At 43.8% G+C, this 56,292-nt stretch carries 61 protein-coding genes and 1 tRNA gene (1 of these 62 running past the window's edge); 25 read left to right on the plus strand and 37 right to left on the minus strand.

From position 1 onward, the window contains the following. The 8 genes from hxpB to HYN51_RS08325 all read right to left on the minus strand — a co-directional run. A protein-coding gene (gene hxpB / locus HYN51_RS08290; RefSeq protein WP_108899600.1) for a hexitol phosphatase HxpB crosses the window boundary here: on the minus strand, positions 1-347 show its 5' portion. 310 nt of this gene lie to the left of the window's left edge; only the first 347 of its 657 coding nucleotides appear in the window; its start codon is at positions 345-347; its stop codon lies beyond the left edge, outside the window. Next, a complete protein-coding gene (locus HYN51_RS08295) occupies positions 325-1,128 on the minus strand; it encodes a DeoR/GlpR family DNA-binding transcription regulator (RefSeq protein WP_108899601.1) in 804 nt (267 codons plus the stop codon). The genes hxpB and HYN51_RS08295 overlap by 23 nt, the downstream gene beginning before the upstream one ends. Further along, positions 1,118-1,768 carry a beta/alpha barrel domain-containing protein gene (locus tag HYN51_RS08300; protein WP_108899602.1) on the minus strand — a complete coding sequence of 217 codons (651 nt, stop codon included), beginning with the start codon at positions 1,766-1,768 and terminating at the stop codon, positions 1,118-1,120. The genes HYN51_RS08295 and HYN51_RS08300 overlap by 11 nt, the downstream gene beginning before the upstream one ends. Before the next feature lie 2 nt (positions 1,769-1,770). Beyond that, complete coding sequence (locus HYN51_RS08305; RefSeq protein ID WP_108902001.1) at positions 1,771-2,217, minus strand: PTS sugar transporter subunit IIA; 447 nt, start codon at positions 2,215-2,217, stop codon at positions 1,771-1,773. A 126-nt stretch (positions 2,218-2,343) separates the two neighbouring features. Continuing rightward, complete coding sequence (locus HYN51_RS08310; RefSeq protein WP_108899603.1) at positions 2,344-3,150, minus strand: BtpA/SgcQ family protein; 807 nt, start codon at positions 3,148-3,150, stop codon at positions 2,344-2,346. Positions 3,151-3,201: 51 nt separating this feature from the next. Further along, on the minus strand, positions 3,202-4,515 hold the full coding sequence (gene sgcC / locus HYN51_RS08315) for a PTS sugar transporter subunit IIC SgcC (protein WP_108899604.1): 1,314 nt from the start codon (positions 4,513-4,515) through the stop codon (positions 3,202-3,204). A gap of 13 nt (positions 4,516-4,528) precedes the next feature. Continuing rightward, complete coding sequence (sgcB, locus tag HYN51_RS08320) at positions 4,529-4,807, minus strand: PTS sugar transporter subunit IIB SgcB (protein ID WP_108899605.1); 279 nt, start codon at positions 4,805-4,807, stop codon at positions 4,529-4,531. A 38-nt stretch (positions 4,808-4,845) separates the two neighbouring features. Further along, on the minus strand, positions 4,846-5,943 hold the full coding sequence (locus HYN51_RS08325) for a M42 family metallopeptidase (protein ID WP_108899606.1): 1,098 nt from the start codon (positions 5,941-5,943) through the stop codon (positions 4,846-4,848). Positions 5,944-6,385: 442 nt separating this feature from the next. Here HYN51_RS08325 and dauA point away from each other — a divergent pair, with 442 nt between their 5' ends. Continuing rightward, positions 6,386-8,086, plus strand: a complete 1,701-nt coding sequence (dauA, locus tag HYN51_RS08330) for a C4-dicarboxylic acid transporter DauA (protein ID WP_108899607.1) — start codon at positions 6,386-6,388, stop codon at positions 8,084-8,086. Positions 8,087-8,139: 53 nt separating this feature from the next. Here dauA and HYN51_RS08335 read toward each other — a convergent pair whose 3' ends face one another. From HYN51_RS08335 to hemA, 7 genes are all read right to left on the minus strand, one after another. Continuing rightward, positions 8,140-8,520: a DUF1090 domain-containing protein gene (locus HYN51_RS08335; RefSeq protein ID WP_108899608.1), complete on the minus strand. Its 381-nt coding sequence runs from the start codon at positions 8,518-8,520 to the stop codon at positions 8,140-8,142. A gap of 283 nt (positions 8,521-8,803) precedes the next feature. Then, positions 8,804-9,658, minus strand: coding sequence for a 3-deoxy-8-phosphooctulonate synthase (kdsA, locus tag HYN51_RS08340; RefSeq protein WP_108899609.1), 855 nt, complete (start codon positions 9,656-9,658; stop codon positions 8,804-8,806). A 57-nt stretch (positions 9,659-9,715) separates the two neighbouring features. Continuing rightward, positions 9,716-10,531, minus strand: a complete 816-nt coding sequence (gene sirB1, locus HYN51_RS08345; RefSeq protein WP_108899610.1) for an invasion regulator SirB1 — start codon at positions 10,529-10,531, stop codon at positions 9,716-9,718. Continuing rightward, on the minus strand, positions 10,528-10,920 hold the full coding sequence (locus HYN51_RS08350) for a SirB2 family protein (RefSeq protein ID WP_108899611.1): 393 nt from the start codon (positions 10,918-10,920) through the stop codon (positions 10,528-10,530). Before HYN51_RS08350 ends, sirB1 begins: the two co-directional genes overlap by 4 nt. A gap of 48 nt (positions 10,921-10,968) precedes the next feature. Next, positions 10,969-11,805: a peptide chain release factor N(5)-glutamine methyltransferase gene (gene prmC, locus HYN51_RS08355; RefSeq protein ID WP_108899612.1), complete on the minus strand. Its 837-nt coding sequence runs from the start codon at positions 11,803-11,805 to the stop codon at positions 10,969-10,971. A 9-nt stretch (positions 11,806-11,814) separates the two neighbouring features. Continuing rightward, positions 11,815-12,900 (minus strand): peptide chain release factor 1, encoded by a 1,086-nt coding sequence (gene prfA, locus HYN51_RS08360; protein WP_108899613.1) that lies wholly within the window; start codon positions 12,898-12,900, stop codon positions 11,815-11,817. Between the two features lie 37 nt (positions 12,901-12,937). Beyond that, positions 12,938-14,200, minus strand: a complete 1,263-nt coding sequence (gene hemA, locus HYN51_RS08365) for a glutamyl-tRNA reductase (protein WP_108902002.1) — start codon at positions 14,198-14,200, stop codon at positions 12,938-12,940. Positions 14,201-14,439: 239 nt separating this feature from the next. Here hemA and lolB point away from each other — a divergent pair, with 239 nt between their 5' ends. The 3 genes from lolB to prs all read left to right on the plus strand — a co-directional run bounded on the left by lolB (position 14,440) and on the right by prs (position 17,003). Then, a complete protein-coding gene (gene lolB / locus HYN51_RS08370) occupies positions 14,440-15,066 on the plus strand; it encodes a lipoprotein insertase outer membrane protein LolB (protein ID WP_108899614.1) in 627 nt (208 codons plus the stop codon). Continuing rightward, positions 15,063-15,905, plus strand: a complete 843-nt coding sequence (gene ispE / locus HYN51_RS08375) for a 4-(cytidine 5'-diphospho)-2-C-methyl-D-erythritol kinase (RefSeq protein ID WP_108899615.1) — start codon at positions 15,063-15,065, stop codon at positions 15,903-15,905. The genes lolB and ispE overlap by 4 nt, the downstream gene beginning before the upstream one ends. A 150-nt stretch (positions 15,906-16,055) precedes the next feature. Continuing rightward, positions 16,056-17,003, plus strand: a complete 948-nt coding sequence (prs, locus tag HYN51_RS08380) for a ribose-phosphate diphosphokinase (RefSeq protein ID WP_108899616.1) — start codon at positions 16,056-16,058, stop codon at positions 17,001-17,003. A gap of 164 nt (positions 17,004-17,167) precedes the next feature. Here the strand turns inward: prs and ychH are convergent, their stop codons facing one another. Next, complete coding sequence (gene ychH, locus HYN51_RS08385; protein ID WP_108899617.1) at positions 17,168-17,452, minus strand: stress-induced protein YchH; 285 nt, start codon at positions 17,450-17,452, stop codon at positions 17,168-17,170. A gap of 307 nt (positions 17,453-17,759) precedes the next feature. Here ychH and pth point away from each other — a divergent pair, with 307 nt between their 5' ends. Beyond that, the gene (gene pth, locus HYN51_RS08390; protein ID WP_108899618.1) at positions 17,760-18,350 is read left to right on the plus strand and encodes an aminoacyl-tRNA hydrolase; all 591 of its coding nucleotides are present in this window, start codon (positions 17,760-17,762) and stop codon (positions 18,348-18,350) included. 92 nt (positions 18,351-18,442) lie between these two features. Here pth and HYN51_RS08395 read toward each other — a convergent pair whose 3' ends face one another. Beyond that, positions 18,443-18,694, minus strand: coding sequence for a GlsB/YeaQ/YmgE family stress response membrane protein (locus tag HYN51_RS08395; protein WP_108899619.1), 252 nt, complete (start codon positions 18,692-18,694; stop codon positions 18,443-18,445). A gap of 1,302 nt (positions 18,695-19,996) precedes the next feature. On the opposite strand from HYN51_RS08395, the gene HYN51_RS08405 reads away from it, so the two are divergent. Further along, positions 19,997-20,692: a RipA family octameric membrane protein gene (locus tag HYN51_RS08405; protein WP_108899621.1), complete on the plus strand. Its 696-nt coding sequence runs from the start codon at positions 19,997-19,999 to the stop codon at positions 20,690-20,692. Between the two features lie 269 nt (positions 20,693-20,961). Then, entirely contained in the window at positions 20,962-22,704 is a 1,743-nt protein-coding gene (gene argS, locus HYN51_RS08410) for an arginine--tRNA ligase (protein WP_108899622.1), read from the plus strand. Between the two features lie 147 nt (positions 22,705-22,851). On the opposite strand, the gene murJ is transcribed toward argS, so the two are convergent. From murJ to rimJ, 3 genes are all read right to left on the minus strand, one after another. Continuing rightward, positions 22,852-24,387 carry a murein biosynthesis integral membrane protein MurJ gene (gene murJ / locus HYN51_RS08415; RefSeq protein WP_108899623.1) on the minus strand — a complete coding sequence of 512 codons (1,536 nt, stop codon included), beginning with the start codon at positions 24,385-24,387 and terminating at the stop codon, positions 22,852-22,854. A gap of 199 nt (positions 24,388-24,586) precedes the next feature. Then, on the minus strand, positions 24,587-25,252 hold the full coding sequence (locus HYN51_RS08420) for a YceH family protein (protein ID WP_108899624.1): 666 nt from the start codon (positions 25,250-25,252) through the stop codon (positions 24,587-24,589). An 11-nt stretch (positions 25,253-25,263) separates the two neighbouring features. Continuing rightward, positions 25,264-25,848 (minus strand): ribosomal protein S5-alanine N-acetyltransferase, encoded by a 585-nt coding sequence (rimJ, locus tag HYN51_RS08425; protein ID WP_108899625.1) that lies wholly within the window; start codon positions 25,846-25,848, stop codon positions 25,264-25,266. Between the two features lie 141 nt (positions 25,849-25,989). On the opposite strand from rimJ, the gene mdtH reads away from it, so the two are divergent. Together mdtH and HYN51_RS08435 are read left to right on the plus strand one after the other, a co-directional pair. Next, on the plus strand, positions 25,990-27,195 hold the full coding sequence (mdtH, locus tag HYN51_RS08430) for a multidrug efflux MFS transporter MdtH (RefSeq protein ID WP_108902003.1): 1,206 nt from the start codon (positions 25,990-25,992) through the stop codon (positions 27,193-27,195). A gap of 93 nt (positions 27,196-27,288) precedes the next feature. After that, positions 27,289-27,858, plus strand: coding sequence for a lipoprotein (locus tag HYN51_RS08435; protein WP_157953008.1), 570 nt, complete (start codon positions 27,289-27,291; stop codon positions 27,856-27,858). 62 nt (positions 27,859-27,920) lie between these two features. Here HYN51_RS08435 and rlmG read toward each other — a convergent pair whose 3' ends face one another. The 5 genes from rlmG to ghrA form a co-directional block, all read right to left on the minus strand. Further along, on the minus strand, positions 27,921-29,096 hold the full coding sequence (rlmG, locus tag HYN51_RS08440) for a 23S rRNA (guanine(1835)-N(2))-methyltransferase RlmG (RefSeq protein ID WP_108899627.1): 1,176 nt from the start codon (positions 29,094-29,096) through the stop codon (positions 27,921-27,923). 1 nt (position 29,097) lies between these two features. After that, entirely contained in the window at positions 29,098-29,664 is a 567-nt protein-coding gene (locus HYN51_RS08445) for a TorD/DmsD family molecular chaperone (protein ID WP_108899628.1), read from the minus strand. Between the two features lie 36 nt (positions 29,665-29,700). Continuing rightward, complete coding sequence (locus HYN51_RS08450; RefSeq protein WP_108899629.1) at positions 29,701-31,365, minus strand: DUF4139 domain-containing protein; 1,665 nt, start codon at positions 31,363-31,365, stop codon at positions 29,701-29,703. A gap of 64 nt (positions 31,366-31,429) precedes the next feature. Next, complete coding sequence (locus HYN51_RS08455) at positions 31,430-32,167, minus strand: phosphatase (RefSeq protein ID WP_108899630.1); 738 nt, start codon at positions 32,165-32,167, stop codon at positions 31,430-31,432. A 77-nt stretch (positions 32,168-32,244) separates the two neighbouring features. Further along, the gene (gene ghrA, locus HYN51_RS08460) at positions 32,245-33,183 is read right to left on the minus strand and encodes a glyoxylate/hydroxypyruvate reductase GhrA (protein ID WP_108899631.1); all 939 of its coding nucleotides are present in this window, start codon (positions 33,181-33,183) and stop codon (positions 32,245-32,247) included. A gap of 214 nt (positions 33,184-33,397) precedes the next feature. Here ghrA and HYN51_RS08465 point away from each other — a divergent pair. Further along, positions 33,398-33,485, plus strand: a tRNA-Ser gene (locus HYN51_RS08465). Positions 33,486-33,613: 128 nt separating this feature from the next. Here the strand turns inward: HYN51_RS08465 and HYN51_RS08470 are convergent. Then, positions 33,614-34,537, minus strand: a complete 924-nt coding sequence (locus HYN51_RS08470; protein WP_108899632.1) for a glycosyl transferase family 90 — start codon at positions 34,535-34,537, stop codon at positions 33,614-33,616. 996 nt (positions 34,538-35,533) lie between these two features. On the opposite strand from HYN51_RS08470, the gene HYN51_RS08475 reads away from it, so the two are divergent. Next, positions 35,534-36,631 (plus strand): NapC/NirT family cytochrome c, encoded by a 1,098-nt coding sequence (locus HYN51_RS08475; RefSeq protein WP_108899633.1) that lies wholly within the window; start codon positions 35,534-35,536, stop codon positions 36,629-36,631. A 16-nt stretch (positions 36,632-36,647) separates the two neighbouring features. Next, positions 36,648-39,104 carry a trimethylamine-N-oxide reductase 2 gene (locus HYN51_RS08480; RefSeq protein WP_108899634.1) on the plus strand — a complete coding sequence of 819 codons (2,457 nt, stop codon included), beginning with the start codon at positions 36,648-36,650 and terminating at the stop codon, positions 39,102-39,104. 253 nt (positions 39,105-39,357) lie between these two features. On the opposite strand, the gene HYN51_RS08485 is transcribed toward HYN51_RS08480, so the two are convergent. From HYN51_RS08485 to HYN51_RS08490, 3 genes are all read right to left on the minus strand, one after another. Beyond that, positions 39,358-39,555 carry a hypothetical protein gene (locus tag HYN51_RS08485; protein WP_108899635.1) on the minus strand — a complete coding sequence of 66 codons (198 nt, stop codon included), beginning with the start codon at positions 39,553-39,555 and terminating at the stop codon, positions 39,358-39,360. Positions 39,556-39,603: 48 nt separating this feature from the next. Next, positions 39,604-39,774 carry a hypothetical protein gene (locus tag HYN51_RS16465; protein ID WP_192878386.1) on the minus strand — a complete coding sequence of 57 codons (171 nt, stop codon included), beginning with the start codon at positions 39,772-39,774 and terminating at the stop codon, positions 39,604-39,606. A gap of 326 nt (positions 39,775-40,100) precedes the next feature. After that, positions 40,101-40,472, minus strand: a complete 372-nt coding sequence (locus HYN51_RS08490) for an IS1/IS1595 family N-terminal zinc-binding domain-containing protein (RefSeq protein WP_108899636.1) — start codon at positions 40,470-40,472, stop codon at positions 40,101-40,103. Between the two features lie 431 nt (positions 40,473-40,903). On the opposite strand from HYN51_RS08490, the gene HYN51_RS08495 reads away from it, so the two are divergent. The 3 genes from HYN51_RS08495 (at position 40,904) to HYN51_RS08505 (ending at position 43,212) form a co-directional block, all read left to right on the plus strand. Further along, entirely contained in the window at positions 40,904-41,038 is a 135-nt protein-coding gene (locus HYN51_RS08495) for an entericidin A/B family lipoprotein (RefSeq protein ID WP_108899637.1), read from the plus strand. A gap of 385 nt (positions 41,039-41,423) precedes the next feature. Further along, complete coding sequence (ychF, locus tag HYN51_RS08500; protein ID WP_108899638.1) at positions 41,424-42,515, plus strand: redox-regulated ATPase YchF; 1,092 nt, start codon at positions 41,424-41,426, stop codon at positions 42,513-42,515. Between the two features lie 199 nt (positions 42,516-42,714). Then, the gene (locus tag HYN51_RS08505) at positions 42,715-43,212 is read left to right on the plus strand and encodes a hypothetical protein (RefSeq protein ID WP_108899639.1); all 498 of its coding nucleotides are present in this window, start codon (positions 42,715-42,717) and stop codon (positions 43,210-43,212) included. Between the two features lie 77 nt (positions 43,213-43,289). On the opposite strand, the gene yajD is transcribed toward HYN51_RS08505, so the two are convergent. Next, on the minus strand, positions 43,290-43,634 hold the full coding sequence (yajD, locus tag HYN51_RS08510) for an HNH nuclease YajD (RefSeq protein WP_108899640.1): 345 nt from the start codon (positions 43,632-43,634) through the stop codon (positions 43,290-43,292). A gap of 86 nt (positions 43,635-43,720) precedes the next feature. Then, positions 43,721-44,914: an amino acid aminotransferase gene (locus HYN51_RS08515; RefSeq protein ID WP_108899641.1), complete on the minus strand. Its 1,194-nt coding sequence runs from the start codon at positions 44,912-44,914 to the stop codon at positions 43,721-43,723. Between the two features lie 263 nt (positions 44,915-45,177). On the opposite strand from HYN51_RS08515, the gene cobO reads away from it, so the two are divergent. Next, entirely contained in the window at positions 45,178-45,777 is a 600-nt protein-coding gene (gene cobO / locus HYN51_RS08520) for a cob(I)yrinic acid a,c-diamide adenosyltransferase (protein ID WP_108899642.1), read from the plus strand. Between the two features lie 83 nt (positions 45,778-45,860). Here the strand turns inward: cobO and HYN51_RS08525 are convergent, their stop codons facing one another. After that, positions 45,861-46,418 carry an acyl-homoserine-lactone synthase gene (locus HYN51_RS08525; protein ID WP_108899643.1) on the minus strand — a complete coding sequence of 186 codons (558 nt, stop codon included), beginning with the start codon at positions 46,416-46,418 and terminating at the stop codon, positions 45,861-45,863. Between the two features lie 97 nt (positions 46,419-46,515). Then, positions 46,516-46,944, minus strand: coding sequence for a DUF4902 domain-containing protein (locus HYN51_RS08530; RefSeq protein ID WP_108899644.1), 429 nt, complete (start codon positions 46,942-46,944; stop codon positions 46,516-46,518). A gap of 295 nt (positions 46,945-47,239) precedes the next feature. Here HYN51_RS08530 and HYN51_RS08535 point away from each other — a divergent pair, with 295 nt between their 5' ends. Beyond that, the gene (locus HYN51_RS08535; RefSeq protein ID WP_192878387.1) at positions 47,240-47,950 is read left to right on the plus strand and encodes a LuxR family transcriptional regulator; all 711 of its coding nucleotides are present in this window, start codon (positions 47,240-47,242) and stop codon (positions 47,948-47,950) included. A 228-nt stretch (positions 47,951-48,178) separates the two neighbouring features. Here HYN51_RS08535 and HYN51_RS16805 read toward each other — a convergent pair whose 3' ends face one another. Beyond that, positions 48,179-48,298 carry a nicotinate-nucleotide--dimethylbenzimidazole phosphoribosyltransferase gene (locus tag HYN51_RS16805; protein ID WP_108899646.1) on the minus strand — a complete coding sequence of 40 codons (120 nt, stop codon included), beginning with the start codon at positions 48,296-48,298 and terminating at the stop codon, positions 48,179-48,181. Positions 48,299-48,529: 231 nt separating this feature from the next. Between HYN51_RS16805 and HYN51_RS08545 the strand changes: the two genes are divergently transcribed. Both HYN51_RS08545 and HYN51_RS16810 read left to right on the plus strand, forming a co-directional pair. Next, positions 48,530-48,730, plus strand: coding sequence for a 2-hydroxymuconate tautomerase family protein (locus HYN51_RS08545; RefSeq protein ID WP_108899647.1), 201 nt, complete (start codon positions 48,530-48,532; stop codon positions 48,728-48,730). A gap of 149 nt (positions 48,731-48,879) precedes the next feature. After that, a complete protein-coding gene (locus tag HYN51_RS16810) occupies positions 48,880-48,978 on the plus strand; it encodes a hypothetical protein (RefSeq protein ID WP_407936345.1) in 99 nt (32 codons plus the stop codon). Positions 48,979-49,017: 39 nt separating this feature from the next. On the opposite strand, the gene HYN51_RS08550 is transcribed toward HYN51_RS16810, so the two are convergent. After that, positions 49,018-49,230 carry a YccJ family protein gene (locus HYN51_RS08550; RefSeq protein WP_108899648.1) on the minus strand — a complete coding sequence of 71 codons (213 nt, stop codon included), beginning with the start codon at positions 49,228-49,230 and terminating at the stop codon, positions 49,018-49,020. A gap of 327 nt (positions 49,231-49,557) precedes the next feature. Here HYN51_RS08550 and yqhD point away from each other — a divergent pair, with 327 nt between their 5' ends. Further along, positions 49,558-50,715, plus strand: a complete 1,158-nt coding sequence (gene yqhD / locus HYN51_RS08555; RefSeq protein WP_108899649.1) for an alcohol dehydrogenase — start codon at positions 49,558-49,560, stop codon at positions 50,713-50,715. A gap of 74 nt (positions 50,716-50,789) precedes the next feature. Here the strand turns inward: yqhD and nikR are convergent, their stop codons facing one another. Continuing rightward, positions 50,790-51,239: a nickel-responsive transcriptional regulator NikR gene (nikR, locus tag HYN51_RS08560; RefSeq protein WP_192878388.1), complete on the minus strand. Its 450-nt coding sequence runs from the start codon at positions 51,237-51,239 to the stop codon at positions 50,790-50,792. 393 nt (positions 51,240-51,632) lie between these two features. On the opposite strand from nikR, the gene HYN51_RS08565 reads away from it, so the two are divergent. The 5 genes from HYN51_RS08565 to artM all read left to right on the plus strand — a co-directional run bounded on the left by HYN51_RS08565 (position 51,633) and on the right by artM (position 55,356). Then, the gene (locus tag HYN51_RS08565; RefSeq protein WP_108899651.1) at positions 51,633-52,223 is read left to right on the plus strand and encodes a phosphatase PAP2 family protein; all 591 of its coding nucleotides are present in this window, start codon (positions 51,633-51,635) and stop codon (positions 52,221-52,223) included. Between the two features lie 272 nt (positions 52,224-52,495). Further along, on the plus strand, positions 52,496-53,224 hold the full coding sequence (gene artP, locus HYN51_RS08570) for an arginine ABC transporter ATP-binding protein ArtP (RefSeq protein WP_108902004.1): 729 nt from the start codon (positions 52,496-52,498) through the stop codon (positions 53,222-53,224). Positions 53,225-53,243: 19 nt separating this feature from the next. Beyond that, entirely contained in the window at positions 53,244-53,975 is a 732-nt protein-coding gene (artJ, locus tag HYN51_RS08575) for an arginine ABC transporter substrate-binding protein (protein ID WP_108899652.1), read from the plus strand. 11 nt (positions 53,976-53,986) lie between these two features. Next, complete coding sequence (gene artQ, locus HYN51_RS08580; protein WP_108899653.1) at positions 53,987-54,691, plus strand: arginine ABC transporter permease ArtQ; 705 nt, start codon at positions 53,987-53,989, stop codon at positions 54,689-54,691. Beyond that, positions 54,691-55,356: an arginine ABC transporter permease ArtM gene (gene artM / locus HYN51_RS08585; RefSeq protein WP_108899654.1), complete on the plus strand. Its 666-nt coding sequence runs from the start codon at positions 54,691-54,693 to the stop codon at positions 55,354-55,356. Before artQ ends, artM begins: the two co-directional genes overlap by 1 nt. Positions 55,357-55,463: 107 nt before the next feature. Here the strand turns inward: artM and HYN51_RS08590 are convergent, their stop codons facing one another. Beyond that, complete coding sequence (locus tag HYN51_RS08590; protein ID WP_108899655.1) at positions 55,464-56,291, minus strand: SDR family oxidoreductase; 828 nt, start codon at positions 56,289-56,291, stop codon at positions 55,464-55,466. Position 56,292 lies beyond the last annotated feature (1 nt).

Below are 56,292 nucleotides of genomic sequence, written 5' to 3' on the forward strand. Positions count from 1 at the left end.
TGCTTTTGTGGTGAAGAAGAAGCAACCACCATCGGTAAACCGTGCCGTTGAATCGTTTCCAACAGTTCCACTACGCCTGACATCGGCTGGGGATGGGTTTGTATTTGTTGTCCAACATCAGTAACGATTTCTTCAACACGGAGAGGGATATCTTCCAACGGGAGTGAATAACGGCGGTGATGCTCAATCAGTAATTTATCAATACGGATACCTGCGCTGTCTTTAAAATCCTCATGGCCTAAGTGGACCCCATAGCGCTGCAAATAAATTTCCTGTTCGACCTTAACCCAAACAGGTTCGGAATCCACCAATACACCATCCATATCAAAGATAATAGCCGTCGTCATACCCTCTCTCTCCTGCTCTGATGATATTAATTCCTGCCTGCCGATAACGTTGGAACGTCTCCTCTGGCAGTAACGCGTCAGTAATAATACAGCTCATCGAGAGTAACGTCGCCACGCTGTGAGGTTTTATCTGATCAAATTTGCTGTGATCGGCCAATAACACGACTTGTCGAGCCCGCTGGATCAGCATTTTCTTCACCCCTACCTCAAAAACAGTGGAATTGGTTATGCCGCTATCCAATGACAGCGCATCACAAGACATAAAGGTTTTATCCGCTGAAAATAACTTCAACATATCAACAGCTAGGCTTTCCCCCACGGAAAAATACCCAGAGCGGATCATGCCTCCGACGATATAGCTTTCCAGTTGGTTATAACAACCCAATTGATTGGCTATTTTTACATCGGTGGTAATCACTTTGGCAGGGATATCCGACAGCCGTTTAGCCAACTCCAAGCAGGTTGAACCTGAATCCAGTAAAATACAGTCATCCGGCTTCATCATATTACGCGCCACTTGAGCAATGTCTTGCTTAGCCACGCGCTGAATACTTTGTTTAACATCAAAAATATATTCTTGGTCTACGGTAGTTTTGTCAAAAACGATCCCTCCGTGGCAACGAACCATGCCAGGATAGCCATCCACGATAATCTGAAAGTCTCGTCTGACGGACGCTTCGGCGTAACCGAACAGTTCAACGGCCTGACGCGTTTCTATCTTTTTATGCTGCCATAGATAGTGCAAGATATTACGCATTCGATCGGAACGTTTATCGCTCATACCCAACCTCTCGAAAAGTATTGACGTTTATCACATAGTCTTCAGAATTAAAAAGGGCCCGACCCAGCACCAGATGCCGCGCTCCGGCAATGTGAAGTTTCTTAGCAGCAGCAAGCGTAATGCCCCCATCAGCCCATATCTCCCTTGTCTTAAATAGTGAAGCGGCTCGTGTAACTTTATCAATCAACAGTGGATTAAAACGCTGTCCCATACCGTCAGGCTCACTGGTCATAATCATTATGCTATCGACAAGTGTCGCAAGATAAGAATAAGGTTCCAGTGGTGTTGCCGGATTAAAGGCCAGCCCCGCTTTACTGCCAATACCGTTGATTAGTGCCAGAATTTCAGCGGGGTTCGCCAACGTTTCAACATGAACAAATACCCAAGCTGGATTGAGTGGTTTCAACCACTCAATCCACGGAAATGGATCATTGACCATTAAATGAAACGATAAGGGATGATGCGTTACACCGGCAACCTGAGTCGCCGTTTTTACACCGAAAGTGATATTTCGGATAAAGCTAGTGTCTTCAATATCTAAATGTATCGAACCCACCGTCGCAGTATTCAACACGTCGAGGGTTCTTCCTAATTCGAGCTGACTGGCAGAAGCCAATGAAGGATGAATAGTGGTTAACATAATCAGATATCCACCGTTGCTGAATGCAACACCCGATAAAGTTGCTCATCACTTTTGGCCTGTTGCATTTGTGCTATCAGCGCTGAATTGTCCAATAAAGAGGCAATAGCCTGAATAGTCTTTATATGTTGTTCCGCATCCGTTGCGCTGACGCAAATGAGCAACCAGATTGGATCGCATTCTTCATGACCAAAGCTGACTGGCTGCGACAATGTGGTAAATGCCACGCCGTTACGAATCGCGCCCTGTTCCGGGCGCGCGTGGGGTAAAGCAATTCCCGGTGCTATCAGATAATACGGCCCATATTCCAGCGTATTATCGATAATGCCTTGTATATACTCTATTTTTGCGTAGCCAAGTTCAATCAAAGGTGTAGCTGCCAGCGCCACTGCTTCACGCCATGATTCCACATGGCGTGAAGCCTGTGTGGCTTTACCATCCTCAATCAACATCGTTGACTCCTTTCACTATTAGGTTATTGTAATATTCCCCCAAAGGTACTTTTGGCGAAGACTTTGGGGGAATAGCCGGTTCAATGGCTAACTACCGGGGGTAAGCACGTTGCTTATCCCTTTTTATTGGCGAATACTGCGAACTTTGTCCATAAATCGCGCTACGCGATCCCCATCGACAAAATTTTCAAAGATACCGTCTTTTTTGAAGTGCGTTGCAGTAACACAACCGTCAGCAATGGACAATTGCTCTTCTACGTTTTCCAGACAGACTCCGGTATTCGCTAATACCACCGTATTCGGGACGGTATCTTTCACTAACTTCAACGTTGCCGAGTCGGTTTTACTTCCGGCAGTCAAACCAGAAACACAAAGCGCATCCGGCCGATTGTTAAATACGGTTGATTTAGCAATTGACTGAATATCCCGGTTACCTAAATAGACCGCCGCTTCCGGCACAATATTGAACAGCGTTTTCACTTTTCCTGCACCAATACGCTGCTGATGTCGGATGGTCTCCCCCACATTGGTATTCCAAACCCCGAAATCACTGGCATAAGCCCCGGTGAAAATTTCCCGAATAAACAGTGCGTCTACCGCCATAGCTAAATCGAAAGAGGCCACCGGATCCCAGAGTACGTTAACACCGTAAGGAACCCGAATTTCCGTCATCAACTGACCAATGATACGCGCCATCGCAGCCGAGGTTTCTGGTTTCACTTTGGTTAAATAGGGCATACTAAATTCATTGGAGAACATCACGGCATCCACACCGCCATTCTGTAATGCGGTCAAATCATCATATGCTCTATCTATCACCCAGCTCATCCCTTTGCTGGCATCAAAACTCGGGTCTCCCGGTAGTGCTCGAAAATGACACATGGCTATCACCGTTTTTTCTGTGCCAATAACTGACTTAAGCCAACTCATCACTGTTACTCCTATTTAATTAAAACATGAATAAAAATTGTTAATCATCAATTATGCAGATAACTCTTTGGTACGTAGCCACAGTACAATTGCACATACCGCACCCACCGCAATCACTACACCAATAATGCCCATAGCCATTAATTCAACAATTGACCAACCAAACATATTCCCTACCGATAACGCACTGATTTGTGCACCATCCGCAGCAAAGCTAAACCCGCCGTTACGGGCCATTTCAGTAAAGTAAGGGGCGAACTGAGTAGAAATGAGCAATACGGTAATCATGACAATTATTCCGCTGATTAAGGTGCGAATTAAGTCGCCGCGATGAATCACCGTTGCCATGCAAATGAAAAATGGTGCGACAGGCAGATCCGCCAGTGGTAATACCTGATTGCCGGGCAATACGCTGGCGATCAATAACATGATAGGGATGAGCAGCAAGCCTACGGCAATGGTAGTTGGATGCCCCAACGTCACGGCGGTATCCAGACCAATATAGACTTCCCGACCGTGGAGATATTTTTGGAAGAATTTACGCGCACCGTCTGAAATCGGCATTAAGCCTTCCACTATCAGGCGAATCATTCGAGGAAACAGTACCATAATCGCCGCAACGGTGATCATTAACGTCATGGTGCCTTTAAAGTTTTCTCCGGCAGACAACCCAAAAATTAGCCCCAGCACAACGCCGATGATCACCGGATCGCCAACCATGCCGAAACGCTTCTGAATCTCTGTCGCATCAATATTTCGTCCTTTAAGAAACGGAATATAGCTATAGAGCTTATCCAGCAGGATAAACAGCGGTACCGAGCTGGAACCATATCCTTGTGGAATCGAGATCCCTTCTAATCCAACAATGCTTTGTACTCGTTTAGCCGTCAGGTCAGCAATTTTCAAAGAAAGCGCCGCATGGCAGATTGCCGCCAGCACCCCGTAGATTATATTTCCCGTCATTAACTGTACGACAGTACCCGTAATGGCGTAGTGCCAGTAATTATAGATATCAACGTTCATGGTTTTGGTCAGGCGGGTGACCAACATGCCAATATTAAGTAAGAAAATCACCGGAATAATAATTGCGCCAATGGCTGTGGCATAACCCACGCCGGAAGCTGGCCCCGCCCCCACATCCAGTATGTGCAGGTGCAAGCCAAAGCGTTCAATCATGATTTTTATTGGCGGGCTGAGGCTATCTATTGCCATCACAATGACTAACCCCATACCAACAAAACCAATACCTACCGTGACACCCGCTTTCACCGCTTGCAGAACAGGGATTCTGAAAATCAGACCGATCAGAATCATCACCATCGGTACGAAAACGGTTCCGCCAAGAGACAAAATGTAATCAAACATAACGCCTCCTGCCCTATTGGCTTAACAGTGCTTTAACTTTTTCTTTAAGCACATCATCATTAATACCAATTAATAGCGGTGCGCCGTTCAGTGTAGGAATACCGTAATCCTTATCCACCTTCATGGATGTCACGATCAGATCCATTCCGCTACAGTTATAAGGGATCTCATTTAGGCTGCACTGTGATGTGCTCACAGCGATACCTTGGGAGGTCAAATACTCCTGTAGTCGCTGCGCTATCATGGTTGAGGTGGACATGCCTGTTCCACAGGCTACCAATATCTTCTTCATCGTGCTGTACCTCATCATTGGAAAGAGTTTGTATATGCCTACACTTGGCGAGCGGCAACAGGAAACTGATGCCCTTTCACTTGAGCGATGGCGGTTAATAATCGAATGCAATCAGTTAGGTCGCGAATGCTGGCAACTTCGCTAGGAGAATGGGTATAACGGCAGGGAATAGACAGGCTGGCACAAGGGATACCATCTTGCTCCATTTGGATATATCCCGTTTCAGTAATCACGCCCGGAGCCACTTCTCTTTGTACCGGGATCTGATGCTCTGCCGCTGTTTTTTCCAGAAAAGCGATCAACTTAGGGGGAGTAATAAGACCCGCCAGCGTTCCTCGACCGTGATAATTCAGACAGGTGATACCCGGACCTTTATTAATCACCACATCGGAGTAATCCGACAAATCGGGCGTATCACAAGATGGCGTGATATCAATACCTATTGCCATATCTGGATTAATCCGTCTCAGTACCGGTAAAATCCCCCGGATGTTAAACTCCTCTTGTACTGAGGCCACCAGATAAAGGGCTATATCCAGATCCATCTGTTCTACTGCTGCGGCAACGCCCAGCAGCGCGGTACAACCCAGCCGATCGTCCAGCGCTTTACTGCAAACCAAATCGTTAGCTAAAAGTTGTGGAGGGTTATACAGACACACCGGGGTTCCGACTTTGATGCCCATCCGGGCGGCATCCTGTTTATCTGTGGCGCCGATATCAATCCACAAATGCTCGATACTCGGCGACTGAGTACGCTCGTCACCTTTACTGAAATGATAAGATTTAATACCGATGCAACCCGGTACTGGCCCCCGTTCACCGTCCAATCTGACAGTGGAACCTGACATCGTAATCTGCGCTGGCCCCCCAACACGTTCGAAGCGCAAAAAGCCGTTTTCTTCAATTTTGCGCACCATAAAACCCACTTCATCCATATGCGCGAAAACCATCAGTCTGAATGCATCGGGGGATTGGCTACCGTATTGAGCAACCACGTTCCCCAATCGGTCTTGCCATACCTGATGAGCACTCTGGCTAAACTGCTGCTGCATAACCGAAGCTATTTTATGTTCATGGCCAGAAATACCATCCAGCGCCAATAAACTGATTAAATTTTTTTGAACATCAAAAGTCATATATCCGCCCCGTTTCGCTATTTTGAAGGCGTTCAATGCGCCTCCATTCAATCAACTACTGAACGTTTATATGCTTACAATGGCGTTAAATTTGTGACATGCATCACTACTGATTGGCTAAATCCTTGCCAATAGCGAGTTCTGTGATTGATTTCAAAATAAAATAATCAATTAAAGTGATTGTTAGCATTATTCACTCATTCGCTTTGATTGTTTTTACCTGCCAATGGGTTTTATGGCTATATGATGACTTGTGGTGAAAATTAGATGGTTGTCGCATATTAAGCCAAAAATTCAACATATAATGCTTGTAATGGTCAGATATTATTGATAATCCCCATGCAATAACGTTACAAAGGGAGTATGGTTATCAGGTAAATTTGCGACGGGTTGTTGCAGTCCGACATTTTTTAGCTCTATTTTGAGGGCGGGTTATCCCACGATGAAAACGCATGGAATTAACGGTGTCAGTCCGTTCAGTGCACTAATTGATGCCTGTTGGCGCGAGTCCTACACACTTCAACGTTTCCTTAAAGATATTATTGCCGGTATTACCGTAGGGATTATTGCGATCCCGCTGGCCATGGCGTTGGCAATAGCCAGCGGAGTACCACCGCAATATGGTCTATACACGTCAGCCATTGCGGGCATTGTAATTGCGGTTACTGGAGGCTCGCGTTACAGCGTTTCCGGACCAACGGCAGCCTTTGTCGTTATCCTCTATCCGGTATCCCAGCAGTTTGGTCTGTCCGGTTTGCTGATTGCCACCCTGATGTCTGGGGCATTTTTGGTGATTATGGGACTGGCTCGTTTTGGCCGTCTGATTGAATATATTCCTATCTCTGTCACCTTAGGTTTCACCTCCGGTATCGGTATTACTATCGCAACCATGCAGATTAAGGACTTTTTTGGCCTGACGCTGGATGTTCCTGAGCACTACATAGATAAGGTTGTCGCATTGGCTTCCGCCATGCCAACTATCAGTTGGGCAGATACCCTGATTGCCAGCGTTACGTTGGCCGTCTTGGTGTTATGGCCCCGTTTGCAATTACGCATTCCAGGCCACTTACCCGCATTGCTGGCGGGAACGGCTGTCATGGCGCTGCTCTCTTGGTTTGGCTACTCGGTTGCCACGATAGGCTCCAAGTTTCATTACCTGATGCCTGATGGCAGCAGCGGTCAGGGTATTCCACCGATTATTCCTCAGTTTGTACTGCCTTGGAACATTCCTGATATCAGTGGCAAAACGTTTACACTCAACTGGGATACCATTTCTGCTTTGCTACCTGCCGCATTTTCAATGGCTATGTTGGGTGCCATTGAATCGCTGCTCTGTGCTGTCGTATTGGATGGAATGACCGGTAAAAAGCATCATTCTAATGGTGAATTAATCGGTCAAGGGCTGGGAAATCTGACGGCTCCATTCTTTGGCGGCATTACCGCTACCGCGGCCATTGCCCGCTCCGCCGCTAACGTCCGGGCGGGTGCCAGTTCCCCTATTTCCGCCATTGTTCACTCAATATTGGTGATTATGGCGTTACTGGTTTTGTCCCCTGCACTTTCCTACTTGCCTCTGGCTGCCATGTCATCACTGCTGTTGTTGGTGGCATGGAACATGAGTGAGGCACATAAAGTCATCGATATTCTACGACGAGCACCAAAAGATGACATCATTGTGATGCTGCTTTGTATGAGCCTCACGGTGCTGTTCGATATGGTCATCGCCATTACCGTTGGTATTGTTCTAGCCTCATTACTGTTTATGCGGCGGATTGCTCGCATGACTCGTTTAACAGAAATGACCACTGAGTCAACGCCCGACCGTCTGGTCATGCGCGTTAGCGGCCCGCTGTTTTTTGCCGCCGCAGAAAGAATATTCAATGAACTGACGTTGCGTATTGAAAACCAGCGAGTAATTATTCTGCTGTGGGATGCGGTACCCGTACTGGATGCCGGTGGACTTAGTGCATTCCAACGGTTTATTGATATTCTGCCAGAAGGCACCGAATTGATTAACTGCGATATTCCGTATCAACCATTAAAGACGTTGGCGCGGGCGGGTATCAAGCCTATTCGCGGTAAACTGGCATTTTATTCTTCGATGGAAGAGGCGTTGATGGCGGGGTCTGGAATTCCTAACTAATCTGAACCCCGTTTAAAACGGGGCTTATCATTTTCACCGACGCAGTTTAATCACTACAGTGAATTGAGCGCTTCATCCAGTTCGGCCTCAGCTTCCTGAAGCTTCTTCTGCTTTTTACTGATTTTGTCAGACTTACCGGTGGCTTTCGCTTCTGCCAGTTCCTGACGACATTCTTCAACTTTACGCGCTTTATCCGCTATCTTACGCTCAGTATCGGCAACATAATCTTTATTGCTACAGTGAGCTTTTACATGACTTAATGCTCGCTCTAAACCCTCCAAACGATTTGGGTTATTATCTTTCTTTGCATATTCTATTTGCTGATTAATTTTCTCCTCTTTTATTGCGCAGTAATCTTTACCCGTATTAGATTCCGCCGCAAAAATGGCTGGGGAAATAACCAGAGGAACAATTAAACAGATTTTCTTAAACATATACTATCTCCATAAGAATCAATTACCCTCCATCAACCCATTGAGAACTGAAGGGATAGTAACACGATAACACACGTTACCAAGCCATTGATACCATTCATAGCATTTACTGAAATATTTCTAACCTAGATTAATAAAAATATAACCCCATATTAGTTAGTGAAAGAAATCGATGGGCGCCATTAAGATTAATGCGTGTTATAAAATTAACACATACCGTTTAATGGGTTGCAAAATAAAGGAGATCCGTAGCTCTCCTTTTTCACTTCACTATTTCAAACAATTATTTACTGGTGTCCAGCTCCGGAAAACGCTTAACCAGCTCATCAATGGCTTTCATCTGTGCTAGAAACGGTTCTAGCTTATCCAAAGGCAGCGCTGAAGGGCCATCGCACTTAGCATGTGCAGGATCGGGATGCGCTTCAATGAACAAACCGGCAATACCAATCGCCATACCAGAACGAGCCAGTTCTGCAACCTGAGCACGACGCCCACCCGATGCGGCACCAAATGGGTCACGGCACTGTAAGGCATGGGTTACGTCAAAAATCACTGGATGACCGCCGGTTGCTTGCTTCATCACGTTAAAGCCCAGCATATCCACGACCAGATTGTCATAACCAAAGTTACTACCGCGATCGCAAAGAATAACCTGATCGTTACCGCCTTCTTTGAATTTATCGACAATATTCCCCATCTGACCTGGGCTAACAAACTGAGGTTTTTTAACGTTAATAACGGCGCCGGTACGCGCCATAGCTTCCACCAGATCGGTCTGACGGGCTAGGAATGCCGGTAACTGGATGACGTCAACCACATCGGCTACCGGTTGAGCCTGCCAGCTTTCGTGCACATCGGTAATGATTTTTACACCAAATGTCTGTTTTAGCTCTTGGAAAATTTTCATTCCCTCTTCTAGGCCAGGCCCACGGTAAGAGTGAATAGAAGAGCGATTGGCTTTGTCAAAAGAGGCCTTAAAGACATAAGGAATGCCTAACTTTTGCGTAACGGTAACGTAATGCTCACAAATACGCATCGCCAGATCCCGTGACTCCAGCACGTTCATACCGCCAAACAGGACAAATGGCAGGTCGTTAGCTACCTTGATGTCACCAATCTTAACCACTTTCTGACTCATGCTGTCTTTTCCTTAATTTCTTAATTAACAGATTTAACCGCCGCCATTGACCACATCTTAATGAAGCATGACAGTGTTTTGTTCAATATCGTTAAGTCGTAATTTTATAACATCAATCACCGGATCTTCCGGGCAATGCTCTACAAAATAGTTCAAGTCTCTCGCGGCAACGTGATTGCACTCCAGTTGTGCATAAATCAAACCACGATCGAGAATCTCATAGGGATCTTCCGGGTCAAAGCTCAGGACCAATTCACTGGCTCTCAGGGCTAACTCCGGTTTCTTCTCCCTCATTAATGCGCCTTTAAGAGAACCCAACAGCCGTATAATAACCTGACTGTTCTCGGCATCACTCAGATCGTCATTGCTCAGCGTGGCGCTAATACCTAAGTGCCCTTTAAGCCAGAGATCCAAAATATGACTGGTTAATGTTTCACCATTCAGTGGGTTAATCATCCAACTGTCACCGTCCAGCCATTCAGCCTTAATCAGCAGTTGGGTTGGGAAAATCACCGGATAAAGAGGTATATCCAAGCGATTGGCGATATACATTAATATCAGACCTAATGATGAAGGTGCTCCCTGATGGGTTTTTAGCACTTTATCTAACCATAAAGTATCTGACAAATTGTAGACGCCGGCCGCACCACCAAATCCCCAAGTATGGTAGAACAACTCCAGTAACTGCGCTAACTGTAGGTCTGCGCCCAACTCTTCAGAAATCAGGGCTCTGGCCTTCTCGGCTAACTGGTCTAACTCATAACGAACCTGATCTTCCGAAAAATCATCACGAATTAAACGAGTAATCAGGTAGATACCTTCATTTAACGGATGATTATTAAACTCAAAATCAGTTATACTTCCGCGCTTCATGCGTACCCCATAAATAACGGCATTTTATCTGTTGCTAATATCACTATCAGATATAGGCTGAGTATCGCGGCCATAAATGCTACCGATTTAACCATCTGGCTTCGATTCCCTTTTCCCAGAGCGATATACCCCAAAACAATATAAATCACCACGGCGACCAACTTTTCAGTTAACCAAGTTCCTTGAATAGAGAATGGGTAAAAGTGAGTGATAAAGATTAATACTACGCCAGTGGCAAATAAAATGGTGTCATTCAGATGCGGAGCAATCTTGAGCCAGCGCTGCTGCATGATGGCAGAACCTCGCCACTTCCAGTAAAAACGCAAAATAAACAGCACAATACTGATTACCGCAGTGAGAACATGTAAATGTTTTACCCATATGTACATATAAAACGGTTCCTGTTTATCTGGTGTCTGACCAGTGATAATTCAAGTTTAATGTTTAAACCAGCGTCCCAGAGTTACCCGCTCATTGCCGCCATAATCCTGATGAGTAGCGATCAATACAAAGCCACGCTGTTTAAACAGAGTTCGTACCTGTTCCCCCTGAGTCCAGCCATGTTCCAGTAATAGCCAGCCGCCAGGTTTAAGGTATTCCGGTGCTTGTTCAATAATATGGTCTAAATCGGCGAAGCCTTGCCGTGCCGCAATTAATGCACTGTTTGGCTCATAACGTACATCACCCTGGTTCAAATGCGGATCGCTTTCATCAATATAGGGCGGATTACTGACAATCATATCAAAGTAAGCGTCGTTAAGAGGTTCAAACCAATCACCCTGCACAAAATGGACGTTGTTGATATTCAGATTATCCGCGTTATCTTGCGCCAGTGAGATAGCCTCGACTTGATAATCAATGCCGGTCACTGAACTATCGGGACGCTCATGACCTAACGCTAGCGCAATTGCGCCAGTTCCAGTACCCAAATCCAGAATATCGCAATCAATCGTGGGTAAACGTTCTAATGCTAACTCCACCAACTTTTCGGTATCCGGTCGGGGAATCAATGTTACCGGTGAAACTTTTAATAACAGCGACCAAAACTCGCGGGAACCGACCAAATAGGCAATGGGCTCTCCCTGTCGTCTGCGGCACAACAGTTCGTCAAGACGCGATTCTTGTTCAGCGCTCAGTGCAGTTTCGCTGAATGCCATCAGAAATGTCCGCGTTTTTCCCGTCACATGCCCCAACAGGATTTCCGCATCCCGCTTAGGACTATCACCGCCGGTCAATTTTGCGATGGCTTGCTCTAACCATTGATTAAATGTCATGGTGTCAAGTTATGCATCCTGGTCAGACAACGCTGCCAATTGGTCAGCCTGATATTCCTGAACAATAGGTTGAATTAGCATATCCAGCTTCCCTTCCATCACTTCATCTAAACGGTAAACCGTCAGGTTAATACGATGGTCGGTTACCCGCCCCTGAGGAAAATTATACGTACGATTACGGTCAGAACGATCGCCAGAACCCAATAAATTACGACGTGTTGACGCCTCTTCAGACTGACGCTTTTGCATTTCGGCGGCGCGAATACGCGCACCTAATACCGATAACGCTTTAGCCTTGTTTTTGTGTTGGGAACGTTCATCCTGACACTCCACCACAATACCAGTTGGTAAGTGAGTTATCCGGATAGCGGAGTCGGTGGTGTTAACGTGCTGACCACCCGCACCGGAAGAGCGGAAAGTATCAATTTTCAGATCCGACGGGTTAATATCCGGCAGCTCTGCTTCTGGAATTTCTGGCATAACCGCAACAGTACAGGCAGAAGTATGGATACGCCCCTGCGACTCTGTTTCTGGAACGCGCTGTACCCGATGACCACCAGACTCAAACTTAAGCTGACCATATACACCATCGCCGGTCACTTTGGCGATGATCTCTTTATAGCCACCGTGCTCACCGTCGTTAGCACTCATAATCTCAACGCGCCAACGACGCGCTTCCGCGTAACGGCTATACATACGGAATAGATCGCCTGCAAAAATAGCTGCTTCATCACCGCCAGTTCCAGCGCGAACTTCAAGGTAACAGTTGCGTTCATCATCAGGATCTTTTGGTAACAGCAATACCTGAAGCTGCTGCTCCAACGTGTCGATTTGCTGTTTGGCTTCATCGATCTCTTCCTGAGCCATTTCACGCATTTCAGGGTCAGCCAACATCATTTCGGCCGTAACCAGATTCTCTTGCACTTTCTGCCACTGGCGAAAACATTGGGTGACATCTTCCAGTTGTGCATACTCCCGCGAAAGCGCACGGAATCGGTCCTGATCGGCGATAACAGACGCATCACCCAGATGAGCCTGTACTTCTTCGTGACGCTCTTGTAATGCTTCTAATTTAGCAACAATAGAAGGTTTCATGCGTGGCTAAACACCTTGTGAATAAAATAAAAGAAAACTAATACTGATCCAGCCCGAGGCTGTCACGTAATACATTCAATTGTTCCAGATCGCCGCTGCTTGCCGCTTTCTGGAGAGATTTGGTTGGTGCGTGAATAAGACGGTTGGTGAGCTTATGGGCCAGTTCATTAATCGTGCTTTCAACATCAGCCCCTTGTTCAATGGAGGACAATGCTTTTTCCACTAACGCTTCCCGAATACCATCCGCCATGGCACGGTAATCCCGAATAGAAGAGACGGCGGACTGTGAGCGCACCCATGCCATAAAGTTTGCGCTTTCTTGCTGAACAATATCTTCAGCCTGCACTGCCGCCGCTTTTCGCTGCGATAAATTGTGTTCAATAATCGCATGCAAGTCATCGACGGTATAGAGATAGACGTTTGACAGATTACCCACTTCGGGTTCGATATCACGCGGTACGGCAATATCGATAAAGAGCATCGGCTGATTACGGCGAGCTTTCAGCGAACGTTCAACCATACCTTTACCAATAATAGGTAACGGACTGGCGGTTGAACTGATAATAATATCGGCTTTATATAAGCGTTCATCAATTTCGGGTAGCGTGATAACTTCCGCCTGAACTTCATCGGCTAACTGCTGTGCTCTTTCTCGCGTGCGGTTGGCAATAACCATTTTTTTAACCTGATGCTCGCGTAAATAACGAGCGACCAACTCAATGGTTTCACCGGCGCCAACCAGCAGAACATTCACGTCGCTCATTGATTCAAAAATCTGACGCGCCAGCGTACAGGCGGCAAAAGCAACCGACACCGCACTGGAACCAATTTCGGTTTCAGTACGAACGCGTTTTGCCACGGAGAATGATTTTTGGAATAAACGCTCAAGTTCAGTATTTAACTTACGGTGTTCCTGCGATTCGGCAAACGCCTTCTTCACCTGCCCCAAGATCTGGGGTTCACCCAGTACCAGCGAATCCAACCCACTGGCAACACGCATTAGATGATTTACTGCGTCAGAATCTTGATGCCAGTACAGGCTTCTCGTTAATTCTTCTGGCGATAACTGATGATACTGACATAACCATTTAATCAACTGTTGTAGCGTATTTTCATCCTGTTCAACGCTTAAATACAACTCAGTTCGGTTGCACGTAGACAACAGGACACCGCCCTGCACCAAAGGTTGTTGGTGCAGGCTTCGTAATGCATCACCTAATGTATCGGGAGAAAAGGTCACCTTTTCCCTCAATGATACCGGGGCAGTTTTATGGTTGATTCCAAGTGCAAACAGCGTCATGAAATAGTTATAATTATTGTAGTTTCTCAGTTGAATCGGTATTTCGTTGGCACATTCTACTTGATGCTGACTACCAATAAAAGTCACTACTTATCGTGAAAGGGCCTTTACAGGATTTATCAACGTAAAACAGATATACTTTGTACTATTAATTTTTACCCGTAATAACAATCTGATTGACGCTTAACCTTAAGGCTATTAGCGTTATCGGTTACCGACAGGATCCCGGCGAGAACATCATGACATTTACACGGACTGCTACTTTTTTAAAATTGATCCCTTTAGCCAGCGTATTTTTGACTGCCTGTACATTAACCGGTCAACAGAGTACGACTGTGTCCTCTTCCTCCCCTGAGTGGCAAAAACATCAGCAACAAGTTACGGCACTATCTCAATATCAAACGCGTGGTGCTTTTGCTTATCTTTCATCTGAGCAAAAGGTGTATGCCCGATTTTTCTGGCAGCAACAGAGCCCTGAACAATACCGTTTAGTATTAACCAACCCGTTAGGTAATACCGTCATGGAGCTAAACGTTCAACCAGGTCTGGTACAGTTGACGGACGATCAAGGCCAACGCTATGTCAGCGATGATGCAGAAAAGATGATCCAAGAACTGACGGGCATGAGTATTCCTCTAAATAATATGCGCAAGTGGATGCTTGGCCTGCCAGCCGATGCTAAAAATTACACTCTGACACCTGAAGCTCGTTTGAATAAAGTGACACTGGAGCAAAACGGACAAACTTGGACCGTTGACTATCAAGCCTATAATCAAGATGTTCAACCAGCCCTGCCAAGCCGTCTGGAGATCGCCCATGACGAAGAGCGTATTAAACTGAAGATGGACAGTTGGACGCTGCAATGATGGTTAACTGGCCTTCACCCGCCAAACTGAATCTGTTTTTGTATATTAATGGCCGTCGCCCTGACGGCTATCACGATTTACAAACACTGTTTCAGTTTCTTGATTATAGTGATACCCTCAATTTTATACTGCGGCAGGATCAGCAAATTCGGCTATTAACGCCGATTAGCGGCGTTCCAGATGAACAGAATCTGATTGTCCGAGCAGCCAGAATGCTGCAACAATTCAGTGATTGCCATCTGGGAGCTGATATTTCCATTACCAAAATTTTACCTATGGGTGGTGGCTTGGGTGGTGGTTCGTCTAATGCAGCAACGGTATTGGTAGCACTTAATCACTTGTGGAAGTGCGGGCTGACAACCGAGCAATTATGCAAAATTGGACTAACACTGGGTGCTGATGTTCCAGTATTTATTTACGGTCATGCCGCTTTTGCGGAAGGCGTTGGTGAAAAATTACAGCCGACCCAACCCAAAGAGAAATGGTATTTAGTGGCCCATCCGGGTGTACATATTCCCACCCCCTTGATCTTTAACGAACCGGAACTGGTTAGAAATACGCCAAAACGTACTCTCACCACCCTTTTAGCCTCACCTTTTTCAAATGATTGTGAACCAATCGCAAGAAAAAGGTTCCCCGAGGTTGAACAGCTCATTTCTTGGCTGTTAGAATATGCACCATCACGTCTAACGGGAACAGGTGCTTGTGTATTTTCGGAATTCGATACACAGGCGGCGGCTGTTGATGTGTTAAAACAAGCCCCTGAGTGGTTACATGGTTTTGTTGCGCAAGGTGTCAATACCTCACCGTTGCAAGCTATACTCTCAAGGCAAGTATGAGCACTACTTTAAATGTTGTAACCAAAGCTATTCTGGAGTCGGCCCTGTTTACAGCATTTTGTAGTCTCTATTTCCGTATATCATCAATGGGTCAGCTCTATCCCTGCCCGCGATGATATCTTATCTGGATGCAAGCCTGAGGTTCTTCTCGTGCCTGACATGAAGCTCTTTGCTGGTAACGCTACGCCGGAACTAGCACAACGTGTAGCCAATCGTCTTTATACATCTCTTGGTGACGCCGCTGTAGGCCGTTTTAGTGACGGTGAAGTGAGTGTTCAAATTAATGAAAACGTACGCGGTGGCGATATCTTTATTATCCAATCCACCTGTGCACCAACCAATGACAATTTAATGGAATTAGTCGTTATGGTTGATGCGCTACGTCGTGCTTCTGCTGGTCGTATTACCGCGGTAATTCCTTACTTTGGTTATGCCCGTCAGGATCGTCGCGTACGTTCAGCACGTGTACCAATCACGGCTAAAGTCGTTGCTGACTTTCTTTCCAGCGTTGGTGTTGACCGCGTATTAACCGTCGATCTGCATGCTGAACAGATTCAAGGGTTCTTCGATGTCCCTGTTGATAACGTATTCGGTAGTCCGATTCTGCTTGAAGACATGCTGCAACAAAAACTGGAAAGTCCTATTGTTGTCTCTCCAGACATTGGTGGCGTGGTTCGCGCCCGTGCTATCGCTAAACTGCTTAACGATACAGATATGGCTATCATCGATAAACGTCGCCCACGTGCTAACGTTTCTCAGGTGATGCATATTATTGGTGATGTTAACGGCCGCGACTGCGTTTTGGTTGACGACATGATTGATACCGGTGGCACTCTGTGTAAAGCGGCTGAAGCACTGAAAGAGCGTGGCGCCAAACGTGTATTTGCTTACGCGACTCACCCCATCTTCTCAGGTAATGCTGTCGATAACATCAGAAACTCCGTGATTGATGAAGTGGTGGTTTGTGACACAATTCCGCTGTCTGCCGAAATTAAAGCGATTAATAAAGTTCGTACGTTAACGCTTTCTGGCATGCTGGCTGAGGCTATTCGCCGAATCAGTAACGAAGAGTCAATTTCTGCCATGTTTGAGCATTAATCCCTAAGCATTGGCAAAAGCTGTCTAATGAAAAAAGCCCGTTATCCTATATTGGATAACGGGCTTTTCAATTGGAAAGCAGCATAATTAGCAAGCCATCGATTAATAAAAAATTACAACATCCAACCGTTCAACCTGTTAGCTGATTGTACCAAAAGCTTAAACTAAAGATGCTTATGGCGATATCCACTTCTGCGCGCACCGTTATCGCTGTGTTTAATCCACCAGTAGCGATCTGCAACTCGGTCACGCCCACCGATACGCGCGCCCACCAACCACACTAAGGCCCCGACGAATATCCCCATAATGGGTATATGAGCCAAATCTCCCGGTAAAAGCACCACATCCTTCAGATGACCGAGGATAGTCAGGCCAACACCCCCTATCATTGAAACCAAACCTAGCCCCATTAGGATATTGCCGAGTAAAACTGCGTTTCTGCGTTTCATAGTACCCTCCACCAAAAGCTTGCTGAAGTGATTTAACCTTATATTCACTATGAGTATAGACAGGTAAATACATTATTTGTGTGGATAAGGTCACAGCTTGACCAATAATCCTTACAATTTACTTACAATTCAGTAGACAGCAAATTTAGCCATTTGTGCTACGACAATAACAACGCATTCTCGATAGGTACAATACTTCAATCAAGCAATCTGATTGCAATTTTGTAATTCAGTGGACTAAGAGTAAACTAACTTGCTTATTATTTTGTCTTCCCAATATCATCATACTGTTTTGTAGGAATTGACTGTGAGTAGTATTAAATTAATCGTCGGTTTAGCTAACCCTGGGGCCGAATATGCTCCAACTCGCCACAATGCTGGTGCCTGGTTTGTTGATCTACTCGCTGAACGCCATAATCAGCCGTTAAAAGAAGAAGCCAAATTTTTTGGCTATACCGCTCGTCTGAATATTGCTGGCGATGATGTCAGGCTGCTCGTTCCTACCACCTTTATGAATTTAAGTGGGAAAGCCGTGCTGGCAATGGCTAATTTTTTTCGGATTGCTCCAGACGAAATTCTGGTCGCTCATGATGAGCTAGACCTTCCCCCTGGCGTAGCCAAATTAAAACTGGGTGGTGGTAATGGTGGTCACAATGGTTTAAAGGATATCGCTAACAAACTGGGCAATAATCCTAACTTTTATCGATTAAGAATTGGTATTGGTCATCCGGGCGATAAAAACAAAGTCACAGGATTTGTTCTCGGTAAACCACCGGCCTCTGAACAGAAGATGATCGATGAAGCCATCGATGAAGCCTTAAGCTGTACGGATATTCTGATAAAAGAAGATGTGACTAAAGCAATGAATCGATTACATGCATTTAAAGCCACAGCATAATTTTATGCTGCGCCCACGCAAATAAAAAATACGACGATAGAAAAAACATCAGCCGCTAAATGAGCGGCTGATGTTAAAAAGTGGCTAAATAATTAGCCTCTGATTTTGCGATAGATAAACAGAACCAGCAACGCACCAAGAACGGCAATAACCAGACTACCGATATTGAAGCCATCTACAGAACCTAAGCCGAAGAAGGAGCTGATATATCCACCGACTAATGCACCAATAATCCCCAGAATAACGGTTACGATAAAACCACCGCCATCTTTACCAGGCATGATCCATTTAGCCAAAATACCCACAACTAAACCTAATACGATCCAAAGAATAAAACCTGTCATATACACCTCCAAAAAAAACTCATTCCTGTCAGACTAGCTGTTCAAACTCCCCCGTCATTCGGTTAATTAGTTGAACAGCTGTTTCCTTTATGTTGTTACCCGATAATGATAGTGGTTACCTGTCCAAATTTCTATTTTTGCATGTGTATTCAATAGAACAACCTTTATTTCCCACTGAATAATTAACCATAACATATTGATACATAGTCATATTGCAAAATGCCCATTCAAATTGTCGGAATGACGAAAAATTCCCGCTTTCCCATTTTTCTTTCACAGGCGTGTTGAATCCTGACCATTGCTCAATATTGGAGCCTGATAATTAACCTGTGATTATCGGATTAGCATTATCCGGTCTACTTATCACAAAAAGCGGACCATGCCTCTTCTGAGAGTTGATGAATGCGAATAAATTTTTTGGTTTTACACAGAGAGCGCCTGAGCGCTTTCTTTGCCTGTTCCTGTTTGATTCGCGTTGCAGGATGGCGGATGCGCCTGAAAGCTCTCAATGGGGTGCCTAAAATGACCACGCTGTAGCATATATCTGCATTAAGCCCGTCACTGGTAATCTCATGATAAAACTTCATAAATAGTGCATTCCTGATAGTCCTTGTATTGGGGGCAGTATAGCGTTTATGACGGAATATTAAACGAGATAAAATGCATATCATGGGTATCCTACTTTCACATTTTACACACTAACAGATTAACACCTCACCGCGCCCTCTCCTTCACTATCTAAATATTATCAATATGTTATAAAAACCAAATAACCCCAAAAACTAAACTTCAATCAACATAACGTCTCAAAAGGTCTGAAAAACGGAAGACCTAGCCACAGTACAGACTCATTGTTAATGATTTAAATCATCTATTACATTTATCAACTGCACGGCTTCTAATATCAATTTTTCTTACTCTCAATATTATCCCGAAAAGGTTAATTTTCAGTCTATTGACCTATTTAGATATCAAGTTGGATATCAAGGTAAATCAATTCAATAATGTAACAATTTATATCAAACATAAAAACAACGCATTAAGGCAATGACAACAACTTCAACAATCCAATTATCAATGTTATTATGTAATCTAATAGATTCATGGGTCTAAAAATGGATATTAGTGAGAAATATCTCTAATGCCGCCATTTTAATTTTATTTAATGATTAATAATCATATGGTTAATGGTTAAAGCCAACCCGTAGATATATGTCATTCACCTAGGCGTTATGCATTGCTCATTGAGTCTTAACGCCCGTTCAGGTAAGCTGTGGGAAGTATATCTATAACGGACGATAGATGAATATGCACTCAAATAAAGAGATAGTGCATAAATCCGAAGACACACATGTGTGCAATGATTTATGTCACTTGACAAGAATGTCACTCAAGCATGCCCATAATTTGAAAAAAGCTGAGGCTCAGTCTTACTGGCATCGTGGTATGCTTTTTCTTGCTATGGGTACTATTGTTACGTTGTTTTTCGGTATTGTATTTTTTAGTACCTCTACATTAATCACCTACTTTATAGAAATGGTGATTTCAATTATGGGTATTACGCTTTTTCATGCCTGGTACCGAGTTACAGTGAATCACAATTACTGGCACAAAAGCTGGTATTCTCACGTCAGTCAGTTAGAGAGCCAACTGACAGAATGCTCAAAAAAACCAGTACGCATGATCTCTGAGCTCAAGTCCAATCAAAATAGCAACACCATCCTACTGCTAAATAAAATATTGAATATTATGTTTTTTATTTTTTGGTGTGTGCTACCGGTCATCTCAGTCATAAAATTCTTTTACTATCTTGTTTATATCAATGGTGTGTCTCTTTCCTTAATGAACACCTTATTCTTGTGTATTCCTTTCCTCACTATGGTATTCCTGTCTATCGCTATAAATATATTTTTATGCATGTTCTCTTCCAAAGATGATGCGGAGATCGACAACAAAGCACTGGACATCGCACAACAGTACAAAACCACCAATAATTGATCTCCCCTACGCACCAATAATTTCAGCTTTTGAACATCTGATACCCATCCCTACCTTTTGCGTTACTTGGATGTCTTTTGACCAAAGAAACATTTTGATATCGTACTCTTCCCCAGCACTAAAGCTGACGTAATCCATAAGATCGGGTATTATTCACCGGTTTTCTTTAGAAAGTGGTAAGACTGCGCCAGTTCAATCGTTATGACGGCGTTCTTTGCTTGCTGCTGCTTTTCGCAGAATTATATAACAAGTCGTAATAAGGTAATCCGGTGAATATACAGGCTCTTTTATCAGATAAAATTACCCAAGCACTCATTGCTGCTGGTGCACCGGCAGATTGTGAAGCTCAAGTGCGTCAGTCAGCCAAAGCACAGTTTGGTGATTATCAAGCCAATGGCATTATGGCCGTAGCGAAACAGCTCGGTCTTCCTCCTCGTCAATTGGCTGAGCAGGTATTAACCCATCTGGACCTCTCCCCAATAGCCAACAAAATAGAAATTGCGGGCCCGGGGTTCATTAATATCTTTCTGGATCCTGATTGGTTGGCATCTAAGGTAGAGCTGGCATTACAAGACGATAAGTTAAACGTCACACCGGCCCATAAGCAGACAATCGTGGTTGACTACTCTGCACCAAATGTTGCTAAAGAAATGCACGTTGGTCACCTGCGCTCAACTATCATTGGCGATGCGGTAGTACGGACACTAGAGTTTCTGGGCCATCATGTTATCCGCGCTAACCACGTTGGCGATTGGGGAACTCAGTTTGGGATGCTGATTGCCTATCTGGAAAAGATGGAAAATGAAAACGCGGATAATATGACGTTATCCGATCTGGAAGCGTTCTATCGTACCGCCAAGCAGCATTACGATTCCGATCCGGTTTTCGCCGAACGCGCCCGTAAATATGTGGTGAAACTGCAAGGGGGTGACGAATATTGTCGTTCCATGTGGCGCAAACTGGTCGACGTGACCATGTACCAAAATATCCTTACCTATCAGCGTCTAAATGTTACCTTAACCGTTAATGACATTATGGGCGAAAGTATCTATAACGCGATGCTACCCGGTATCGTGGCTGACCTGAAAGCCAAAAGCCTAGCGGTAGAAAGTGAAGGCGCTATCGTGGTTTACCTTGATGAATTCAAGAATAAAGAAGGTGAACCAATGGGGGTTATCGTTCAGAAAAATGACGGTGGTTTCCTGTATACCACAACCGACATAGCCTGTGCCAAATACCGTTATGAAACCTTAGGTGCAGAACGCGTTCTTTACTATATTGACTCACGCCAGCATCAACACCTGATGCAAGCATGGACCATCGTGCGTAAAGCTGGCTATATTCCTGACAGTGTTACGCTGGAACACCATATGTTTGGCATGATGCTAGGCAAAGATGGCAAACCCTTTAAAACCCGCTCCGGTGGCACGATCAAGCTTTCTGACTTGCTGGATGAAGCGATTGAGAATGCTGACACTAAGTTGCACAATCTGATTCTTGAAAAGAATCCAGACATGCAGCCCGATGAACTGAAAGAAGTGATCAACGCCGTTGGTATTGGTGCCGTTAAGTATTCTGATTTATCCAAAAACCGTACCACTGATTATGTGTTCGATTGGGACATTATGTTAGCGCTGGAAGGCAACACCGCACCTTATATGCAGTATGCCTATACTCGCGTAGCCTCTATTTTCAAACGTGCTGGTATTGATGAAAGTAAACTAGCGGGTGCGTTAAAGATTGTTGATGAGCGAGAAAAAGCACTGGCTACTCGTCTGATGCAATTTGAAGAAACCCTCTACACCGTGGCTCGTGAAGGTACACCGCATGTTATGTGCACTTACCTGTACGATGTAGCGGGTCTGTTCTCTGGCTTCTATGAAAACTGCCCAATCCTAACTGCTGATGATGAAAACACTCGTCAGAGCCGTCTGAAATTAGCCGCACTCACTGCCCGCACATTGAAACTGGGTCTGGATACGCTGGGTATCCAAACGGTTGAACGAATGTAAGGTATTGTTATTTATTCAGTTACAATAAAGGCGCCATTGGCGCCTTTATTATTAATCATGTGCTTACTTTTCAGCTGCTGAGTATATTCCCCGGCAAACAGCCAAGTAATCGGCCGGGAGGACTTAACTCCCAACAGACATTTAACATTACGCTATCCGACGGGCAAAATCCCGAATACGGAAACCCAATAACCCTAATGTGCCGAAATAGGCCACTACCCCAACCGCTACCACCAGTAACAGGCGTAATATGCGCATCGACATATGACCGATGTCCCAAGCTGGCATAATATAGACCATACCTATCAACGCTGCCGTCATCACTAAAAGCGCAGTCATCAGCTTAAGGAAAAAGATACCCCAGCCTGCTTTTGGTTGAAAATATTTGCGTTTATTCAACTGCCAGAACAGCAAGCTCGCATTCAGACAGGCGGCAATACCAATCGACAGGGCTAAGCCAGCATGTTTCAACGGACCAATAAACGCCAAGTTCATCAGTTGGGTGGCAATCAATGTGAAAATAGCAATTCTGACCGGGGTTTTAATATCCTGACGGGAATAAAACCCCGGAGCCAGAACTTTAACCAAAATCAGCCCCATCAACCCGACTGAATATGCAATCAGCGCCTGACGCGTCATCATTGCATCGTGGGCATTAAATTGCCCATACTGGAACAGCGATTTAATCAATGGTTCAGAGATAACCCCAAGCGCCACGGAGCAAGGTAATGCTAATAAAAAGCAGAGGCGTAGCCCCCAATCCATTAAGCTGGAGTACTCTTCGGCATTACCACTGGAAAAACTTTTCGCTAACGAAGGTAATAAGATAGTACCTAACGCAACCCCTAACACCCCAGATGGCAACTCCATTAGCCGGTCAGCATAATACATCCAAGACACAGAACCCGACGCCAGAAATGAAGCAAAAATAGTATTAATGATCAGCGAAATTTGACTCACCGATACACCCAGAATAGCGGGTCCCATCTGTTTCATCACTCGCCAAACACCGCTATCTCTCAAGTTAAGACGCGGCAAAACCAACATACCTATTTTTTTCAAATGAGGTAATTGATAGAGCAGTTGAAGAATGCCCCCCACGACTACAGCCCAGGCCAACGCCATAATGGGAGGATTAAAGTAAGGCGCACCAAATAAAGCAAAACCAATCATACTCACGTTTAACAGCGTAGGAGCGAATGCCGGTACGGAAAAGCGGTTCCAAGTATTGAGTATTGCTCCAGCTAACGAAGCCAGCGATATCAGAAAAATATAGGGAAAGGTCACTCTTAGCAATTGCGTGGTTAAAGCAAACTTATCTAGGTCATCAGTAAATCCCGGCGCAGTGACCCAAATGACCCACGGAGCGGCGACAATACCCAGAAAAGTCACCAGCGCTAATATCAGCGTTAGCAGGCCTGATACGTAGGCTATAAAGGTTCTCGTAGCTTCTTCACCCTGCTGGGTTTTATATTCCGCCAAAATAGGAACAAACGCTTGAGAGAATGCCCCTTCAGCAAAAATACGCCGCAGCAAATTAGGTAACTTAAAGGCGACAAAAAAGGCATCCGTTGCCATTCCGGCACCAAATGCCCGCGCTACGATCGCATCACGGGCAAATCCCAGTATCCGTGACGCCATAGTCATTGAGCTGACTGCGGCAAGTGATTTTAATAAATTCATGTAATTAAACGGTTCTTATTAATGGCATCGCTGACTGTGCGATGGCTGACTGTGGCGTAGTGTACGGTTAGTCCGTTGAATCACCAATCTAAAAGCGTATAAAAATATGATTTTCACTCTGCCAGAAAACATTTAACATACATGAATTTATCTAACCAATTGATTTAATGAACTTTAGATTAAATGATAGCATCAAAAATTAACCTGCTAAGATCTCAAACTTCTCGTTCAGAATCGTCAATTGCTGCTTCAGTAAGGCGACCTCACTCTCTAACTGCTGTACCCGTTCACTTAACGCTTCAGAGGTTTCTGACGATCTATTTTCTGTCGCTGAACTGAAGGAGGCTGCATCAACGGGTCCACTAAATAAATGAGCATAGCGGCTCTCTCTTCTACCCGGTTCTCTCGCTAGCTTTACAGCATAGGGCCCATCTTCTCGATTGGATAAGCCTTCCAGTACCTGTTCAACGTCACTAATATCCGAAAACTCATACATCCGATTTGAACGGGTTCTCAATTCACCCGGGGTTTGAGGGCCGCGCAATAACAGCAAACAGACGACCGCCAGCTCAGCAGGGGATAATTTAAAATCACCAAACTCGGTATTACAAAATCGATGAACATATTTGGCAACTCGTCCACCCATTCCGCTGGCGGTACGTACCAGAAACTTTTTCTGTAGGCTGTCCAATGTCTCCTGAATTTCCAGTTCGCTTAAATCCATGACTGGCTCACGGCTGGTTTTCTGGTTACAGGCGGCCATTAAGCTGTTTAGTGATAAAGGATACTGGTCTGGTGTAGTGACCTCTTTTTCCAGCATACTGCCGATAACCCGAGCTTCACTATCCGTTAATAGATATTTCATCCGTAGACTCCTTAAATCGTCGGTTTCCAATCAAGGTTCGTCAGGGCCATCATGACGTGATCCTGCCAGTTTCCATCAATTCGCAGGTATTGTTTAGCATACCCTTCACGTTCAAAACCTAATCGTAATAATAAATTCCCACTACGGTGATTATGGGGCATATAGTTAGCCATTATTCGATGCATTCTCTGTTGGTTAAGCATATAGCGTAATACTGGCTGTAGAGCCTCATACATTAACCCCTGACCTTCCCACTTTTGCCCAAGGGAATAGCCCAAAATACAGGCATGAAAATCCCCCCGGATGACATTACTAAAATTTGCAACGCCTCTGACTTCTTTTTCATCGGCATCAAGTAAGAGGAAATAATAGGCATTCCCCTGCTTATGCAACTCATTAATCAGATTTAACCGAACCTGCCAACCAGAAGGATAACCATAGCTCTGATCACGCACGGGCTCCCAAGGCTTCAGGAACGCCCGATTCTCAGTATAATAATCTGCAAGCCGGTAGGCATCACGTTCGCAGGCAAGGCGTACCGTCAGTCGGTCCGTAGTTAATGATACCTTAGGAACATTCGAACGATAGCCAAACATCCGGGCCCCCTTATAAAAAATGAAAAGACAGCATTAAATGACAAAGATAGTGTACTAAATTGGTATCGTTATTCAGTAATAAAGTTCAAAATAGCCAAAGAATTCCCTCCTGTGTATTTATTTTTCGCTGACGGTGAAATTATGCCTCGGGTATCGCGAGTCAGAAGCTTAGGTAAGTATTTTCTATTATTAGATAACCTGCTAGTTGTTCTTGGTTTTTTTGTCGTTTTCCCGCTCATTTCAATTCGATTTGTTGACCAACTTGGCTGGGCCGCATTAGTGGTTGGTATAGCTTTAGGGCTGCGTCAGTTGCTGCAACAGGGGTTGGGGATTTTTGGTGGCGCGCTGGCAGACCGTTTCGGTGCCAAACCGATGATTGTTAGCGGTATGCTGTTACGCGCTGCCGGTTTCGCAACCATGGCGTTAGCCGATCAGCCTTGGATTTTGATTTTCTCCTGCGCCCTTTCTGCTTTTGGCGGCACGTTGTTTGACCCACCACGCGTAGCCTTAGTGATTAAGTTAACCCGACCTCATGAACGCGGCCGTTTCTATTCTCTATTAATGATGCAGGACAGCGCCGGGGTCGTGATTGGGGCGCTATTAGGTAGTTGGCTTCTACGTTATAACTTTCACTGGGTTTGTTGGTTTGGTGCCGCGTTCTTCGTCCTGGCCGCCGCGCTAAACGCGTTTGTATTACCGGCCTATCGAGTTTCTACCTCGGTACGCGCGCCAATCATGAACGGGATTAAAACGGCAGTAAAGGACAGCTACTTCCGTCGCTATGTACTGACTCTCACCGGGTATTATGTGTTATCTATTCAGGTGATGTTAATGCTGCCTTTACTGGTAAACGAAGTTTCTGGTGCGCCAGAGACAATACGGTGGATGTATCTGATTCAGGCGATTCTCTCACTTTCCCTGCTCTATCCCATTGCGCGTTGGAGTGAGAAATATTTTCGCCTCGACCAACGTTTAATGGTGGGTTTATTATTAATGACCTTTAGCTTGATGCCATTAGGGTTTGTCCATTCACTTTCCGGTATTCTGGCTCTAATTTTCTTTTTCTATCTTGGCTTAATTATTGCTGAACCGGCACGCGAAACGTTAAGCGCATCCCTGTCAAATCCTCAAGCTCGTGCTAGCTATATGGGGTTTAGCAAATTGGGTTTAGCTTTCGGCGGGGCCATTGGTTATACCGGCGGTGGATGGCTGTACGATATTGGACATGAAATGAATCTGCCTGAAGTTCCTTGGTTGCTTTTAGGCGTAATTGGGATAAGCACTGCACTGGCGCTGCACCGTCAATTCACCCCTAGGAGTATAAACACCAACGCCATGGTATCGTGATATATTCTGAACGGATTTAAGTTTGCTCTGTCTATAAGGGAGTTGCTACTCTATAGCGAAATGGACTGTTTGATTGATTTTATAAGGGTGAGTATGTTTAGAATTTTTTCCCGCGTTTGTGCCGTGCTGGTTATTGGACTGCTATTTGGTTGTAATCAAGTCTCTCAATATGCTTTAAGCGAGCAATCGATTAATAACTATTTAGCCAGCCATTCCGATAAAGCATCACGCAGCTTCAACTTGAGCGGTCTGATTAATGCCGATCTGTCCCTGAATAATCTGAATGCTAAAATTGGTCGTGATATCCCAAATAAGGTGACACTATCCGGTAACGCCGTGTTTGCTATTTCGTCTATTTTAGGCAATCAAGATGCGAATCTTCAGCTAACCATCAATGCCCGCCCGGACTTTGACCCAGTAAAAGGCGCTGTTTATCTGAAAGATCTGGAACTGGCAGATTACGATCTGAAAACCACGCAGGGCGCAGTGAAAAATGTGAAAACCTTTATACCGCTGCTAAACAGCGCGCTGCAACTCTATTTCAATGACCAACCGGTATACGTTCTGAATCCGTCTAACAGTGTGTTAGAAGCGACGGCACAAAAACTGGCCAAAGGTATTAAAGTAGAAGAAGGCAAACTGGTTTTCGACTTTACCAAATAAAGTAATAGCATTAAAAAAGGCGCATACAGAAAATCTGATGCGCCTTTTTATTGTTTTTCAATTCAGCTTTGACGGCTCTTTCTTGGTGCCTTTACCGAGCGCAAAATAACAAATTTCTTATTGGATGCCAGTAATTCACAGTTGCCGAACAGACGTTTCAGCTTTTGATGATATCCCAGATGGCGATTGCCAATAATACGCAGCTCGCCACCAATCGCCAGACAGCGTTTAGCATCATTAAACATCTGCCAGGCAATGTAGTCCGTCACCGAGTGATGCTGATGAAACGGCGGATTACACACAATCCCCTGCAAACTGTTACGTTCAACATTCGCTAGCGAATACTCAGCCTCAAAGAAGCAACGTTCGATATCCTGTGGACGGTTTTCTTCTACGTTTAACCGGCTCGACTCCACCGCCATAAAGGACTCATCGCGGAAAATTACCTCAGCGTCAGGATTCTGCGCCAGCAAGCCAAGCCCCAAAACCCCATTGCCGCAGCCTAAATCCACCAGAGTTCCGGTTAAACCGGACGGTAGATGCTCAGAAAAGAAGCGAGCGCCAATATCCAGAGCGGTGCGGGAAAAAACGTTAGGATAGTTATGGATAAGATAGTCAGTTCCATCAATAGGCCAACTGACTAACTCATTAAACGGTGCAACTTCCGACTGGTTAAACTGACAGAAAATCAGACGCGCCTTTTTCCAAGCTAGGCTGGTGTGGGTTGGTCCAAGAATCTTCTCAAACAGCTGTAGCGTGGAGGTGTGGATATCTCGCGTTTTCCCAGCGGCAATAATTTGAGTATCTTCCCCTACCACTTCCCGAAGCGCATACAGTTGCTGTTCCAGCAGTGCAAGGGCTTTAGGCACTTTAATCAGCACCACGGCGGGTTTATCCGACAATGGCGTCACGCTGTCAATAAAGCTGACGTTATCAGCAGACAAGCCGTTTAGCTGAAAATTTCGCAACGTCGCCAGTTGGCTAACGTAGGAATCACCATAGCTTACCGGATGGTACTGATGCAATTCACAGGCTAAAGCACCAAAAGTATCATTCAGGATGAGAACCGGCCCTTCCACCAGTTTTTGCTTATCGACGGTATTAATCAAATATTCATCCGCAGCATCCCAGGCTTGCAAGCTGCTGGCGGTATCAAATTCGGGATAACGCGCTAACGACAAATGGGCAAATACGGAGGGTGCCAGTTCTGATTCATCACTGCTAATAGCGATTTCCATCTCATTCATTTCCTTCATCAGCGGAAACTTCAGCCAGCTCATCACGCATTGCTTGTATCGCTTCTCGCGTCACCGTGGATAAGGTGCGGAAGAAAGCCGTTGTGGCATGTGCTTCCATTTTACCCAGAAAACGCCCACACCACGGCAACAAATAATCATCAAACAGTGCCAGTTGAGCCTGTACTTCGTCAGACTCCAAAGCATTATCTTCAATCCACGAGGCCGCCAGCAATAGCAGGCCAAAATGATCGGCTGGTGCTTCGGTTAACGGCATACCGCATTCGGTTAAAAAGTTGCGCGTTGAGGCTTCCCCTGCACCGTCTTCATAATCCGAACTATAAGGCGAAACGCTGCCCTCGGTGGCAAACATTGCCTGGTAGTCCGCCTCCAGAACCTGACGATCCAATCCCTGTCCCATACGGTCCAGCAGATCGTCTTGCTCCAGCGGCCAGTGTTGTTTCAACTTACCGTCCGCCACAAGAGCAAACAACGGATCCAGAACCGGATCCTGAGAACTGCGATAGAACAGTGAACCCAGAATACGGCAGACTACAGAAAACTCATTCATCAAATTGACCTGTTAACATAAGTAATAAAACAATAATTATAAACCAACAACTTTCTGATCTTTAGGATATTTCACCGTATAAGACAAGCCCAGTTTACGTAATTCATTTGGTGTCAGATCCAGTGACCACTGCACTTCTCCAGTCGCTTTATCAAAGGTAGCACCATCATACTTTAGATCTTCAACGGTAACAGAAGCATCTTTACTGACGGGAACCTGATCCTGAACCACCAGTTTCACCGGCTCTTTACGGGTATTCTTTATATCCAGCATATAGGTATATTGCTGGCTGACAGAGTTACCAAAAAACTCCGCTTTTCCTGTCATCTGCTTTTCATTTTCCCGCGTGACCACGATTTTCTTATCCCGGCCTAAAGAGAGATCCAGAGTCTCTTTAACATTACGGATATCGATATATCCCTGCCCTATAAACGAACCTTCAAAGAAAATATTGGACTTTCCTGGCAGCAGATTAAGTTTTTCCCAATCTTTTAGCTGTACCTGCAAAAAGGCATCAGGCTCCAGTTTAGGCACAACCACGTAGCGATAGTCCCCCTGAATATCCGCCTGCTTAATCAACACCGAATGCCCTTTGCCATCGGCGGCAATATTATACGGTAAAACGATACTAAAACGGGTATTCACACCGCCAACATCGGTAGTGACATAGTCAGATAGTGGTTTAGATGACTTACTACCATATCCGTTAGCAACTTGGGATTCATCGGCAGTGAGATCTTCACGTATTTCCATGATTGCTGCGGGTGAGGCCGGTGCGCTTTGCTCATGTTGGATGCTTTTTGAGGACATAATGGGCTGCCGATACAGATCAACATACCACGGAGATAATCTTGGTGCCTGAGCCCCTTCGCTTGGGTTACCCGTAGAGAGCGTCAGATTAACTTTATCCCAGTTAATACCGCTATTCTGGAATACATTGGCTTTATAACCCAGTTTCACCGGTTCAGTAATGCTATCAACTCGAACATCATAGGTAGGAACCCAGCCAGCAGAATTAATCACATAGGAAAGTTTAACGTTGCTGGATGCGGCTTTTGGTGCATAAAACTTTACCACCACCTGATTAACGGCCTGAGCGCTTTTCTGTTGGGCCTCAGCCATTTGATTGTTCAGCTTATTAATATTCTTTTCAATTTCGCCAATCTTCTCTCTGAGATCAATATCACTCATCAAGAGTTCGTTCATTTTGCCATTAACCAACTGTAGCATTTGGCTGACTTGCTCAACCGAAGCGCCTTCTTTCTCATTACCCAGCGCGCGATTGCTTTCCAGTACCGCCAGTTGAGCCTGAATCACCTCACGCTGTACATTCACTTTGCTTTGCTCACGCATTTCTACTTCAATTTGTTTTTTCAGCGATTCCACTTCAGGTGAAACGTTTTCACTGAGAAAATCGCGGCGTACGCCTGATGACTGAACCACCACGCCATTATCCGCTTCAACCATCATACTTTGTTCATTCAGATCGCTGGCAATATTAGTGAATATCACTTCGCTCTCACCGGCAGGTAATGTGACTTTTCCGCTGTTAAACAGCTCGGCGCCGCGGATAAATACAGTAACATTATTCAACGTCATCTTTTCTGTGAGGGTATCAGCCTGAGCGGATACAGAACAAGCCAGCGCCACGGCGGTGCCCAATACCGTAGTTTTAAAACGACCGGAGGTAGTTAATGACATGTATTTATCCTTAAATATTAATGAATTTTGTTTAACCGCTCAGGCAACAAATTACCCTAATGACTTAAAGTGAAGCCAGCTCAGGAATCGGTTTTCTACCGTGTGATTCCAAGAAGTTTAGCAATCTCCTCGGCGTTACGTTGAGAATTCTTTCCTGTGGAAACCCTATCTCCTTTAACACTCTCAAAGAATGGTCAAAACCACCCAGAGCAAACGCCACATGGGAATCAGAACCCAGCGCCACCCAACCACCGGCATCACGAATGGCTTTTGCCACTTCAATACAATTTTTCTCACTGCCCAAGCGGGAATGGGTAAATGAAGAGTTGTTAATTTCCAACGCTACGTTATGTTTAACTGCCGCCTGTGCTACTGCCCTAATATCAATAGGATATTTTGGATTTCCCGGATGGCTAATAATATGTACCTTACCGCTGGCCATGGTGGCTATCATCGCTTGTGTATTTTCTTCTCGGCTCATGGGTTGCAGTACCGGTTCATGGAACCCGGCGATAACCAGATCTAAGTGCTTATCCATCTGCTCATCACAGTCGATTTCCCCCTGAAGGTTTTTGATATTTGCCTCAATGCCATACAGAATTCCAACGCCATCCACCATGCGAGGAATGACAGCCATATTCATAAAATGCCAGCGGTGCGGCGCATCGGCCATATCTGGCCCGTGGTCAGTAATGGCAAATAGCTTGATACCTTTTTGTTTGGCAACGGCAAAATAGTCACTTACCGTGCTATAGGCATGGGTGCTGGCTATGGTGTGGGCGTGTAAATCAACCGGGTACATAACAAACTTCCTTCTTGATATCGCTATATTGTTGTACTTATAAAACAGTGATAATCCATTTTCTGTTTCGCAATGGATCAATATCCTTTAGTCATATCAACAATACCGCTGATTGACTCTCCCGCCTGAAAAGCCTGCAACCGACTACAGATTTGGTCCATCGTGATTTGTGGCTGTGTAATGGCTGAAATATGCGGCGTTATCGTAATTTCTGAACGCTGCCAGAACACATGCTGTCTGGATAGCGGTTCGGAAGCAAACACATCCAGCGTCGCGGCTTTTAGTTGACCGCTATCTAATGCTTCTAATAAATCGGCCTCAACCAAATGTGCTCCCCGGGCAATATTGATCAGATATGCCCCTTTCTGCAGTTGGCCAAACAACGCTTTATTCAGTATACCTTGAGTCTCCGACGTTCTGGGCAATAAATTCACTATCAGTCGAGTTTGGTTGAGAAAATCAGATAGTTGCTCGGCATGGTATGTCTCTACACCCTCAATTTGCTTTTTACTTCTGCTCCAACCACGTACTGAAAAGCCAAACGATGCCAGACGCTGTGCCACGCGGGTGCCTAAAATACCGAGTCCCATCACACCAATGATGAAATTTTCATAGTTATACGGTTCTAAAAATTGCCAGCGGCTTTGCTGCTGTAGCCGTTGATAGTCATCCAGACGTCGAAAATAACGTAATACTGTGGCGCAGGCATACTCTTCCATCTGTCTGGCCATACCTGCATCTTCCAGACGAACCAGTGGCACACCCGATGCCAACATATCTGGCCGCTCTCCTAATTGTGCAACGATGGCATCAACTCCCGCACCTAAACTAAAAACCGCTTTTAAATCTTTACGTCCCGTCAGCATTTCATAGGGAGGCAGCCAGACAATAGCGTAATCTGCCGGTTGATTATCTCCCGGTTGCCACACTCTGATTTTTGCATTGGGTAAACGGGCAGGAATGCCTTCTAGATAAGGTTTGGCATCATTATAAGGGTGATAGAAGAGAATATTCATAGCCGCTCCAGAAGATAAAAAATTTGCTGAATCAGGGGGGTAACTGTGTAGCACCTCCTAATCTACCCGATTCTATCCGCAGATATAAACGACTATTTGCCGATAGCTTAACCAAATAGCTCAAGAACTTGAATTTGTACTTGACCGAACCCCGCCTTCTCCCTATAGTAGCGCCCCGTTGCGGTGAATAATCCTTGCCGTAACAACAAAATTTGGTGAGGTGTCCGAGTGGCTGAAGGAGCACGCCTGGAAAGTGTGTATACGGCAACGTATCGAGGGTTCGAATCCCTCCCTCACCGCCATATTTTAAGAGCCTGCTTTTTAGCAGGCTCTTTCCTTTTCCTAAAGGAAAATATTAGCCAAAAAAGAGCCATTCTTCTCAGAATGGCTCTTTTTTTTTTCATATAGCATTATCAATAACAGAGAAAGTCTACTGCCCTGACAGGGAGAAATACTTCTTCATCACCAACAGTGAGATCGCCCTTTCCTGCACATTGTCCAAAAACTGTGCCACGTATCTATTCGCATTGTTAATGATCATTTTCGCTTCAGCAGTGTGATCGGAGTAGTACTCTATTTTTTCTTCCAGATCGGAAAAATCATCTTTCAATAACACATAATGAAAATCAGGAATCAAGACGCCCTCCATAAACCAACTCTCTATCCGTGGTTTACGCATAAAACAGAGGGAGTTAGAGTGCATAATCCACTTCAGGTTAGTAGCAACATCGTTCCCTTCGATGCTGATAATAAACTTATACTTCATTTGTTCAGTTTCACACATCAGGTTCTTTCTTTTCACATCACCGTATCGCCCAGTGTCTGCCACATCGACCAGCGGTGAGCCGTGAAAATTATCGAGTAATTGCTTTCTGGCATCCTGATAACAAGCGCCTCGAAACACCGCCATATTCAACTTTTGCTCAAAAGGCATTTGGTCATTAAAAAGATGGAAATGACGTATTTTATTTAATTTCAGTAATACTGAATTTTGGTTGTCTCCAGCAATCGGCCGTGTTTTTAACAACGTCGGTTTATCTGGAATGTGCCTTATATCACCAAGAAAATAGTTAAATCGAAGATGAGGATCAAAATAGCGGGCTGATTCCATCAAATCATAGTAATAGGTACTGGGATGCCCTCTAACCGTTAACTTACCGCATTTAACCGCTGACGTATCCAAAATAAAAGGCGTACTGAGCTTATTGTAATAATTAACTCGATAATCTATGTAGTCCCGTTGATATTCACTAATATTATCGAGTAATCGATGAATATTTCTTCGAAACAACACTCGGGGAATCAAATCTTTGAGAATGTTTTTGGTATAAAACGGGATTTTCTCTCTATGCATAAAGACCCTTGCCTAGCATACAATACTTATTGATAAGTGTAGCCTTACTGCTCAAAACGCTCTGCTTTTAAAGCAATATTTATTCTATAAATTAGCCATACGTCAAAAAATATCAGGCAGCAGCTCAAAAAGCACACATAAATTGAGCTTTACCAGCCTATTCAACTAAATAATATCGAATGATACTGGTTTGCCATATTTTATTCATGTTCCATGCGAACATCGTATTTTTATAAAATATCACAAATCTAATAGAAGAAAATAAAAAAATAATATTATTTATCAATGTGTAACGAATTAAATAAAGATTAACTTAGCCGCTATAAGACAAAATCCAAATAAATATAAACACAACTATAATACAATTATTTAGATCATCATCACTAAATAATGACTCAACAGTATTTATATAAATAATATATAAAAATAAATATTTACAGTTAAGAAGATTACACCATTAAAAACCATCATGCTATTTTTTATAAAAATAAATTTACAGTTTAAATATAATTTAACCTTAATGAATAAAGCATAATAATTAATACTCATGAATTTAGAACATAAGAATGATAATATTTAAATTGCAAGAACATCCATCTACACAACCACGTCATAAAAATAACCCGACTCTAAAATAATAAATAAAAATCAATAGATTAAAAAAATAATTTTCATCTTCGTTAACAATTTAAGAGATGTGAAGTAATTTAATTCTTTATGTGAATATATTGATATGGAAATTAGATATTTTTTAACACAAATCTGAAAAATAAAAATATCTTTCACTGTCTAACTAGAAAAAGCACCCCACGCTATATATTTTAAAACGTAAGGATTAATAATCGTCCTTTCAAAAACAATGTGATGCACTGCATATACATTACTAATAAAAATAATTATTATGCGTAATAACTAAAAATAGGTATCGAACCTATTATTAAAAACTCACCCCAAAGCATGCTTTACTGAATGAAATAATGAGGATGGTTATTGATTATGGCTGGAAGGAAGTCAAAGTTTTTTCTATTTATTTGTTTAGCTCTTCTGTTGGGGCTGTTTACGTTTTGCGGTGGTAGTTATGTACTACACAAAACCTCGGAAACCAGTTTTTGTCTCTCATGCCATACAATGCAGGCAGCCTATGACGAATATCAAGGCTCGGTTCACTTTAAAAACCAGAAAGGTATTCGGGCAGAATGTTCTGACTGCCATGTTCCACAGGCTCCTGTTGATTTCTTACTGGCAAAAATGAGAGCCAGCAAAGATGTTTACCATCAATTTGTTACAGGAAAAATTGATACTCCTGAAAAATATGAAGAGCACCGTCTGGCTATGGCGCAGACAGTTTGGCATCAGTTAAAACAAAACGACTCAGCAACCTGTCGCTCTTGCCACCAGTTTGATGCGATGGATATCCAGACCCAAAGCGCCGATGCCCAGAAGATGCATAATCTCGCTATTAAAGAAAAGCAGACATGTATTGATTGCCATAAGGGCGTTGCCCACTTCCCACCTGAAATCAAAATGGATGAAAAAGCACTGGGTGCCTTACTGAGTGAAGCCAAACAAACCGCTCAGGATGCAAAACTGGTCTATCCGGTTCAACCGGTCAAACTAAATGAACTCGGTATGGCTTACCCCGCTGCCGCATTAAAAGTGCTGAAATCCGACGCAGCAGGTCGGGAAGTTGAACTGAACGGAAGCCAAATGAAAGGCGCAGAGCAAGTGATTTATCTGGAAAAGGGTCAACGTCTAATTCTCGCGACGCTGACAGAACAAGGGGAACAAACGTTAAAAATTAACGCCGACTTCACCAAAGATGAGTACGACAATGAATGGCGACCGGTAACGTTAACAGCCACCATAACTGACCCCGTCTTGTCCGATCTAGCGCCATTATGGAACTACGCCGAAAATCTGGACAACGTTTACTGTTCTGGTTGTCATGCCAAAATCTCATCCAAACACTATACCGTTAACGCCTGGCCTGCGGTGGCAAAAGGCATGGGTGCCAGAACCGATATCTCTCCACAGGATTTGGATATTTTAACCAAATATTTTCAGTACAACGCCAAAGATATAAACAATCATTAATAAAAGAGGATGGCATATGAATCTTACTCGTAGAGGTTTTATTAAGGGTGCAGGTGTTACCGCAGGTGCGATGGCGATCTCCTCTGCAATTCCACTGCCAGCCTGGGCTGAAGCGCCAACTGGCACTATATTAACGGCCGGCCGTTGGGGAGCTATGCAAGTTGAAGTCAAAGACGGCAAAGTGATTTCATCAAAAGGTGCATTGGCAAAAACGATACCTAACAGCCTGCAAGCTACCGCACCGGATCAAGTACACAGCAATGCCAGAGTGAAATACCCGATGGTGCGTAAAGGCTTTTTAGCCGCACCCGGTAAACCAGACGGTAAACGCGGTAGCGATGAATTTGTAAAAATATCTTGGGATGATGCCATGAAGCTGATTCATGAGCAGCATATGCGTATTCGTAAAGAGCACGGTGCCGCATCAGTGTTTGCAGGTTCGTACGGTTGGCGATCCAGTGGTGTATTACATAAAGCCCAAACCTTACTCCAACGCTATATGAGCCTTGCCGGTGGTTATTCAGGTCATCTGGGCGACTATTCAACTGGCGCAGCTCAGGTGATTATGCCCCACGTAGTCGGTTCCGTGGAAGTTTATGAGCAGCAAACCACCTACCCTGTCATTTTAGAGCATACTCAAGTTGTTGTACTGTGGGGCGTCAATCCGCTGAATACACTAAAAATTGCTTGGAGTAGCACAGACGAACAAGGTCTAGAGTTCTTTAATCAATTAAAAAGCTCGGGCAAAACCGTTATTGCCATTGACCCAATGCGTTCAGAAACCATTGAATTCTTTGGTGACAAAGCCCAGTGGCTGGCACCTAATATGGGCACCGATGTAGCAATGATGTTGGGTATTGCCCATACGTTGGTCACAAAATCGATGCACGATAAAGCGTTCTTGGATAAATACACTACCGGCTACAATCGTTTTGAAGACTACCTGTTAGGTAAAAATGATAAGACGCCAAAAACAGCAGCTTGGGCGGAAGCCATCTGCGGTATTCCAGCGCAACAAATTGAGCTACTGGCCGAAATTTTTAGCAAAAACCGCACCATGATCATGGGCGGTTGGGGCATGCAGCGCCAGCAATATGGTGAACAAAAGCACTGGATGCTAGTTACTCTCGCAGCCATGCTGGGCCAGATTGGTACCGAAGGCGGCGGCTTTGGTTTCTCCTATCATTACTCCAACGGTGGTAACCCAACTCGTAGCGGTGGCGTACTGTCTGCCATTTCCGCCACGGTAGCCGGAACCTCTTCTGCGGGTAACGACTGGGCAAGCTCCTCTGCGGTGAGTAGCTTTCCATTAGCACGGATTGTTGAAGCGCTAGAAAAACCCGGCAGCAAATATCAGCACAACGGTCATGAAATGGCCTTCCCTGATATCAAAATGATCTGGTGGGCTGGCGGTGCTAACTTTACTCATCATCAGGACACTAACCGTCTAATTAAAGCTTGGCAGAAGCCAGAGATGATTGTTATCTCCGAGTGCTACTGGACTGCTGCGGCTAAACATGCCGATATCGTATTGCCAATCACCACATCGTTTGAACGTAACGACCTGACCATGACTGGCGATTACAGTAACCAGCATTTGGTGCCGATGAAGCAAGTTGTTCCACCACAGTTTGAATCGCGTAATGACTTCGACGTATTTGCCGACATGTCTGAATTACTAAAAGCCGGAGGCCGTAAAGTCTATACCGAAGGTAAAGAAGAGATGGACTGGCTGCGTGAATTCTATGATGCTGCTCAAAAAGGTGCTCGTGCTCAGCGCGTCGCTATGCCACTGTTCAGTCAATTCTGGCAGGACAATAAACTGATTGAAATGCGTAAAAACGATAAGAATGAAAAATTCATTCGCTTCGCTGAGTTCCGTGCCGATCCGGTAATTAACCCTCTGGGAACCCCAAGTGGTAAAATCGAGATATTCTCTAAAACTATCGAAGGTTTTAAATACGCTGACTGCCCTGCACATCCAACCTGGCTTGCGCCGGATGAGTGGAAAGGTAACGCCAAAGAGGGCCAGTTGCAGCTATTAACCGCTCACCCTGCACATCGCCTGCACAGCCAACTCAACTATGCAAAACTGCGAGAGCAATATGCGGTGGCTAACCGTGAACCGATTACCATCCATCCAGAAGACGCGAAAGCTCGTGGTATCGCTAATGGCGATCTGGTCAGAGCCTTTAATAGCCGAGGTCAGATATTAGTTGGTGCGGTTGTCTCTGACGGCATTAAGCAAGGTATTGTCTGTATTCACGAAGGCGCATGGCCCGATCTGGATCCGGCTACCGGTATTTGTAAAAACGGCGGTGCCAACGTATTAACCCTCGATATTCCGTCGTCTCGGTTGGCTAACGGCTGTTCCGGCAATACGGCATTAATTTCCATTGAAAAGTACACCGGCCCAGCGCTGACCTTAACCGCCTTTGATCCGCCCAAAGGTGAAAGCGCTAAAGTTGGTTAATCAAGTTATAACGTAATAACTCCCCCCGGTTTATCTACTGGGGGAGTTATTAGTGACGTCGCCGTCATCTCTGTACTGCCCGCGTATCTTTCATACTAAACTAATGCCGAATACATGATATTCGATTACTTAGGAACGACCACTAACGCTACTTCCAGAAATTAAATTTATTCTTGAAGCGGCCGCCAGCATTGCTGAGAGCACCTTCGACAAAAGCACCTGTCGCATAGCCAGATGTCCTACATTTTCACCATTAACGATTCCTGTTGAAGCCAGCATGTCGAGACAGGCTCCCAACACAGGGGGAGAATTTACTGGCGATGCCCTCTACCACAGTCATTCCTGTATTACCTAAAATTTTACCCAGAAAACCGCCTACAGCAGCCATCGAAACTTGAATAAAACCCGCTCCCGGCACCTGTTCAATTTCAACAACGCTGAGTTCTCTCATTATTTCACCCTTAAAATTATTTCTTATTAACTAGGGAATAAATCCAGTTTATTGGTATTGTAATAATAGCCCTATGGTTCCACCGACCTTATCGCCTACAACAACTCCAGCAAGACGTGATGGCACATCAACCGCCAAATGAATAACATCCCATATCACGTCAGTAAAAATCCCTGCTCCATTTATTTTCTCTATTTCTGTATTTGATAACTCTCTCATTCCGTATCCTTAGCAAAGTAATAATATTTCTTAAAATAGTCTTGGTTTATATGCAAATAGCACCAACACGGACATGTATTCCGTCAAAGAAATAGATATATATGATTAGAAATGAGATAGTCATATTTATTCAATATGGCAAAAATAAATGATTACTATAAATAGCTGAAGAGTGTATTAATAGGCATTTAGGGGTTTATTTAAATAATTTACAAATCAATGAGTGATAATTATAAATAAATTATTAATTTTAATAAAACTATAAATGACGGCGCTCTTCGTAAAAAGAGCGCTGGATATGATAAAAATTTAGAATTAGATTATATTTATATAGCTTCACTTTCCAGCATATAAATATGACGATCTATATTTTTCAGGCTGACACCCAGAGAGCGCGCTATTTGCTCACGGCTCTGCCCTTCAGCTAACAGTGATTTAATCTGCTTAGCAATATTCGTCTCGTGACCTTGGTAAATATAAGAAACTTGAAATGTTTTTTTACATAAAACACAAAGATAACGTTGGATCCCGGAGCGCGCCTGACCGTGGCGTCTTATCCTACCGGGTACATTACAATGGTGACAAACTAGCTGCCTCACTTCCATAATAACCTCCTTTTTAAAAAAAAATGCATCCATTACCAGTATAATTGCCAGACAGCCATCTCTCTCCATACTTATAGGTAAGAGAGAAATCATTATCTTTTACAGTAATTTGTTTTTAAATCCCAGCCATTAATACCATTCAGTTAATTACACACTAAACTGAAAATACAATAATGTTCATAAAAACGAATGATAAGCCGGTCAGGAATTATATACAGTTTAATTTAAATCGATCAAGCCGTATTATCAATTAGACAACATTGAATCGCAGCTTAACAAAAATGAAAATAAACTCAATAATATGATTGTGTTACCTGATAAATCATCCAATCGGCCAGCATTTTAACACGTAAAGATCATTGAAAAAGCTCAATAATATTTGATCAGATATATCCGAGTAATTTATTAACAGAAATTATACTTAACAATAGGTAATTTAGCATTTTCATTTTTTAATGGTAATAACTCAGTTCTCAACTAATCTTAACCGTATACACTTGTTCTTTCTACGGAGGATAATGCCAATGTTAGTGAAACGTGCTATTGCCATTCTTTCATTAGTTCTTTTCTGTGGTTTGCTATCTGCCTGCAATACGGCGCGCGGTGTTGGACAAGATATTGAAGCGGGTGGTGAAGCAATACAGAGAAGTACCTACTAGTTTCAACTGATTAGTCATACAGATAAAGGCCCTCACTATCGTTGTCGAGGGTCTGTCTACTGATGGTATTGAGTTATTCTTAGTTCAGATGCTGTTGAACTTCCCGTTTTAATTGCCTGACATTTTTGCTCAATCAATTTCCTATAACGCGGAGGCCCCTCTGTATCACCGCATTAGTATCATTTCATTGTTAATCACTTAAGTCCTCAATAAGATGGTCATACCAACCGTTGAAAGGCCGTTTGCCTCTAGATTGTTATCAACCAATATACCCAATTAGCGATAAAAATCTCATAATGTGTATAATAGCGCATCAATTTAGAACGCTTTGAGCTAGTTATATATTAACTTGCTGATATTAAACAATTTTAAGGTGAGATGAGTTATGGGATTTAAATGCGGCATTGTTGGTTTGCCTAATGTAGGTAAATCAACCCTGTTTAATGCGTTAACGAAGGCGGGTATCGAAGCGGCTAACTTTCCGTTCTGTACAATTGAGCCTAATACCGGTGTCGTACCCATGCCCGATCCACGCCTCGACCAACTGGCTGAAATCGTTAAACCACAGCGCATTCTACCGACTACCATGGAATTCGTGGATATTGCAGGTCTGGTTAAAGGGGCTTCCAAAGGTGAAGGCCTAGGTAACCAATTTTTGACCAATATTCGTGAAACTGAAGCGATTGGTCATGTTGTTCGCTGTTTTGAGAATGACAACATTATTCACGTATCGGGTAAGGTCGATCCGGCTGAAGACATTGATATTATCAATACCGAACTGGCTCTTTCCGATCTAGAAACCTGTGAACGCGCAATCCACCGCGTGCAGAAAAAGGCCAAAGGCGGCGATAAAGATGCCAAAATTGAGCTAGCTGCATTAGAGAAGTGCCTGCCACATTTAGAGAATGCCGGCATGTTACGCGCATTAAATCTCGACAGCGAAGAAAGAGCCGCTCTGCGTTATTTAAGCTTCCTGACCTTGAAACCAACCATGTACATTGCCAACGTTAATGAAGATGGTTTCGAAAATAATCCGTATCTGGATAAAGTGCGCGAAATTGCTGCCGCTGAAGGTTCGGTGGTGGTTGCCGTTTGTGCTGCCGTTGAGTCTGATATTGCCGAACTGGATGACGAAGAACGTGATGAGTTTATGGCTGAAATGGGCCTGACCGAGCCGGGTTTAAACCGCGTGATTCGTGCTGGCTATGAACTACTGAGCCTGCAAACCTACTTCACCGCTGGCGTAAAAGAAGTTCGCGCTTGGACAATTCCGGTTGGAGCCACCGCCCCACAGGCTGCCGGTAAAATTCATACCGACTTTGAAAAAGGCTTTATCCGCGCGCAGACTATCGCCTTTGAAGATTTTATTACCTACAAAGGTGAACAAGGCGCTAAAGAAGCGGGTAAAATGCGTTCAGAAGGGAAAGATTATATCGTCAAAGATGGCGATGTGATGAATTTCTTGTTCAACGTCTAAGTTTTTCTGTTTTGTGGCATGTCAGGATGCCACATTAAGAACAGATAACTTATTGGAATCCACGCAATTCTTGCGTGGATTTTTTTATACCTTTTAGACACAAAATGGCACTAACGTGTAAATTGGGTTACTCTCTGGCTTTCTATAATACCCTGACATGATGGTTTTTAACCTATCGCAGCGCTGACAGGAACAATGCATGGATATCGTAAAATATTCCTACAAAATAAATCGCTTGTTTATTTTGATGGGTATCGGCTTTTTCGGCTGGTTAACCTGGTTTTCATGCCATCAAATCAATAATACCGAACAATGGCTGGTCGTTGGGCAATCTGCCTCGGTCACGGCTGAACAGGCTCGGTATCTGCTTTCTGCTACCGCATTGATTTTTGCCCTGCTGACATTGATGGCGTTTATGATATGGCTCAATAGTTTTTCTGAGCGCCAAAACATCATCTTTACTTCTGATGCCATCAATTACCCTAAAGGTCATCTCAGGCCTAAATTGATAACCATTATGTATGGTGATATTCGTGAGCTAGCGCGGATTAATGTTCAGCATAATGAAGCATTAGAAATTACCACTAGCCATAGCAAGTACCGCATTCTGAAAAGTATGCTAAAGAATCAAGCTACCTTTAACGAAGTATGTGAACGCCTACAGCAGATGGCCGCGCCCTTCCTTACCATCGTTTAACCACTAAGATAAAAACGATCGGTCATCAATATGGTAATTCCAGTGATAACCGATCGCTTATGACACCGTCGACTTAACTATTTTTTATTCATTAAATTACGCAAGTTAGCAAATGGGTTATGGGTTGCCAGCCCCTGATCCTGTTGAGCGTCTTCCCCGGCAACCACCGTTGAACCATAGATATCCGCCTCGGTATATTTTGAGTGTTCGTGATCGTGGCAAAACAGGCATAACATCTCCCAATTGCTACCATCTTCCGGATTATTAGAGTGATCGTGATCGATATGATGCACCGTCAACTCTCTTAAATTGGAATAGACAAACTCACGGGAACATCTGCCGCAAACCCAGGGAAATAGCTTAAGCGCCTTTTCACGATAGCCATTTTCAAGTTTCGCATAGTTCTTTGGTATATAGGCCATATAAAACCTTCAGATTAAAAAATTAAAACCTTGTCTACCTGATATCTTATAGTTAAACCGCTCATCTTCACAAACAGAAAAAACGATTACAATACGTCAGAGAATGCCTTGGCGACTCGCTCAACATTAGCGCCATTTAATCCAGTCAGGCACATACGACCATTTCTTACCAAATAGATACCATACTCGTGCTTTAGTCGGTCAACTTGCTCTGGTGTTAAACCGGTATAGCTGAACATACCCGCTTGTTTTACTAAATAGCTTGAGTCACGCCCGGGTAATGCCAGAGTCATCACTTCAACCATCTTTTGACGCATTTGTAGAATACGAGCGCGCATCTCAGCGACTTCCCCAACCCACATCGTTTTTAACTGCGGATCGGACAGGACGGTAGAAACCACCAACGCCCCACTCAGTGGTGGGCTAGAATAGTTGCGGCGGACCGTTGCTTTAAGCTGCCCTAGCACTCTGGAAGCTTCATCAGCATGATCACAAAAAACCGAAAGCCCCCCACAGCGTTCACCATAAATAGAAAAGTTCTTTGAATAAGAGTTAGACAATAAACAGGCAATACCCGCCTTAGCCACGGCACGAATGGCATATGCATCCTCATCCAAACCTTGATTAAAGCCCTGATAAGCAATATCCATAAAGGCGATAAGTTCACGTTCCGCCAATACCTCAACCACCTTATCCCATTGTTCTGGCCGCAGATCGGCCCCGGTTGGGTTATGACAGCAAGGGTGTAATAATACAATGCTCTTTGTTGGTAATGTCTTCAGCGTTGCCAACATCTGTTCAAAAGCAACTCCACGGGTTTCACTGTCAAAATAGGGGTAGCGATTAACTTTAATGCCCGCCCCTTCAAAAATCGCCACGTGGTTGTCCCAAGTAGGGTTACTTACCCAAACCTCAGATTCCGGAAAATAGGTATGCAAAAAATCCGCCCCAACTTTTAACGCACCGGAACCACCCAGCGTCTGAATAGTTGCTACACGATTATCAACCAATGCCGGGTTATCCTCACCCAACAATAGATGTTGGGTTACTTTGCGGTAAACAGGCATACCGTCCATTGGTAAATAAACCAAGGGGTCATGATTGGTTTTAAACAACCGTTCTCTGGCCAGAGATACCGAATTTAAAACTGGAATTCGCCCCTGTTCATCATAGTAAAGGCCGATGCTTAAGTTCACCTTTGACTCGCGCTTATCTTTAGAAAATTCCTCCATCAGAGAAAGAATTGGATCTCCGGCATATGCATTTACGTGTTGAAACATTCCCTACCCCTCAAGTTGACTGCGATCTTCTTTGCATGAACGTTGATATATAAATGATAAAAATAAACGATATTGAACAAGTCGAGTCAATGCATATCAATGACACTGAATCTGACTCCCAAGAGCCCTCACATTACCCTGAAAGTAAAAAACTCGCCAGTCGCATGATTATTCTGTTTTTATCCAATCGGGATATTTCTGGATAACCAGTAAAATTCGTTGCTAAGCTTAGACCTTATGATTAACCAAAGAGCCAACCCACCATGACAACTCAAAACGACCAGCGTTATCAGCAGCGCCAAAAAAAAATTAAACAGCACATTGATGAACGAATCGCTGTCGCCACTCAAGACCGTGGATTACTGCTGATACTGACCGGAAATGGTAAAGGTAAAAGCACTGCCGCCTTTGGTACCGTAGCCCGAACCGTTGGTCATGGACAACAGGCGGCGGTGATTCAATTTATTAAAGGGACTTGGGAATGTGGAGAACGTAATCTGTTATCGCAGCATGGCGTAGAATTCCAAGTGATGTCTACTGGCTTCACGTGGGAAACACAAAATAGAGCCAGCGATATGTTAGCGGCACAAGAGATGTGGCAGCATGGCAAACGAATGTTATCCAATGCGTTATTAGATTTAGTAGTATTGGATGAACTGACCTACATGATTACTTATGGCTATATCGAGCTAACCGAAGTCATACAAGTGCTTCAGCACCGCCCACAAGAACAAACCGTCATTATTACGGGTCGAGGATGTCATCGTACACTGATTGAAATGGCGGATACCGTTAGCGAAATACGCCCGATAAAACACGCGTTTGATCATGGACTGCAAGCGAGACAGGGCATTGATTGGTAAAACAGAAAAAAAAACAAATAACCAATAAATAATGTTGTCAGCATAATTTATTGGCTATGTATCCGTTGTGATGGACTATATGGCTATCTCACATCAATAATACAGGCAATGACCGGATGACCATCAACCAATACTGGTGCTCCTCCACGATGAACGTTATAGCCCAATCCTTTAATTAGTCGTTCCACCGCTAATGGGGAGACGGTAACAATAGTTTTCACATGATATTGAGTAAGATAGCTTATTGATTCTTTTAACAAACCGGCGGCAACAACTGACGAAAGGCTACCCCGCTGCTTCTTTAAGGTGGACGAATTTAAATCCAGCGCAGAGAAACGAGAAATTTCCCAAATATAAGGTGAACAAGGCGGGTGGTTTCCATTTAATAACTCAGGAAATACTTCACTTAACAAATAAGGCTCTGTTGTCGGTAACAATCTGGAACAACCAATTATCTCTTTCTGGCTATTCCTGGCTATCACATACACTGTATCTAGCTTATCAAACTGGTCTCGTTCATATCCAACGGGAGTATTTAGCTCCCAACCCAGTTTCTCAACAAATACCTTATAGCGATATGCGGCCAGCTCATTTTCTAATCCAGAAGGTAAGTTACTTGGTGAACCTGATAAAAATTCCATGATATATTTTCCCACATTGTAAATTTATTGGAAAAATATATTAATAACATTGGATTACAGAACGTAACCTGACAAATCTACCAGCTATCCGATTAGATTACTGAGTGATAGACTGAAGAATTTTTTCATTCCAATCGATTTCAGCTATTTTATTATCCAGCTGTCGTTGTACATACTCCTCTTCGTTCATTTCACTTTGTAGACTTTCGTCCATATGAAAGGCGATATTGCTAAAGACCGGGCCGATTTTCACATATTGGCAATTGGCGTTTTCATAACGCAATTCCCAATCCCAGCCTATTGATAAAACAGGAGGTATCAAACTTACCCATTCGGTATAACCTGTAATGGTGGTAATCACGCCCCCTTGAAACCGCAAATCTTCAGGCTCCGCATGCACAGCAGAATAGAGATGGGTAAATTCAACATTTCTAAAAAAATTGAGATCAATTTTAACTCGATAATCCATATCACCTTCATGGCATTTATCATAAACTTCTATATTAATGTCTTTCTTCTTCTGCACACACACCTCCTAGAATGTTAAAATTTGGTATCTTAAGTTGTGATCAAGCTTGGTTAGTGCAACATATTTTATTTACAGCTCAAAATAATGATATTAGTATACTAGTTACTGCGATCGGTTAGTCGTTCAGCTATATATTTCTATGCGACCTGAATTCTGTACAATGGCTATCTGACGGGCTTTGTGTATATATTATTAATTAAGAGTAAAAAATTTAGCATGTCGTTACTGAGTTAAACGATATCGATTTCCCGTCGGTTTATTTCTACATGTTTTGTTATCGAAGGAAGCGGTTTTGAAAATTAATTTATATCGAACTTATGAAAATTTATCAAAAACCAAAGATAAAGAATCCTTCTTTAAACTATTACAAAAAGCAGCCAGCGATTTGGGATTTGAATATTGTGCTTACGGAGTAAGGCCCATATATCCATTATCAGCCCAGCCGCCACAGGTTATTAATAACTATCCTGCCGATTGGAACCAAACCTATCAGTCCAATAATTATTTTGAAATAGACCCAACCGTTCAACATGGCCTACGTTCTACCCAAGCGCTATTCTGGGAAGATGAGCTATACAAAGTGTCCCCTCATTTTTGGGAAGAGGCTAAAGCATTCGGCATTAACCACGGCATTTCTCAGGCTCAGAAAGATTCTGCAGGTCGAGTGGGAATGCTAACATTTGCCAGTCCCGATCAGCACTACACAGCTAAAACCCTGCTAGTTCAAGCGCCTTCGCTTATCTGGCTTTCTCAAATTGCTCACAATCGTCTGGCAGAATATCTCTTACCACAAGAAGACTATGATGCTGAGTTTCAACTAACTAAACGAGAAAAAGATATTCTGCGCTGGACGGCGGAAGGCAAAACCTCAAATGAAATTGCCATGATGATGTCTATCAGCGACAGAACTGTTAATTTCCACGTTAATAATATTCTTAAAAAATTATCCGTCACCAATAAAACTGCAGCAACAGTTAAAGCAGTAGTCCTTAATCTAATATAGAGAGTATGAATAAGTAGGAATTATAATAATATTCGCTAAATCTTGCCTGATTATTTTCTATTTGAACTAACTTTTGCTTTCATTACCATACAATCATATAAATCATCACGCCCACCATAATTATGCAGATTTATCGATTTATTATTTTATAAAGTTTATTTTATTCAAAAACCAGCCAAAATAATACTAAAGTCTAATTTAACACATAGTCTTATGAATAATATATTATTATGGTAATAATATATCTGATTTTATCAAACACCTCACTTTAGCCGCCATCGCACAGGCAGCATCTCGTATTGGAAATACTATTACTGCCCCGCTGCCTTCCCCCAATTTCATGGTCATTTCCAGTTCCGCCGGTAATCAAAATCATAATTTATTGCCCTGCGTGTAATTGTTGGTTAATTCCCCCCTCAGGGTGGTTATATCAACACCGGTTGGTATTGAAAATAACGCCGTTGTGAGCCAGCACTCAACTACCGCTAAATCGTTGCTGGTAAAAATTGCTGATGCTGCTCATAATTTGATCTCAACCCTCTAAAAAGCCTCTAAATAAACAACCTGGAGAATTTAATCATGCCCTATGTCAATATTAAGATTACTAAAGAAGGCGCCACTGCGGAACAAAAAAAGCAGCTTATAGAAGGAGTTACAAATTTATTAATCACTGTTTTGGATAAAAACCCGGCAACTACTTTAGTGGTTATTGATGAAGTTGATATGGATAATTGGGGTATTGGTGGATTTCCCGTCTCCGAATTAAGAAAGAAAATATAATTTGCCGACGCCGAATAGCGACGAAAAACATTCGGCATTGCCATTGTTCAATCGAAACGACCGCACAGGAGAGAAGACAATGGACCTTTATATGATTAAAAGCTTTTTGGCTTACGGTAATACTGTTGGCAAAAGAGCCGATTTATCGTTTGCATCACCGCTGGTTTCAACTTCCGCCAGCCCACTGTGACGCCATTCATTATTCAGGCGGCAAGACACAAAATTGGACCATCAATAACGTCGCATAATGCGACGTTATTAAAATGACTAAAACATCTGGAACGCTATCAGACGTTTTTACGCTCAATGGTTTCTTCCCCCCAGTAGAGGCGATCGGCATCGGTTTTACTAAATGCTAATGGTAGAACCTCATCGCTACCTTCATCCCAAATTTGCTGTGCTTTTACTTCATCGTTATTAGCCAGTTCAAAGATAGCCTCTGCAATTTCGACGGATGTTTCACGAATTCTAGCCCACTCTTTAATTCTTAGTCTTGGCATTTCAATATCTCCCAACAGATTATTTCAAATGTGGTTTTATCACTTCCAAAGCACTGTCTTACAGTATCGTTCAATCTTTTGATTTTGCATGTAAAAAATAGGAATATGATACTAATTTGCTAAAAATCTAACGCTTTGGTTAAGATAATTATGATAAAAAACAATTTATTCAATAGCTTATCTTTATCGATAAATTATTCACCTACCTTAAAAAGACCAATTTTTTTATCGGTTTTATGTTAATGTTAATAAAGACTATTGTAAGTTTTTCTGAAACAAAAAAGTTATTGTTTCTTATCCATCATGTTACCGTCAGGATCTATCACTATGAATAATTTCAACCTTCATCTTGCTACAAAAGTTTTGTTTGGTCAGGGTCAGATAGCTCAACTCCCAACGGTTATTCCTGCGGATGCTCGGGTATTGATTACCTACGGTGGCGGCAGTATTAAACGCAACGGCGTTTTAGATCAGGTCCATCATGCCCTGAAGGGATATACCCTGTTTGAATTTGGCGGTATTGAACCTAACCCAACTTATGAAACGCTGATGCAAGCCGTGGAAATGGTGCGTGACAATAAGATCAATTTCCTACTCGCCGTTGGTGGTGGTTCCGTGTTGGATGGCACCAAATTTATTGCCGCTGCTGTTGATTATGTTGGTGAAACTTGGGAAATCGTCACCAGCCGCGGGCATAAAGTCACTAAAGCGCTGCCAATCGGTTCAGTGCTGACCTTACCGGCCACTGGCTCAGAAATGAATGATGGCGCAGTGATTAGCCGTCGTGAAACAGGTGATAAGCAAGCGTTTATGTCTCCGTTTGTTATGCCTCAATTTGCTATCCTAGACCCGGTCACCACCTATACTCTACCTCCACGCCAGATTGCCAACGGGGTTATTGATGCTTTCATCCATACGATGGAGCAATACCTCACTTATCCAGTTGATGCCAAAGTGCAGGATCGTTTCGCTGAAGGCTTGTTACTAACGTTGGTAGAAGAAGGTCCTAAAGCGTTAAAAGAACCTGAAAACTATGCCGTTCGGGCAAATATCATGTGGTGTGCCACTATGGCATTAAATGGTTTAATCGGTGCCGGTGTCCCACAGGACTGGGCGACGCATATGCTAGGCCATGAATTAACCGCCATGCACGGGCTGGACCATGCTCAAACACTGGCCATTATTTTGCCTGCTATTATGCGCGCCAAGAAAACGCAAAAGAGGGAAAAGCTGCTGCAATATGCAGAACGCGTATGGAACATTGATACGGGTACTGAAGATCAACGTATCGAGGCAGCGATTAAAGCCACCGAAAACTTCTTCCAGCAAATGGGATCACCAACGCGCCTGTCTGACTATCAATTAGATGGTAGCTCAATTCCTGCACTGATCGAAAAACTAAAAGAACACGGAATGACCCAACTTGGTGAACACCGCGATATCACCTTAGCCGATAGTCAAAAAATTTACGAATCTGCACGTTAATTGGCTTTTATTAGTTCAATATGCAACAAGCCCGGATAATTATCCGGGCTTGTTTTTTATAACGAAAATCTCAATCAATCATGATGAGAATGCTCATCGTCATGATGATGAACATGCCCACCGCTATTATCCGGCACCATCACCAATTTGCCATACCTTACCCCTCGCTCCGTAATGACCTGCTCTGCCAGTTGCCCCACTCGCTCCGCATCACCTTTCAGCATGGAGACTTCCATACAGCTACCGTGATCGAGATGAACATGCAGGCTGGCTAACGTTAAGTCATGCTGCTCATGAAAAGTACGGGTCAATCGTTTAGACAGTTCACGAGACTCATGGTCATAAACATAAACCAACGCCGCTACGCAAGGAGGATTACCTTCAACCACAAGTGAGGAATTCTGAATGCCGGTACGTGTTAAATCCCGGATGGCTTCCGAACGGTTCTGATAGTTTTTCTGCTTGATAATGTTATCTATCTCTTCCATTAGGTCATCGTCAATAGAAATCGTTATACGCTGCATCACCGTTCTCCAAAGGTATCAATCAGATATTGAAATCATCATAACGGGAAAGTCCTGATGCGTCGAGATTGACCACGTTTACCAACGCACGCCTATATTAGATAATCACTATAAATAACAATGTCTTTCTAATTAAATAAATAGCCATTCAGAAAATAACGATCTTTTTTTAGAATCAAAGAAATACGCATTTAGTTTCAAAGCTAATTATGTTAACTGTCTGTAAATCTGAAATATTTTGATAGCTTGATACAAATTATGTTGCGATAATCGCCAAATATGCTGCCTTTCAGATACACAAGTTGCTTCTATTTATATAATATCGACTTTTATTATTAATCAGACCAATATAGCAACAAAATCAAATATTAGATCAGTTAAGGGAATAACCCAATGAGTCCTATCGATTACATTATCAATCTTATTTTAAGTGGCATTCTTATTGTTGGTGTCTATCAGTTCTACTTTTTTACCCAACGTCATACGATTACTAAAATTCGTGAGTTTAGTTCCGCTATTGATGAGAAAATCCCGTTCTGGCCATCTTGGTCATGGATTTACAGTTTTCTCTATTATCCGGCAATTCTGTATATCAATTGGATTGTGGAAGATTCCCGTCACTTCATCATGATTGTTTTCAGCTATATCGTTCTTCTGGTTATGCAGATGGCATTCTTTATGCTATTCCCAGTATCAACACCATCTCACTGGCGCAGCATGAACACGGGTAAAAGCTGGTCTGAAAAATTCCTGCTGTTTGTACAAAAATTTGATGACTCATCTAACTGTTTTCCAAGTATGCACGTGTCTGTTGCAACGTTAACCGCGCTGCTGGCATACAGCACTCTTGGGCCTTGGGTCTTTCTATTCCCTATTCTGATTGCCCTTTCCTGTATGTTTACCAAACAGCACTATATTATTGACTTACCTGCGGGTGCAGTCTTGGGCTGGGCAGCCTATGAGGTTTACTGCGCTATTCTATAGTTGATATCGTTAAGCAACACCGATTGGCTGCCAAAGGCAGCCAATCGCTTATTTCTTCCCCTCACGTCGTCCTTCTATTTATCATCTTCTTTTGTACCGTTTTTAAACATGACCTAAACTAAAGTTGCAACATTTGCCGGTAAATGGGCGGTTACCAGCTCATTATGCTTTTCATTAATGGCGAAGTCGTTGCAAATATTATGCGGCTTTGATTGCATCCATACCCGGTCAACGTTACCATTAACACATTAATTACTATTCAGTATTGGCGCATGAGTATTCATTTAAAAGCGATAAACTGTTTCTACGGTAGCCATCAGGCGCTGTTTGACATCACACTAGACTGCCCAAGCGGGGAAACCTTAGTGTTACTTGGCCCCAGCGGGGCCGGTAAAAGCTCACTAATTAGAGTATTAAACCTGTTGGAAATGCCGGTTTCCGGGCAGCTTTCCATCGCCGGTAATCACTTTGATTTTAGTCAGCCACCATCAGAAAGTGCCATTCGCGAATTACGTCGTAATGTAGGCATGGTATTTCAACAATATAATCTGTGGCCACATCTGACCGTCATGCAGAATCTGATTGAAGCGCCTTGCAGAGTTTTAGGCCTGTCTAAAGAAGCGGCGATCGGTCGAGCTGAGAAATTACTCGCTCGCTTGCGTTTGCAGGAGTTCAGTACTCGTTTCCCATTGCATCTTTCCGGTGGTCAGCAACAGCGCGTAGCCATTGCCAGAGCGTTAATGATGGAACCTCAAATATTGTTATTTGACGAACCAACCGCAGCGCTGGATCCTGAAATTACCGCTCAGGTGGTAAATATCATTCGTGAGCTGTCCGATACCGGTATTACTCAGGTGATTGTGACCCATGAAGTGGAATTTGCTAAAAAGACTGCCAGTCGGGTGGTCTATATGGAACAAGGCCATGTCGTGGAATACGGCACGGCGGATGCATTTATTCACCCGCAAACCAAAGAGTTTGCAGGTTATCTCTCCCATTAAGTCTCTCTGGAGTCTGGATATGAAAAAATTACTGGTCGCCACTCTACTGGCAAGTTTTAGCCTTTCTGTCGCCGCAGCAGAAAAAATTCGCTTTGCTACTGAAGCATCCTATCCTCCGTTTGAGTTTGTTGATGCAAAAAATCAGATTCAAGGATTTGATATCGATCTAGCCAATGCCCTGTGTAAAGAGGTTCAGGCCGAATGTACTTTCGCCAACCAAGGTTTTGATAGTCTGGTTCCCGGCCTGAAATTCCGTCGTTTTGATGCGGCAATTGCTGCAATGGACGTGACGCCTGAGCGCTTGGAGCAGGTTGCTTTCACCAACACTTACTATGATAACTCCGCTCAGTTTATTGCCATCAAAGGCAAAGTAGCCGATCTAGCTGCGCTGAAAGGGCAAAAAGTTGGAATGCAGAACGGTACTACTCACCAGAAATATCTACTGGAAAAGCATACCGAAATCACGCCTGTTGCCTATGACAGTTACCAAAATGCCATTCTTGACCTAAAAAGTGGACGTATTAATGCTGTCTTTGGCGATACTGCGGTGGTGGCTGAATGGCTGAAAAAGAATGATGATTTAGCCAGCGTTGGTGACAAAGTGACCGATAATACTTACTTTGGTACTGGTTTTGCCATTGCAGTAAATCAGAAGAATACCGACCTACGCGACAAGTTGAATGCCGCGCTAGATAAAATCAAGAAAGATGGTACCTATCAGACTATCTATAACAAATGGTTCCAGAAGTAATCTGACACATAATGAATGAAATTCTCCCGTTAGCCAGCGCCGCCGGTATGACCGTCGGTCTGGCAGTATGCTCTCTGGCATTAGGCCTGGTATTAGCCATGTTTTTTGCCGTATGGGAGTCATCTCGCCTGAAATTGCTTAGCTATATCGCCACAGGTATCGTTATGATCCTGCGCGGTCTACCTGAAATTCTGGTGGTGTTGTTTATCTATTTTGGTTCATCACAGTTATTGATGACTCTCGCGGATGGTTTCACGCTGCTGGGCGTTACTATTCAGTTAGATATTGAAAACTTTGATGTTAGTCCATTCCTGTGCGGTGTAATTGCCCTTTCATTACTGTATGCGGCCTATGGTTCACAAACCCTGCGCGGTGCATTAAAGGCCGTTCCTCGAGGGCAATGGGAATCGGGTCAGGCGCTAGGCATCAGTAAAAGTGCCATTTTCTTTCGTCTGATCATGCCGCAAATGTGGCGTCATGCCCTACCGGGTTTAGGCAATCAGTGGCTGGTTCTGCTAAAAGACACTGCGCTGGTTTCACTGATTAGCGTCAATGATCTGATGCTGCAAACCAAAAATATAGCTATCCGTACTCAGGAGCCATTCACTTGGTTTATGATCGCCGCCCTAGTCTATTTAGCCATTACCCTGATCAGTCAGCATATTCTCTCCCTGATTGAGCGACGTACTACCCGCTTTGAACGGGAGGCATCCTAATGTTTCAGTATCTACCGGATATACTACAGGGGTTACATACCAGCCTGACGCTGACGATTGTTTCGCTGATTGTCGCGCTGATTCTGGCTATTCTGTTTACCGTGGTACTAACGCTAAAAACCCCGGTAATTTATTGGGTAGTTAAAGGGTATATCACACTATTTACCGGCACCCCATTGCTGGTACAGATATTTCTGATTTACTACGGCCCAGGCCAATTTGAAAGCATCAAGAAATTTCCTCTCTTGTGGCAGTTGCTGTCAGAGCCTTGGCTATGTGCAATGATTGCGCTGGCTTTAAACAGTGCCGCTTACTCAACGTTACTATTTCACGGTGCCGTGCGGGCCATTCCATCCGGGCAGTGGCAATCTTGCGCGGCATTGGGCATGTCTAAAGCTCAAACCCTGCGTATTCTGCTGCCTTATGCTTTTAAACGGGCTCTGTCTTCCTATTCCAACGAAGTGGTGCTGGTATTTAAGAGTACTTCTCTAGCCTATACCATTACGCTACTGGAAGTGATGGGCTATAGCCAACTGATGTATGGCCGAACCTACGATGTGATGGTGTATGGCGCTGCCGGTATTATCTACCTGTGTGTTAACGGTTTACTCACGTTGATGATGCGCTTAGTAGAGAAGAAAGCGCTGGTGTTTGAACATCGTTGATTAACTTCAGATATACACATCGAGTTAAAATACAAAACGCCTGATGAGGTACATCAGGCGTTTTAAAACTCTCAACGCGTCAATCTATATTAGGACGAGTGACTCAGCTACAACAACGGCATCAACGCCGGATCTTCAAAACGATATTCAAATCCTAACTCACGACATATCTTTTGTCCGTTGATAACTCGTCCCAAAGTTGTGCGGTCCGTTGGCGTAAACTGCGGTAGTGCTATACCTAATTTTTCCGCCATCTGTGGATAATAATCCTGCTTACGTGGATGCAGTGGCGCACACAAATTATAGACATGCCCACCCTGTGGCTGTCTCAGCAAGAGCTGAATCGCAGCAACCGCATCTTCTTGGTGAACCAGATTTACGCCGCAATTTCCTTCTGGCAATTCTTGCTTACCGGAAAGGAAGCGCCCCGGATGGCGATCCGGCCCTACCAAACCCGCCAGACGCAGAATATCCACCTTGAGGTGAGGTAAATCATGTAGCCAGTTCTCTATACTTACCAGAGCACTACCAGAGACACGCTCAGGCTTCAGTGCTGATTCTTCGGTGATTTCCCCGTCCCCTGGCCCATAGACTGAAGTTGAGCTGATAAAGATAATACGGGTTATTTGCTTGCTCAGCGCACTATCCACCAAAAGCTGTACCGACTGACGGTAGATCTCCGCCCGTTCAGGCTCTCGACTGGCCGGTAACGTAATGATTAGCACATCACAGTTCAGCAGTTGCTCCCAATCTTCTGCGTCGCATTCAGGTGAAGGCGTCATCACTAAAGGATAAGCATCAACTCCCGACATCCGGGCCGCCTCAACCCCATCCAATGTGGTTTTACTGCCTGCGACAGTATATCCCTCTCCTGCCAGTGAAAGTGCCAGCGGCATTCCTAGCCAGCCTAAACCAATGATGGAAACCTTCTTCATC

This window comes from Limnobaculum parvum, assembly GCF_003096015.2.
GTDB lineage: Bacteria > Pseudomonadota > Gammaproteobacteria > Enterobacterales > Enterobacteriaceae > Limnobaculum > Limnobaculum parvum.

What these genes read in the sequence shown, in the direction of transcription:
- HYN51_RS08295 (WP_108899601.1), bottom strand. Translation starts at nt 1,128, where the DNA reads ATGAGCGATAAACGTTCCGATCGAATGCGTAATATCTTGCACTATCTA.
- HYN51_RS08300 (WP_108899602.1), bottom strand. Translation starts at nt 1,768, where the DNA reads ATGTTAACCACTATTCATCCTTCATTGGCTTCTGCCAGTCAGCTCGAA.
- HYN51_RS08310 (WP_108899603.1), bottom strand. Translation starts at nt 3,150, where the DNA reads ATGAGTTGGCTTAAGTCAGTTATTGGCACAGAAAAAACGGTGATAGCC.
- sgcC (WP_108899604.1), bottom strand. Translation starts at nt 4,515, where the DNA reads ATGTTTGATTACATTTTGTCTCTTGGCGGAACCGTTTTCGTACCGATG.
- sgcB (WP_108899605.1), bottom strand. Translation starts at nt 4,807, where the DNA reads ATGAAGAAGATATTGGTAGCCTGTGGAACAGGCATGTCCACCTCAACC.
- HYN51_RS08325 (WP_108899606.1), bottom strand. Translation starts at nt 5,943, where the DNA reads ATGACTTTTGATGTTCAAAAAAATTTAATCAGTTTATTGGCGCTGGAT.
- dauA (WP_108899607.1), top strand. Translation starts at nt 6,386, where the DNA reads ATGAAAACGCATGGAATTAACGGTGTCAGTCCGTTCAGTGCACTAATT.
- HYN51_RS08335 (WP_108899608.1), bottom strand. Translation starts at nt 8,520, where the DNA reads ATGTTTAAGAAAATCTGTTTAATTGTTCCTCTGGTTATTTCCCCAGCC.
- kdsA (WP_108899609.1), bottom strand. Translation starts at nt 9,658, where the DNA reads ATGAGTCAGAAAGTGGTTAAGATTGGTGACATCAAGGTAGCTAACGAC.
- sirB1 (WP_108899610.1), bottom strand. Translation starts at nt 10,531, where the DNA reads ATGAAGCGCGGAAGTATAACTGATTTTGAGTTTAATAATCATCCGTTA.
- HYN51_RS08350 (WP_108899611.1), bottom strand. Translation starts at nt 10,920, where the DNA reads ATGTACATATGGGTAAAACATTTACATGTTCTCACTGCGGTAATCAGT.
- prmC (WP_108899612.1), bottom strand. Translation starts at nt 11,805, where the DNA reads ATGACATTTAATCAATGGTTAGAGCAAGCCATCGCAAAATTGACCGGC.
- prfA (WP_108899613.1), bottom strand. Translation starts at nt 12,900, where the DNA reads ATGAAACCTTCTATTGTTGCTAAATTAGAAGCATTACAAGAGCGTCAC.
- hemA (WP_108902002.1), bottom strand. Translation starts at nt 14,200, where the DNA reads ATGACGCTGTTTGCACTTGGAATCAACCATAAAACTGCCCCGGTATCA.
- lolB (WP_108899614.1), top strand. Translation starts at nt 14,440, where the DNA reads ATGACATTTACACGGACTGCTACTTTTTTAAAATTGATCCCTTTAGCC.
- ispE (WP_108899615.1), top strand. Translation starts at nt 15,063, where the DNA reads ATGATGGTTAACTGGCCTTCACCCGCCAAACTGAATCTGTTTTTGTAT.
- ychH (WP_108899617.1), bottom strand. Translation starts at nt 17,452, where the DNA reads ATGAAACGCAGAAACGCAGTTTTACTCGGCAATATCCTAATGGGGCTA.
- HYN51_RS08395 (WP_108899619.1), bottom strand. Translation starts at nt 18,694, where the DNA reads ATGACAGGTTTTATTCTTTGGATCGTATTAGGTTTAGTTGTGGGTATT.
- HYN51_RS08405 (WP_108899621.1), top strand. Translation starts at nt 19,997, where the DNA reads ATGAATATGCACTCAAATAAAGAGATAGTGCATAAATCCGAAGACACA.
- murJ (WP_108899623.1), bottom strand. Translation starts at nt 24,387, where the DNA reads ATGAATTTATTAAAATCACTTGCCGCAGTCAGCTCAATGACTATGGCG.
- HYN51_RS08420 (WP_108899624.1), bottom strand. Translation starts at nt 25,252, where the DNA reads ATGAAATATCTATTAACGGATAGTGAAGCTCGGGTTATCGGCAGTATG.
- rimJ (WP_108899625.1), bottom strand. Translation starts at nt 25,848, where the DNA reads ATGTTTGGCTATCGTTCGAATGTTCCTAAGGTATCATTAACTACGGAC.
- mdtH (WP_108902003.1), top strand. Translation starts at nt 25,990, where the DNA reads ATGCCTCGGGTATCGCGAGTCAGAAGCTTAGGTAAGTATTTTCTATTA.
- HYN51_RS08435 (WP_157953008.1), top strand. Translation starts at nt 27,289, where the DNA reads ATGTTTAGAATTTTTTCCCGCGTTTGTGCCGTGCTGGTTATTGGACTG.
- rlmG (WP_108899627.1), bottom strand. Translation starts at nt 29,096, where the DNA reads ATGGAAATCGCTATTAGCAGTGATGAATCAGAACTGGCACCCTCCGTA.
- HYN51_RS08445 (WP_108899628.1), bottom strand. Translation starts at nt 29,664, where the DNA reads ATGAATGAGTTTTCTGTAGTCTGCCGTATTCTGGGTTCACTGTTCTAT.
- HYN51_RS08450 (WP_108899629.1), bottom strand. Translation starts at nt 31,365, where the DNA reads ATGTCATTAACTACCTCCGGTCGTTTTAAAACTACGGTATTGGGCACC.
- HYN51_RS08455 (WP_108899630.1), bottom strand. Translation starts at nt 32,167, where the DNA reads ATGTACCCGGTTGATTTACACGCCCACACCATAGCCAGCACCCATGCC.
- ghrA (WP_108899631.1), bottom strand. Translation starts at nt 33,183, where the DNA reads ATGAATATTCTCTTCTATCACCCTTATAATGATGCCAAACCTTATCTA.
- HYN51_RS08470 (WP_108899632.1), bottom strand. Translation starts at nt 34,537, where the DNA reads ATGCATAGAGAGAAAATCCCGTTTTATACCAAAAACATTCTCAAAGAT.
- HYN51_RS08475 (WP_108899633.1), top strand. Translation starts at nt 35,534, where the DNA reads ATGGCTGGAAGGAAGTCAAAGTTTTTTCTATTTATTTGTTTAGCTCTT.
- HYN51_RS08480 (WP_108899634.1), top strand. Translation starts at nt 36,648, where the DNA reads ATGAATCTTACTCGTAGAGGTTTTATTAAGGGTGCAGGTGTTACCGCA.
- HYN51_RS08485 (WP_108899635.1), bottom strand. Translation starts at nt 39,555, where the DNA reads ATGAGAGAACTCAGCGTTGTTGAAATTGAACAGGTGCCGGGAGCGGGT.
- HYN51_RS16465 (WP_192878386.1), bottom strand. Translation starts at nt 39,774, where the DNA reads ATGAGAGAGTTATCAAATACAGAAATAGAGAAAATAAATGGAGCAGGG.
- HYN51_RS08490 (WP_108899636.1), bottom strand. Translation starts at nt 40,472, where the DNA reads ATGATTTCTCTCTTACCTATAAGTATGGAGAGAGATGGCTGTCTGGCA.
- HYN51_RS08495 (WP_108899637.1), top strand. Translation starts at nt 40,904, where the DNA reads ATGTTAGTGAAACGTGCTATTGCCATTCTTTCATTAGTTCTTTTCTGT.
- ychF (WP_108899638.1), top strand. Translation starts at nt 41,424, where the DNA reads ATGGGATTTAAATGCGGCATTGTTGGTTTGCCTAATGTAGGTAAATCA.
- HYN51_RS08505 (WP_108899639.1), top strand. Translation starts at nt 42,715, where the DNA reads ATGGATATCGTAAAATATTCCTACAAAATAAATCGCTTGTTTATTTTG.
- yajD (WP_108899640.1), bottom strand. Translation starts at nt 43,634, where the DNA reads ATGGCCTATATACCAAAGAACTATGCGAAACTTGAAAATGGCTATCGT.
- HYN51_RS08515 (WP_108899641.1), bottom strand. Translation starts at nt 44,914, where the DNA reads ATGTTTCAACACGTAAATGCATATGCCGGAGATCCAATTCTTTCTCTG.
- cobO (WP_108899642.1), top strand. Translation starts at nt 45,178, where the DNA reads ATGACAACTCAAAACGACCAGCGTTATCAGCAGCGCCAAAAAAAAATT.
- HYN51_RS08525 (WP_108899643.1), bottom strand. Translation starts at nt 46,418, where the DNA reads ATGGAATTTTTATCAGGTTCACCAAGTAACTTACCTTCTGGATTAGAA.
- HYN51_RS16805 (WP_108899646.1), bottom strand. Translation starts at nt 48,298, where the DNA reads ATGACCATGAAATTGGGGGAAGGCAGCGGGGCAGTAATAGTATTTCCA.
- HYN51_RS08545 (WP_108899647.1), top strand. Translation starts at nt 48,530, where the DNA reads ATGCCCTATGTCAATATTAAGATTACTAAAGAAGGCGCCACTGCGGAA.
- HYN51_RS08550 (WP_108899648.1), bottom strand. Translation starts at nt 49,230, where the DNA reads ATGCCAAGACTAAGAATTAAAGAGTGGGCTAGAATTCGTGAAACATCC.
- yqhD (WP_108899649.1), top strand. Translation starts at nt 49,558, where the DNA reads ATGAATAATTTCAACCTTCATCTTGCTACAAAAGTTTTGTTTGGTCAG.
- nikR (WP_192878388.1), bottom strand. Translation starts at nt 51,239, where the DNA reads ATGCAGCGTATAACGATTTCTATTGACGATGACCTAATGGAAGAGATA.
- HYN51_RS08565 (WP_108899651.1), top strand. Translation starts at nt 51,633, where the DNA reads ATGAGTCCTATCGATTACATTATCAATCTTATTTTAAGTGGCATTCTT.
- artP (WP_108902004.1), top strand. Translation starts at nt 52,496, where the DNA reads ATGAGTATTCATTTAAAAGCGATAAACTGTTTCTACGGTAGCCATCAG.
- artJ (WP_108899652.1), top strand. Translation starts at nt 53,244, where the DNA reads ATGAAAAAATTACTGGTCGCCACTCTACTGGCAAGTTTTAGCCTTTCT.
- artQ (WP_108899653.1), top strand. Translation starts at nt 53,987, where the DNA reads ATGAATGAAATTCTCCCGTTAGCCAGCGCCGCCGGTATGACCGTCGGT.
- artM (WP_108899654.1), top strand. Translation starts at nt 54,691, where the DNA reads ATGTTTCAGTATCTACCGGATATACTACAGGGGTTACATACCAGCCTG.
- HYN51_RS08590 (WP_108899655.1), bottom strand. Translation starts at nt 56,291, where the DNA reads ATGAAGAAGGTTTCCATCATTGGTTTAGGCTGGCTAGGAATGCCGCTG.